The 57,671-nt window shown below is 45.0% G+C and carries 46 protein-coding genes and 1 tRNA gene (2 of these 47 cut by a window edge); 33 read left to right on the forward strand and 14 right to left on the reverse strand.

The window, feature by feature from the left end:
* The 6 genes from IUA53_RS00260 to mutM form a co-directional block, all read left to right on the forward strand.
* Window positions 1-632: the 3' portion of a capsule biosynthesis GfcC family protein gene (locus IUA53_RS00260; protein ID WP_196897811.1), read on the forward strand. The gene continues 109 nt to the left of window position 1, outside the view; only the last 632 of its 741 coding nucleotides appear in the window; the start codon falls outside the window, past its left edge; the stop codon is at window positions 630-632.
* The gene (locus IUA53_RS00265) at window positions 629-2,746 is read left to right on the forward strand and encodes a YjbH domain-containing protein (protein ID WP_044055441.1); all 2,118 of its coding nucleotides are present in this window, start codon (window positions 629-631) and stop codon (window positions 2,744-2,746) included. Before IUA53_RS00260 ends, IUA53_RS00265 begins: the two co-directional genes overlap by 4 nt.
* 359 nt (window positions 2,747-3,105) lie before the next feature.
* On the forward strand, window positions 3,106-3,342 hold the full coding sequence (rpmB, locus tag IUA53_RS00270; protein WP_044055442.1) for a 50S ribosomal protein L28: 237 nt from the start codon (window positions 3,106-3,108) through the stop codon (window positions 3,340-3,342).
* A gap of 11 nt (window positions 3,343-3,353) precedes the next feature.
* Window positions 3,354-3,509, forward strand: a complete 156-nt coding sequence (gene rpmG / locus IUA53_RS00275; RefSeq protein WP_013786148.1) for a 50S ribosomal protein L33 — start codon at window positions 3,354-3,356, stop codon at window positions 3,507-3,509.
* Window positions 3,510-3,628: 119 nt separating this feature from the next.
* The gene (locus IUA53_RS00280) at window positions 3,629-4,105 is read left to right on the forward strand and encodes a hypothetical protein (RefSeq protein WP_231401214.1); all 477 of its coding nucleotides are present in this window, start codon (window positions 3,629-3,631) and stop codon (window positions 4,103-4,105) included.
* A 24-nt stretch (window positions 4,106-4,129) separates the two neighbouring features.
* Window positions 4,130-4,939, forward strand: coding sequence for a bifunctional DNA-formamidopyrimidine glycosylase/DNA-(apurinic or apyrimidinic site) lyase (gene mutM / locus IUA53_RS00285; RefSeq protein WP_196897813.1), 810 nt, complete (start codon window positions 4,130-4,132; stop codon window positions 4,937-4,939).
* Window positions 4,940-4,967: 28 nt separating this feature from the next.
* Here the strand turns inward: mutM and coaD are convergent, their stop codons facing one another.
* Both coaD and IUA53_RS00295 read right to left on the reverse strand, forming a co-directional pair.
* Window positions 4,968-5,465: a pantetheine-phosphate adenylyltransferase gene (coaD, locus tag IUA53_RS00290; RefSeq protein WP_044055445.1), complete on the reverse strand. Its 498-nt coding sequence runs from the start codon at window positions 5,463-5,465 to the stop codon at window positions 4,968-4,970.
* A gap of 59 nt (window positions 5,466-5,524) precedes the next feature.
* A complete protein-coding gene (locus tag IUA53_RS00295; RefSeq protein WP_231401215.1) occupies window positions 5,525-6,352 on the reverse strand; it encodes a 3-deoxy-D-manno-octulosonic acid kinase in 828 nt (275 codons plus the stop codon).
* Between the two features lie 25 nt (window positions 6,353-6,377).
* On the opposite strand from IUA53_RS00295, the gene IUA53_RS00300 reads away from it, so the two are divergent.
* The 8 genes from IUA53_RS00300 to glpG all read left to right on the forward strand — a co-directional run bounded on the left by IUA53_RS00300 (window position 6,378) and on the right by glpG (window position 15,117).
* On the forward strand, window positions 6,378-7,340 hold the full coding sequence (locus tag IUA53_RS00300; protein WP_231401216.1) for a glycosyltransferase family 9 protein: 963 nt from the start codon (window positions 6,378-6,380) through the stop codon (window positions 7,338-7,340).
* 98 nt (window positions 7,341-7,438) lie between these two features.
* On the forward strand, window positions 7,439-7,918 hold the full coding sequence (locus IUA53_RS00305) for a substrate-binding domain-containing protein (protein ID WP_196897817.1): 480 nt from the start codon (window positions 7,439-7,441) through the stop codon (window positions 7,916-7,918).
* On the forward strand, window positions 7,915-9,102 hold the full coding sequence (locus tag IUA53_RS00310) for a hypothetical protein (protein WP_231401217.1): 1,188 nt from the start codon (window positions 7,915-7,917) through the stop codon (window positions 9,100-9,102). Before IUA53_RS00305 ends, IUA53_RS00310 begins: the two co-directional genes overlap by 4 nt.
* A gap of 9 nt (window positions 9,103-9,111) precedes the next feature.
* A complete protein-coding gene (locus tag IUA53_RS00315; RefSeq protein ID WP_196897819.1) occupies window positions 9,112-11,562 on the forward strand; it encodes a putative bifunctional diguanylate cyclase/phosphodiesterase in 2,451 nt (816 codons plus the stop codon).
* Window positions 11,563-11,703: 141 nt separating this feature from the next.
* Entirely contained in the window at window positions 11,704-12,900 is a 1,197-nt protein-coding gene (gene kbl / locus IUA53_RS00320) for a glycine C-acetyltransferase (protein WP_044055449.1), read from the forward strand.
* Complete coding sequence (gene tdh / locus IUA53_RS00325) at window positions 12,897-13,922, forward strand: L-threonine 3-dehydrogenase (RefSeq protein WP_044055450.1); 1,026 nt, start codon at window positions 12,897-12,899, stop codon at window positions 13,920-13,922. Before kbl ends, tdh begins: the two co-directional genes overlap by 4 nt.
* Window positions 13,922-14,233 carry a thiosulfate sulfurtransferase GlpE gene (glpE, locus tag IUA53_RS00330; protein ID WP_044055451.1) on the forward strand — a complete coding sequence of 104 codons (312 nt, stop codon included), beginning with the start codon at window positions 13,922-13,924 and terminating at the stop codon, window positions 14,231-14,233. Before tdh ends, glpE begins: the two co-directional genes overlap by 1 nt.
* A gap of 2 nt (window positions 14,234-14,235) precedes the next feature.
* Entirely contained in the window at window positions 14,236-15,117 is an 882-nt protein-coding gene (glpG, locus tag IUA53_RS00335; RefSeq protein WP_196897821.1) for a rhomboid family intramembrane serine protease GlpG, read from the forward strand.
* 28 nt (window positions 15,118-15,145) lie between these two features.
* Here the strand turns inward: glpG and IUA53_RS00340 are convergent, their stop codons facing one another.
* The gene (locus tag IUA53_RS00340) at window positions 15,146-15,559 is read right to left on the reverse strand and encodes a flagellar basal body-associated protein FliL (RefSeq protein WP_081869406.1); all 414 of its coding nucleotides are present in this window, start codon (window positions 15,557-15,559) and stop codon (window positions 15,146-15,148) included.
* Window positions 15,560-15,752: 193 nt separating this feature from the next.
* Between IUA53_RS00340 and IUA53_RS00345 the strand changes: the two genes are divergently transcribed.
* On the forward strand, window positions 15,753-16,304 hold the full coding sequence (locus IUA53_RS00345) for a chorismate--pyruvate lyase family protein (RefSeq protein WP_044055453.1): 552 nt from the start codon (window positions 15,753-15,755) through the stop codon (window positions 16,302-16,304).
* A complete protein-coding gene (gene ubiA / locus IUA53_RS00350) occupies window positions 16,294-17,166 on the forward strand; it encodes a 4-hydroxybenzoate octaprenyltransferase (RefSeq protein WP_196897823.1) in 873 nt (290 codons plus the stop codon). Before IUA53_RS00345 ends, ubiA begins: the two co-directional genes overlap by 11 nt.
* 99 nt (window positions 17,167-17,265) lie before the next feature.
* Here ubiA and ubiK read toward each other — a convergent pair whose 3' ends face one another.
* A complete protein-coding gene (gene ubiK, locus IUA53_RS00355) occupies window positions 17,266-17,514 on the reverse strand; it encodes a ubiquinone biosynthesis accessory factor UbiK (protein WP_044055455.1) in 249 nt (82 codons plus the stop codon).
* 113 nt (window positions 17,515-17,627) lie between these two features.
* Here ubiK and rep point away from each other — a divergent pair, with 113 nt between their 5' ends.
* On the forward strand, window positions 17,628-19,643 hold the full coding sequence (gene rep, locus IUA53_RS00360; protein ID WP_044445873.1) for a DNA helicase Rep: 2,016 nt from the start codon (window positions 17,628-17,630) through the stop codon (window positions 19,641-19,643).
* Between the two features lie 6 nt (window positions 19,644-19,649).
* Here rep and IUA53_RS00365 read toward each other — a convergent pair whose 3' ends face one another.
* Both IUA53_RS00365 and IUA53_RS00370 read right to left on the reverse strand, forming a co-directional pair.
* Entirely contained in the window at window positions 19,650-22,250 is a 2,601-nt protein-coding gene (locus IUA53_RS00365) for a sensor domain-containing phosphodiesterase (protein WP_044445874.1), read from the reverse strand.
* Between the two features lie 107 nt (window positions 22,251-22,357).
* Complete coding sequence (locus IUA53_RS00370) at window positions 22,358-22,765, reverse strand: c-type cytochrome (RefSeq protein WP_044058624.1); 408 nt, start codon at window positions 22,763-22,765, stop codon at window positions 22,358-22,360.
* Window positions 22,766-23,009: 244 nt separating this feature from the next.
* Between IUA53_RS00370 and IUA53_RS00375 the strand changes: the two genes are divergently transcribed.
* The 6 genes from IUA53_RS00375 to IUA53_RS00400 all read left to right on the forward strand — a co-directional run bounded on the left by IUA53_RS00375 (window position 23,010) and on the right by IUA53_RS00400 (window position 31,636).
* Window positions 23,010-23,086: transfer RNA gene (locus tag IUA53_RS00375), tRNA-Arg, on the forward strand.
* A gap of 146 nt (window positions 23,087-23,232) precedes the next feature.
* The gene (locus tag IUA53_RS00380) at window positions 23,233-23,628 is read left to right on the forward strand and encodes an OsmC family protein (RefSeq protein ID WP_196897826.1); all 396 of its coding nucleotides are present in this window, start codon (window positions 23,233-23,235) and stop codon (window positions 23,626-23,628) included.
* A 490-nt stretch (window positions 23,629-24,118) separates the two neighbouring features.
* Window positions 24,119-25,645: an ATP-binding protein gene (locus tag IUA53_RS00385; RefSeq protein ID WP_196897828.1), complete on the forward strand. Its 1,527-nt coding sequence runs from the start codon at window positions 24,119-24,121 to the stop codon at window positions 25,643-25,645.
* Window positions 25,645-28,809 (forward strand): Z1 domain-containing protein, encoded by a 3,165-nt coding sequence (locus IUA53_RS00390; protein ID WP_196897830.1) that lies wholly within the window; start codon window positions 25,645-25,647, stop codon window positions 28,807-28,809. The genes IUA53_RS00385 and IUA53_RS00390 overlap by 1 nt, the downstream gene beginning before the upstream one ends.
* Window positions 28,809-29,771 (forward strand): PD-(D/E)XK motif protein, encoded by a 963-nt coding sequence (locus IUA53_RS00395; protein ID WP_196897831.1) that lies wholly within the window; start codon window positions 28,809-28,811, stop codon window positions 29,769-29,771. The genes IUA53_RS00390 and IUA53_RS00395 overlap by 1 nt, the downstream gene beginning before the upstream one ends.
* Window positions 29,771-31,636 (forward strand): AIPR family protein, encoded by a 1,866-nt coding sequence (locus IUA53_RS00400; RefSeq protein WP_196897833.1) that lies wholly within the window; start codon window positions 29,771-29,773, stop codon window positions 31,634-31,636. Before IUA53_RS00395 ends, IUA53_RS00400 begins: the two co-directional genes overlap by 1 nt.
* Before the next feature lie 58 nt (window positions 31,637-31,694).
* On the opposite strand, the gene IUA53_RS00405 is transcribed toward IUA53_RS00400, so the two are convergent.
* The 3 genes from IUA53_RS00405 to IUA53_RS00415 form a co-directional block, all read right to left on the reverse strand.
* Window positions 31,695-33,239, reverse strand: a complete 1,545-nt coding sequence (locus IUA53_RS00405; protein WP_196897835.1) for a DNA cytosine methyltransferase — start codon at window positions 33,237-33,239, stop codon at window positions 31,695-31,697.
* 117 nt (window positions 33,240-33,356) lie between these two features.
* Window positions 33,357-35,918, reverse strand: a complete 2,562-nt coding sequence (locus IUA53_RS00410; protein ID WP_231401218.1) for a DEAD/DEAH box helicase — start codon at window positions 35,916-35,918, stop codon at window positions 33,357-33,359.
* Between the two features lie 15 nt (window positions 35,919-35,933).
* Window positions 35,934-36,578, reverse strand: coding sequence for a class I SAM-dependent methyltransferase (locus IUA53_RS00415; protein WP_231401219.1), 645 nt, complete (start codon window positions 36,576-36,578; stop codon window positions 35,934-35,936).
* A 185-nt stretch (window positions 36,579-36,763) separates the two neighbouring features.
* Here IUA53_RS00415 and IUA53_RS00420 point away from each other — a divergent pair, with 185 nt between their 5' ends.
* The 6 genes from IUA53_RS00420 (at window position 36,764) to IUA53_RS00445 (ending at window position 48,450) form a co-directional block, all read left to right on the forward strand.
* Window positions 36,764-37,819 carry an HlyD family secretion protein gene (locus IUA53_RS00420; protein ID WP_196897839.1) on the forward strand — a complete coding sequence of 352 codons (1,056 nt, stop codon included), beginning with the start codon at window positions 36,764-36,766 and terminating at the stop codon, window positions 37,817-37,819.
* Window positions 37,816-40,548, forward strand: coding sequence for a ribosome-associated ATPase/putative transporter RbbA (rbbA, locus tag IUA53_RS00425; protein WP_196897841.1), 2,733 nt, complete (start codon window positions 37,816-37,818; stop codon window positions 40,546-40,548). Before IUA53_RS00420 ends, rbbA begins: the two co-directional genes overlap by 4 nt.
* 3 nt (window positions 40,549-40,551) lie before the next feature.
* The gene (locus tag IUA53_RS00430) at window positions 40,552-41,673 is read left to right on the forward strand and encodes an ABC transporter permease (RefSeq protein WP_196897843.1); all 1,122 of its coding nucleotides are present in this window, start codon (window positions 40,552-40,554) and stop codon (window positions 41,671-41,673) included.
* A gap of 154 nt (window positions 41,674-41,827) precedes the next feature.
* Window positions 41,828-43,921: a TonB-dependent siderophore receptor gene (locus tag IUA53_RS00435; protein ID WP_196897845.1), complete on the forward strand. Its 2,094-nt coding sequence runs from the start codon at window positions 41,828-41,830 to the stop codon at window positions 43,919-43,921.
* Window positions 43,922-44,223: 302 nt separating this feature from the next.
* Window positions 44,224-46,950, forward strand: coding sequence for a TonB-dependent receptor plug domain-containing protein (locus IUA53_RS00440; protein ID WP_231401220.1), 2,727 nt, complete (start codon window positions 44,224-44,226; stop codon window positions 46,948-46,950).
* A 171-nt stretch (window positions 46,951-47,121) separates the two neighbouring features.
* On the forward strand, window positions 47,122-48,450 hold the full coding sequence (locus IUA53_RS00445; RefSeq protein WP_196897847.1) for an IS4 family transposase: 1,329 nt from the start codon (window positions 47,122-47,124) through the stop codon (window positions 48,448-48,450).
* A 53-nt stretch (window positions 48,451-48,503) separates the two neighbouring features.
* Here the strand turns inward: IUA53_RS00445 and IUA53_RS00450 are convergent, their stop codons facing one another.
* Window positions 48,504-49,724 carry an acyl-CoA dehydrogenase family protein gene (locus IUA53_RS00450; RefSeq protein WP_196897849.1) on the reverse strand — a complete coding sequence of 407 codons (1,221 nt, stop codon included), beginning with the start codon at window positions 49,722-49,724 and terminating at the stop codon, window positions 48,504-48,506.
* Between the two features lie 173 nt (window positions 49,725-49,897).
* Here IUA53_RS00450 and IUA53_RS00455 point away from each other — a divergent pair, with 173 nt between their 5' ends.
* The 4 genes from IUA53_RS00455 (at window position 49,898) to IUA53_RS00470 (ending at window position 54,199) form a co-directional block, all read left to right on the forward strand.
* Window positions 49,898-50,821: a LysR family transcriptional regulator gene (locus tag IUA53_RS00455; protein WP_196899378.1), complete on the forward strand. Its 924-nt coding sequence runs from the start codon at window positions 49,898-49,900 to the stop codon at window positions 50,819-50,821.
* A gap of 40 nt (window positions 50,822-50,861) precedes the next feature.
* Complete coding sequence (locus IUA53_RS00460) at window positions 50,862-51,623, forward strand: MBL fold metallo-hydrolase (protein WP_196897851.1); 762 nt, start codon at window positions 50,862-50,864, stop codon at window positions 51,621-51,623.
* Between the two features lie 225 nt (window positions 51,624-51,848).
* Complete coding sequence (locus IUA53_RS00465; protein ID WP_044055475.1) at window positions 51,849-53,234, forward strand: YcjX family protein; 1,386 nt, start codon at window positions 51,849-51,851, stop codon at window positions 53,232-53,234.
* Between the two features lie 2 nt (window positions 53,235-53,236).
* Window positions 53,237-54,199, forward strand: a complete 963-nt coding sequence (locus IUA53_RS00470; protein ID WP_414630850.1) for a DUF697 domain-containing protein — start codon at window positions 53,237-53,239, stop codon at window positions 54,197-54,199.
* Between the two features lie 39 nt (window positions 54,200-54,238).
* On the opposite strand, the gene IUA53_RS00475 is transcribed toward IUA53_RS00470, so the two are convergent.
* The 4 genes from IUA53_RS00475 to thiS form a co-directional block, all read right to left on the reverse strand.
* Window positions 54,239-55,465 carry a threonine/serine ThrE exporter family protein gene (locus IUA53_RS00475; RefSeq protein WP_044445888.1) on the reverse strand — a complete coding sequence of 409 codons (1,227 nt, stop codon included), beginning with the start codon at window positions 55,463-55,465 and terminating at the stop codon, window positions 54,239-54,241.
* A gap of 252 nt (window positions 55,466-55,717) precedes the next feature.
* Window positions 55,718-56,845: a 2-iminoacetate synthase ThiH gene (thiH, locus tag IUA53_RS00480; RefSeq protein ID WP_196897855.1), complete on the reverse strand. Its 1,128-nt coding sequence runs from the start codon at window positions 56,843-56,845 to the stop codon at window positions 55,718-55,720.
* Window positions 56,845-57,612, reverse strand: a complete 768-nt coding sequence (locus tag IUA53_RS00485; protein WP_196897857.1) for a thiazole synthase — start codon at window positions 57,610-57,612, stop codon at window positions 56,845-56,847. Before IUA53_RS00485 ends, thiH begins: the two co-directional genes overlap by 1 nt.
* Window position 57,613: 1 nt before the next feature.
* Window positions 57,614-57,671, reverse strand: the 3' end of a protein-coding gene (gene thiS / locus IUA53_RS00490) for a sulfur carrier protein ThiS (protein WP_044055479.1). 152 nt of this gene lie beyond the right edge of the window; the window shows 58 of its 210 coding nt (coding positions 153-210); the start codon falls outside the window, past its right edge — the gene reads right to left on this strand; it ends in the stop codon at window positions 57,614-57,616.

A 57,671-nucleotide genomic window follows, 5' to 3' on the forward strand; every position in this document is an offset into this window, starting at 1 on the left:
GCCCAGTAAGGTTAAGCAGTGTGTTGTCTGTAGTGGCAGATTCTGGCGACTGGTACTGGCCTGCCGCTGGGGTGTTTAACTTGAACGACGCTACCGCCGAGCGTGAGAAAGAAGCCATATTGTCTGAATTAAGAAAGTTATTGGCTCAGTATGAAGAAGGCTCAAATCGGCATGATGCCTTAAGTGGTTTATATACGCAGGTGGCTTCATGGACAGTGGCGACCCGCGTAGAGATGCCTGTGTCGTACACAAGGGCACGACTTTATCCAGAAGAAAATCCCATGTTTCAACCGGGGAAGTACTTGCTTAGGCTAAGCGGTCGACCTGATGTTATCCACTTTTCTGGCGTGGTAGAAAAGCCCGGTGCTTATCGCCATTCATCAGGTGCTGTTTACACCATAGCGAACTCCGTTAAGCATAGTGCAGGCGCTGACAACAGTACAGTGTATGTCATCGACCCAATGGGGAACGTTCACCTAAAAGGTGCAGCCTATTGGAATGTCGATTACGCGCAAATTATGCCGGGTAGCCAAATTTTTGTGCCCATTGCTGGCAATTTTATCGGCAACACAATGGATACGCTAAACCAGCGTATCGCACATTTAGCAGTACATAGGATCCTTGTGCAATGAGCGCGTATTTTCCATATAAGAGATCGGCACTCGCACTTTTTATAAGCAGTGCCTGCATGTTTCCAGTGGCCGCAGAAACCGAAAGTGAACGAACAGAGCTGGCGGTAGAACCTTCTCAAATGGTGCAAGGGGGGGCAGGGCTTATTCAGACTCCCACGGCACGAATGCGTGACGAAGGTGCGTTCGCTGCAAGTTATACCGATAATGGCGAATATCGTTTTTGGTCGGTAAGCCTTCAGTTATACGATTGGATGGAAGCCACCGCACGCTATACCGACGTACGCACGCGTTTATACAGTGACGTCGATTCGTTTAGTGGCGATCAAACGCTAAAAGATAAAGGCCTAGACGTAAAGTTTCGACTGTGGAAAGAAAGTTACTACTTGCCGGACATCTCTGTGGGCTTTAGAGATTTTGGTGGTACAGGTTTCTTTGAAAGCGAATACGTGAATGCCAGTAAGTCCATTGGCCCCTTTGATATTCACCTTGGCGTGGGTTGGGGTTATTTGGGTACCGCCAGTGATTTTACCAATCCATTTTGTGAATTTAGAGAAAGCTTTTGTGAGCGTCCGACAGGGTTTTCCGGTGAAGGCGGTAAAATTGATTACGACCAGTTCTTTAAAGGCTCAGCGGCCATTTTTGGCGGTATTGAGTACCAAACGCCGTGGGAACCGCTAACGCTAAAGTTAGAGTTTGAGGGTAACGATTATACCCAAGACCGTGCTGGCGTACTTGAACAAGATAGTCGCTGGAATGTGGGGGCGGTGTATCGGTTGGATAATTTTGACTTCAGTTTAAATTACCAACGTGGCAACACCGTGGGCTTTGGGGTGACGTACAGGTTCAATATGAACACAATTACCCAGCTTAAATTTGATAAGCCGCCTAAATCGCTAATGGCTCGTCGGGCCCCCGAAACGATTGACGAGGTAGACAAGTCTCGCTTGTATAATACCTTGTATCGCTCTGGTGGATTTGCCTTAACGGACGCCAACATCACAGAAAAAGAAGCCACATTCTACGGCACTCAGTATGCTTATCGAGATCAAGACGAAGCTATTGAGCGAATAGGGCGCATTGCTGCGGCAGAGTTACCAGATTCTGTAGAAACGTACCACGTTATTGATAATAGCGGTGGCTTGCCCATGGTAGACACGCAGATAGATGCAGAGGCGTTTATTGACGCTGCGCGCTACGAATCCCTTGAGGCTGACATTACGCAAACCTACACCCGTACAGCGCCGTCAGAGGAAATTATTGATGCCTATGATGCGTCAAATATCGAAGGGCTGTTCTACAGTGCTGATTTCTTCTTTACTCAATCATTCGGTAACCCTGAAGACTTCTATCTGTACCAAACCGGGCTTATTTTAAGTGGCGGTTACTCGGTTAACAATAAGTTGTCTTTCATCTCCAGTATGCGCGTAACCTTGCTAGATAACTTCGACCAATTTAACTTTCTAGTTGATAACGAAGAAACCTCGGTGCCGCGCGTGAGAACCCGTGTACGTGAATACGTCACTGAAAACCCCATTGGTTTAGACACCGCGTTTGCGCATTACCAAGACAGCGTTAGCGAAAACCTATTTGGTCAAGTTTACGGCGGCTATTTAGAAACCATGTTTGCCGGTGTGGGTGGAGAGTTGCTGTATCGACCTGTAGATAGCCATTTCGCTTTTGGTATCGATCTTAACTATGTGAAACAGCGCGATCCTTACAGCAAACTGGCCACTATCGATTACGAGGCCATTACCGGCCATGCAAGCGTGTATTATCGCCCGCCGTTTTTAGAAGACACCCAAATTACCGCCAGTGTGGGTCAGTTCCTTGCTAAAGACAAAGGGGTTAATATCGACTTCGCTAAACGCTTCGACAGCGGCATTATCGTGGGTGCCTACGCCGCATTCACCGACGTGTCTTCTGAAGAATACGGCGAAGGTAGCTTTACCAAAGGATTCTATATTTCCATTCCTTCAGATCTGTTCTTATTGCAGCCATCTAAAGGTAGGGGATCCTTCCCTTGGGTGCCAATTGCCCGAGACGGTGGGCAAATGCTACGTCGCCCTGTTCGGTTAATTGATACCACTGAAGTAAGATCCCCTTTCTTCGACTAATCCGTTAGTAGGCGAGGGCTATTTGCTCTCGCCTATAATAATTATTTGCCAAATTTTACGAAAAAAGCGCGTTTAATTGTTTAACTTGTGTTACTTTTCACGCCCCACGTGAAGGTACAGATCCTAAAAATCGGCTTAGCCGATCCGCGAGGTAAAGACGAAAAACCCCGCTTTTTTGTCTAAAGTGGATAAATAAGTGACAAAAATTGAGCTTTTTATAGTTTCTTATTGAAATCCGCAGGGCTTTGCTGTATAAAATGCGCCCTCTAATTTATAGTAATACGTCATTTGACCCAACGTCTGTTTGAGCCGTGGGATTGACTGGCGCGACAGTTATCGTTGTTCTGGAGACAAATACAATGTCAAGAGTATGTCAAGTAACAGGTAAGCGTCCTACGGTTGGTAATAACCGTTCGCACGCAAGAAATGCGACTCGTCGTCGCTTTTTGCCAAACCTTCAAACTCACCGTTTTTGGGTTGAGAGCGAAAACCGTTTCGTTAAACTACGTTTGTCTGCGAAAGGCATGCGTATTATCGATAAAAAAGGTATCGATTCAGTATTAACTGATATCCGTGCCCGTGGTGAGAAAATCTAAGGAAGCCGACAATGCGTGATAAAATTAAACTAGTTTCTTCAGCAGGTACAGGTTTCTTCTACACCACTGATAAAAACAAGCGTAACATGCCTGGCAAAATGGAGATCAAAAAGTTTGATCCCGTTGTGCGTAAGCACGTTATGTTCAAAGAGGCAAAAATCAAGTAAACAAACTTGCTTTTGTCTCCACGAAAACCCGGCTTTGCCGGGTTTTTTGCGTTAGACAAAGTGGAAAGTCTACGCCGTTCCCTTTACTATGTTGTTGAACAAATACAGTAGGGTAAACAGTGGCAAGACTTTCTCAAAGGGCAATGAATAATGTGGTGATCCTCGCGATGTTAGTGATGATTGCTTTATTCAACTTAGACAAGTTTGCCTCAACGCCAGACGCCCCCTCGTCACGCTCGCTTTTACCAAGCGATGCCTATGTTTTAAAAATAGAACAAGATGGCCATAAGCTAGAGCGCAACGGCCAAACTTGGCGACAAGTGTCTGGCAGGGCAGCGTTGCCGGTAACGCCACAAGCGCAATATGCGGCATGGCAACAGGCTGCCCTAGTGCCAACGCCCTTGCCAGATAGTGCCTTATCTCAGGTAGAACCCATTATTACCGTCGTATGGCTTGCGGGCTATTCTCAGGGCATTGTGTTCGCCTTCTACCCCAGCTCTCACCCCACGACAGTAAAACTTGATGGTCAATGGTACGCATTGGAAAACGCCGAATTGCGCACGCTCTTGCCTTGGCTTTCCTTCGCTGACCAATAACGGCAGCCTTGTTGGAGTATTTTCATGCCTGAATTACCAGAAGTAGAAGTGAGCCGGTTAGGTATATCACCGTTTCTTCAAAACCAAACCATTACCAATATCATCGTACGTGAACGGCGGATGCGGTGGCCCATTCCCGAAACAATCGCCGACGTGATAGGCCATTCTATTTCGGCAATAAAACGGCGAGCCAAGTACCTGCTAATTGAAACTTCAGTGGGCACGGTTATTTTGCATTTAGGTATGTCGGGCAAATTACGGGTTATTGATGCGGCAACGCCGCCAGTGAAACACGACCATGTAGATATTGTTTTAGCCTCTGGCCAGTGTTTACGGTTTAACGACCCCAGGCGTTTCGGTGCGGTGTTGTTCCAGCCATCCGGTGAAGCGTTAAGCCTACTTGCGCACCTAGGGCCAGAGCCACTCACAGACGACTTTGATGACCAGCGTCTTTTTCAGTTATCTCGGGGCAAAAAAAGCCCAGTAAAAACTTTTATTATGGACAATGCAGTGGTTGTTGGAGTGGGCAATATCTACGCAAACGAAGCCCTATTTTTGGCTGGCATTCGCCCAACTAGGCAAGCTGGAAATATTAGTTTAGCCCGTTACCAGGTGCTTACCGCTACCATAAAGCAAGTACTAGCCAAAGCTATTGAGCAAGGGGGCACCACGCTGAAAGATTTCGCCCAAGCCGACGGTAACCCGGGTTATTTTGCGCAACACCTCAATGTGTATGGGCGAAAGGGCGAGCCATGTGAGGTGTGTGGTAATGCTATTCAAAGTAAGGTGATAGGACAGCGGAACACGTTTTTTTGTACGCAATGCCAGCGTTAGAATAACACTGGCATGCTGGTTGTGGGGCTTAGACTTTTTTGTCGTCTCTGCTTAAGCGGTCTTTTAACGCTTGTTCTACCACAGGGTGGCAAAAGCCGCCTACTTGGCCGCGGTGTAAGGCGACTTCTTTTACCAAGGTAGAAGAAATAAAAGAGTTTTCTTCAGCGGGGGTAAGAAACACACTTTCTAATTTTGGGTTAAGCCTACGGTTCATGTTCGCCAGTTGAAATTCGTATTCAAAATCGGATACCGCACGTAGGCCGCGGATAAGAATAGTCGCATTTTGTTGGTCAGCAAAATCGGCTAATAAGCCCGTAAAGCCTACCACTTCTACGTTGGCCAAATCTGTGGTGACTTTTTTAATCATTTCCACCCGTTCTTCAAGTGAAAATAAAGGCTTCTTGCTAGGGTTGGATGCAATGCCAACAATAACGTGAGAAAACAGTTGCGACGCCCTTTCTATAAGATCGGCGTGTCCATTTGTAATTGGGTCAAACGTACCCGGGTACAGTGCTCTTGTATGCATATCGTTCACATTTTTATCGTTGAAGCGCAACAGTAGCGATAATTGCTCAAAGATGCAATTCAGTTACTGTGGTAACCGTCTAGGCAATGCTGCCAATCGTCGGTCTGCCAATGAAAGACAGGGTTGAGGGCCTTCTCTTTATTTAACGAACGTAGCAGCCTATCGAGGTTTCCTTTTTTCCAATGATCGCCACCTCGTTTATGACATCGGTCAAAGTCTATTAACCAAATATTGCCCTCATCATCCATCATGATATTTCGGATGTTGGCGTCATGATGATACACCTGACATGCATGCATAGCGGCTAGGGCCGCGCCTACTGCCTGCCATCGCTCTGCGGATAAGGGCTCACGGGTTAAAATATGATGCAAATCTTGGCTGCTAGGAATGGTTTGGGTAATTAAATCACCACGGTAAATTAACCCGCGCCTATGGATGTACGCACCAATGGGGGTAGGCACATTCAGGCCATGTTGCCGCATGATGTGCAAAAGCCTAAATTCCTCGAATGGCCGAGAGTGTTCCACACCAAGAAATACGTATTGGTCGCTAAGTAGCTTACCCACTAGGCCGCCGCGCTTAAAATGGCGCAACACCCACTCCTGACCTTCGTGAGACACAAACACGGTGGTGCCTCTGCCCTTAGCGAACCCCGTAATTTTGTTATGGATCTGCCAAAACTCGCGACTGAACATGTCAGTGGTTGGCTCTTTCATCAGGGTATCATCGTATAGAAAATGATGCCCAGCACCTAAGTCTCGTCGTATTATCGCCATGCCGTCCACAACTTTATGGTAAATTTGCCATTCTAACGATTTATTCTGGTATTTCAGCAACGAGAGAGCATCTGTGGGAAAAAAGATTTGCTTAATGCGCCTATCGGCCATTGGAGATGTGTGTCATGCAGCCGCAATGGTAACAAGAATTCAGCATCATTGGCCCAGCGCGGAAATAACCTGGGTGATTGGCAAAGTTGAATATCAATTGGTTAAGTTAATGCCCAATGTACGCTTTATTATTTTTGATAAATCACAAGGCAAGGCTGCAGTAGAAGCATTAAAAGAGACCGTGCAAGGCGAAGTGTTTGACGCCTTGCTCATGATGCAAGTAGCGTTACGAGCCAATTTAGCCTCTCGCGTGATAAGAGCGAAAACACGAATAGGCTTTGACTGGGCGCGCAGTAAAGAGTTGCACTGGTTGTTTGCCAATAAGCGAGTGGCAGCGCACCAACACGCCCATGTATTAGAAGGCTTTATGGATTTCGCCGATGCCCTTGGCGTCCCCCCGTCTGATCCTCTACAGTGGAATATTCCAGTGTCTGAAGAAGATGCACAATGGGGCGAAGGGCAAGCGCAAGCACTAGGCAAGTATGTGGTCATTGCACCCGCCGCCAGTAAAGCAGAAAGAAATTGGCTGCCAGAAAGATACGCTGATATTGCAAATTATATCAATGACAAAGGGATGAGTGTGGTATTGTGCGGCGGCCCAGGCAAGCTAGATAGGGAAACCGCCGATGCTGTGCTTGGGCATAATGCAAAAATAGCGCAAGACTTCACGGGTAAAACCTCGTTACATCAGTTGCTTATGTTACTAAAACATGCCGAGTTTGTTATTGCTCCTGATACCGGCCCTGCCCACATGGCCACCACAGTAGACACACCAGTGGTTGGGCTTTATGCCCATTCTAACCCTCGTCGAACTGGCCCATATAAAAGTATTCATCGCGTAGTGTCAGTCTACGATGACTGTATTTTGCAGCAAAAAGGTAAACCTTGGACGGCATTACCTTGGGGCGCGCGAGCGAAGGGCAATGATTTGATGGAAAAAATAACGTTGGACGCGGTAATTGAACAAGTTGACGAACTCTTTACTTAAGTTCACTTAAATGCGTTAATTTTAAGCAAAATTTTAAATCATTATCTAAACTTGAGAAAGCGGTGATAAAAAACCTATTAAAGCAGGGAGACGTAACATTGAAGACGACGTTCGCGTTGTTGTGGAAATGGCGTAAATACTTACGTTTTCCCTCCCCTAAGCATATAGCTTTTATTGTTCTAGTGTTAAGCACTTGGTCGTTAAACGCGCAGGCAGATCAAACAGTGGTGGTCATTAACCCCAGTGTGGCCAAGCCTACCTTAACGCAAGTTGAACTTCGCCAAATATTCACAGGGCATCTTCAATACTGGGAAGACGGGAACAAAATCCATGTCTTTGTATTAGAAGATAACGACCCTTTACACAAAGCGTTCTGTCGGGAAACGTTGAAGATGTTTCCCTATCAACTATCACGTTTATGGAATCAGTTGACGTATTCAGGGCAAGGAGTCACGCCTACCCGCGTTTCATCGAAAGAAGAACTCATTGAACGGCTGGAAAAAACCCCCGGTGCTATCGGCTATATGCCCTCGGGAGTAGTGTCAAAGGCGAGAATGGTGAAGGTGGTATCACAATGACGTATTTTTATGGATTAATGACGGCGCTATGGTTGTGTTGTGTTTCTTTTAGTGCCAATGGGCAAGAATCTTCAAATCTGCAATGGCACGGTTACTTTTCACAAGGTATTACACAATCGATAGACAGTGATTTCATTACAAGCGATAACCAAATTAGCGCCGAGCTTACCGAAATTGGCCTAAATGGGCTGTATCAGGTAGCCAGTAATATCTCGATTGCAGGGCAGGTGGTTTACCTCGACGGCGGCAATAGGTTTGAACAGGGCAGTCGACTCGACTATCTATTTATCGATTGGACTGTTGACGATATCGCCGGCTGGCAAGCACAAATTCATTTAGGCCGCTATAAAAACAGCCACTGGTTGTATTCCGTTACCCGTGACGTTCCCCAAACTCGGGATACCGCGGTACTGCCTCAATCGGTTTATTTCGATGGTTTTCGCGACGTAGCCCTAGGCAGTAACGGTATTCAAACCCGCTTTAGCAAATACACCGACAATCATGTGTGGGAAGTTAACTGGAGTTATGGTCGCTCGACTATTAACGAAGAACAGCGGGATTACCTATTAGGCAGCTTAGCGTTGGGGGAAATAAAACAGGATTTTGTGCATCAGTTTAGTGTGTTCTGGCAACCAGCTTCAATGAACTGGAAGCTGGGGGCAAGCTGGTTAGATTCAGATTTCGAATACATCCCCCTTGAACAAGATAATCGTTTTGCAGGGATGTCCAACATACGCCGCTTTATGATTTCAATGCAGTACTTTAGTGAGAACTGGGAGCTCAGTTCGGAACTGCTTAGGGAAATACAAGACTTTAATGGCGTATTTACCCCAGACTATTACGACAAGCGCACCGGTGAAGGCGGCTTTGTGCAACTACGCTATCTGTTTTCTCCACGGTTTAGCGGTTTGGTGAGTTACGACAGTTACACCAATAACGTGGACGACCCCAATGGCGTGCAGTTGGAATTGGAAAGTAGCGGTACTGTGCCTTCTTACTTTGGTTATATGGATACCACCGCCGTGGGCTTGCGTTGGGATATTGCGCCTCAATGGCGATTACAAGCAGAGCACCATTGGGTAGACGGCGCCACACGCGCTGTTAGCTTGCTTGACCCTGACATTGCCGACCATACTGAAGAAACATGGCGTATGTGGTCTATACAGCTGATGTATTGGTTTTAGGTCTTCTCTATGCAAGTAAAACTGTCGTTTACGACAAAAACGATTTTAATCTTACTGGCCATGGTGCTAACGGTAACCGTTGTTATCTCCACCATGCTTATTCGAGAATCTGAATCAAATATTACCTTTCAGCAGCAAGAAGAGCAGGTGTCGAATCAACGCCGTTTACAGCTTTTCTCTGATGTGCTGCATAGCAGAATGGTCATGTGGGTAGATACCTTCTCCCAAGCTGAATTAAAAAACCACCAAGATTTATCAAAACTGGCGCTTGCACTCAAAAATACGCAAGAGTACCTCATGCTCAACTTTCAGGTTGAGTCATTGTTTTTGTTTGACGAATACGGCGTGGTGGGAGACAGGCAAGCTGAACCCCCAGTGTTTGTTCAACGTCTGGTTAAAAGTACGCAAACCACGCTGGAAAGCAAAACCCTAGTTACCTGCGAACTCATTTGTCGTTTTTACTTGTCGGTTCCCATCATGACCTCAGATGATGTGGTGCCTGTGGTGGTCATGTCCACATCGATGCGCGAGATATTGTCGTTGTTTAGCCGCTCAACCGACGCGTACAAGTTAGCAATGGTGCAATTCACCACCACCGATCACGGCACTAAGGTATTGAGTTTATCCAGCCAATTAGCGCCGTTAAACAGAGAATACCTTAACCGGGTTATTGATGCCTTGCCCAGCGACTGGAACCCAGATGAGCTGGTAATAAGAGGCCAGCGGGTTACCCACAATAACCAAGATTTACTGGTGAGTTTACTGCCTTTTCCATACACCTACGCGAATAATGATCACCCCTATTTGCTGGTGGTAAGAGACATCAGTGTGCTATTAAAGCAAAAAGCCCAATACGAGCTTTTAGTGATAGCCTCTGCCGCGGGGCTTTTCGTGGTGTTTTCTTTACTGTTATCCTTGTTTCTCAATCAATATCGCACCCGCCTTATTGCGGTTAGTGAACGCTTACCCATGCTTGCGCAGCACAACTTTAAAGAGTTTTACGCGCTATCAGCGCGGCGAAGTATCAGCCCAGCCTTTCGATTGACCGACGAACTTGATGTGGTAGAGCAAGCGGCGAATGATTTGGCTAAACAGCTAGAAGACTTCGACGGGCAAATGGCCATAAACACCGCGAAGCTTGAGAAAATGGCCATGTTCGATGTGTTAACCGGGTTGCCCAATCGAAACATGCTCACCTTTCAGATAGAACAGCAACTGGCGCTTGCCGCTCGTGACGATCGTCTAGTGGCACTGATGTTTATGGACTTAGACGACTTTAAAAAGGTAAACGACAGTTATGGTCACGACGTGGGAGACAAACTGTTAAAAGCCGCCGCCATGCGTATCTCTAAACCCATAAGAGAAACCGACATTGCCTCGCGTTTTGGTGGCGATGAATTTGTGGTGTTGTTATCTGACATAGACACAAAAGAGCAAGTGACGCTGGTGGCCAAGAAAATCATTGCCGAGTTTGCCCAACCGATTGAAGTTAATAAGCTGCAATTTTATGTGTCTATTAGTATTGGCGTGGCGATTACACGCCAAGCAAGGGCTACACCAGTAGAACTGCTACGTCATGCTGATATTGCCATGTATGAGGCCAAAGCTAAAAAGGGCACTGGCTATCGGGTATACGACGCCACCATGAACCTTAAAGTTATGAAAAAGGTAGAGCTTGAAGCAGAAGCGCGAGTGGCTTTACGAGAAAATCAGTTTAGCTTGGCACTGCAACCTCAATTAGACCTTAAAACCCACAAGTTGCTTGGATTTGAAGCCTTACTGCGTTGGTATCACCCTGATAAGGGGCATATTTCACCCGCTGAGTTTATTCCGTTATTGGAAAACACCGCGTTTATGCTAGAACTGGACTATTGGGTGATTAACAAAGCCACCCAACTCGTGCGCGAACTCAACGCGAATGGTTACCCAGGCATAAAAGTGGCCATTAACCTATCCGCAGCGCAATTCTTAGACCCCAGCTTGCCGAACTTCTTACAGCAGCAAATTATCAACAATGACATTGCGCCATCTCAAGTGTGTTTAGAGCTTACCGAAACGGTATTGGTTACCGATATTGAACGCGCCACCAGTGTGATGCGTAAAATTCGTGAAATGGGATGTATGCTGGCTATTGACGACTTTGGTACCGGCTACTCTTCATTGAGCTACCTGAAATCGCTACCGGCAGACTACATAAAAATTGATCGTTCCTTTATTTCTAACATTACAGAAAACGCCGATGACAGAAATATTGTGCATTCCACCATTTCTATGGTGCGAAACCTTAATCTGCAAGTGATTGCTGAGGGTATCGAAACCATTGAGCAACACGAAATGCTGTGCCATTTTGAGGCGCATCAAGGGCAGGGCTATTTAATTAGTCGCCCCATTCCTGAAACGGAACTTTGGAATACGTTAGAAGACAAAGTGAGTTCTGGTGTGTGGAAAAGCACGATTTAACTGCAAGTAGTCGTGAAAACTTGCAAGTGTGCGCAAATATTTACACATACGAATTTTGACACCGTAAAATCCGCCCTTTGGTGGTATACCCTCTATTTGGGTTTCTTTAAAATACCCTTTTTAGCATAACGGGAGACAGGCATGTCTGCGGCATTTATCTCGCATCTAAACGCACAAATTTCAGCCACAAAAGATGAGGGCTTGTATAAAAAAGAGCGCGTTATTACCTCTCAACAGCAAGCCGATATCGACGTGGCGAATGGCGACCATGTCATTAACTTTTGTGCCAATAATTATTTGGGGCTCGCTAATCACCCCGACCTTATAGACGCGGCAAAGCAAGGCCTAGATTCCCACGGATTTGGTATGGCGTCGGTGCGCTTTATCTGTGGAACCCAAGATATTCACAAACAGCTAGAGGCTGAAATCAGTGATTTTCTAGGGACTGAAGACACCATTTTGTATCCCTCTTGTTTTGATGCGAACGGCGGTCTTTTTGAAACCCTGCTAGGGCCAGAAGATGCGATTATTTCCGATGCCCTCAATCATGCCAGCATTATTGATGGCGTGCGCTTGTGTAAAGCGAAGCGCTACCGCTATGCCAACAACAATATGGAAGCCCTTGAAGATCAGCTTAAACAAGCTGATGCCGATGGCGCACGCTTTAAAGTGATTGCTACAGATGGGGTATTTTCCATGGACGGCGTGATTGCCGACCTTGCCAGCATCTGCGACCTAGCAGACAAATACGACGCCCTTGTTATGGTAGATGACTGCCACGCTACTGGCTTTTTAGGTGAGTCTGGCCGCGGTAGCCATGAGTATTGCGGGGTAATGGGTCGGGTAGACATTATTACCGGTACCCTAGGCAAAGCCATGGGCGGTGCGTCTGGCGGTTATACTTCGGGTAAAAAAGAAGTGGTTGAGTGGTTACGCCAACGCTCGCGCCCTTATTTATTTTCTAACTCGGTGGCGCCACCTATTGTTGCCGCGTCGCTTAAAGTGTTTGAAATGATGAAACACGGCGACGAGTTACGGGCACAGTTATGGCGAAATGCCGAGCATTTCCGCACTCGCATGGAAGAGGCTGGCTTCACCCTAGCCGGTAAAGACCACGCTATCATTCCCGTTATGCTAGGCGATGCGCGCACGGCCAGCAACATGGCTGATAAACTGCTGAGCAAAGGCATTTACGTTATTGGGTTCTCTTATCCTGTAGTGCCTAAAGGGCAAGCTCGTATTCGTACGCAAATGTCGGCGGGGCACTCAATTGAACATGTCGATAAAGCGGTAGACGCCTTTATTGAAGTGGGCAAAGAAATGGGAGTGATTGCATGAAGTCGTTAGTGAAAGCGAAAGCGGAAAAAGGGATTTGGCTGCAAGACACGCCAGAACCCGAAGTAGGGCATAACGACCTACTCATTAAAATTAGAAAAACCGCTATTTGCGGTACCGACATGCACATATACAACTGGGATGAGTGGTCGCAAAAAACCATTCCTGTTCCCATGGTGGTAGGCCACGAATACGTGGGCGAAGTGGTTGGTATGGGGCAGGAAGTACGCGGTTTTAACCTAGGTGATCGGGTATCAGGTGAAGGCCATATTACCTGTGGTCATTGCCGTAACTGCCGCGCTGGACGCCGTCACTTATGCCGCAATACTGAAGGTGTAGGGGTAAACCGCCCTGGCGCATTCGCTGAATACTTGGTTATTCCAGCGTTTAACGCGTTTAAAATTCCAGATAACATTAGCGACGAGCTAGCGTCTATTTTCGACCCTTTTGGTAACGCTGTTCACACCGCACTAAGTTTTGACCTAGTGGGTGAAGATGTACTTATTACCGGTGCTGGCCCTATTGGTATTATGGCCGCAGCGGTTGCCCGCCATGTTGGCGCACGCCATGTGGTGATTACTGATATCAACCCATATCGCTTAGCGCTAGCAAAGAAAATGGGCGCCACACGGGCGGTAGACGTGAGCAAAGAAGACCTACAAGAAGTGATGAACGAGCTAGGAATGTCGGAAGGTTTCGACGTTGGGCTTGAAATGTCAGGAGTGCCTGTCGCATTGCGAGATATGCTGAATAAAATGAACCATGGCGGAAAAGTGGCCATGTTAGGCATACCGCCACAAGACGTGGCTATCGACTGGAATCAGGTGATATTCAAAGGGCTGATTATTAAAGGCATATACGGGCGAGAGATGTTCGAAACCTGGTATAAAATGGCCAGCTTGCTACAAAGTGGCTTAGATTTATCGCCAATTATCAGTCACCGCTTTTCAGTTGATGACTTCCAGAAGGGATTTGATACCATGGGCTCAGGGCAATCAGGTAAAGTTATTTTGGACTGGCAATAATGACAACGTTTTCTCATATCAGCGTACAAGATGTCGCTAACTTCGACGGCGACGTGGCCATCGTGGATATACGCGACCCGCAATCGTACGCCAATGGTCACATGCCAAATGCATCACCGTTGAATAACGACAACTTTTCAGCTTTTGTTGAAAACACGCCCAAAGACACCCCCGTGGTTGTGGTGTGTTATCACGGCATTAGCAGCCAGCAAGCGGCACAAGTTATTGCACAGCAAGGTTTTGCTGAGGTATATAGCATGGACGGTGGCTTTGAAGCGTGGCGAGCGAATCAATCTGTGGTTACAGAGTAATTGTGAGCCACCCTTTAATTGCGTTTCGCCAGCAAGGTGTTGCACACCTTCTGGCGAATTACCTAAAAAGCGAAAATATTGCCTGTTCAGTTAGCCCTACAGACGCCGGCGACGAATACGTGATATTGCTTAACGACGAATCTCAAGCGTTGAAGGCGCGAGAAATTACCGAGCAATTTTTAAGCGACCCCAATAACCCTAAATATCAACAAGCCGCATGGCAATATGGGGACAAGGTTAACCTGCTTCCTCAAGCGTCTGGCTTTAATATTAAAGCGCTCTTCCTAAATGCCCTGAACACCCCCTTAACCACACTGATCTTCACCATTTGTGTGTTGGTGTATGGTTTTTCATTACTCGGGTTGTTTAGCCCCATCGCGCAACATTTGCTTATGCAGCCTCTATCGGTATTGGCCGACAACAACCAGTGGTGGCGATTGCTCGGGCCCGCATTTATTCACTTTAGCGTACTTCATATTGTCTTTAACCTGCTTTGGTGGAGTACATTAGGCGCAAAAATAGAGCAGGCATTTGGCAGCAGTATGTTGCTATTGGTGTTTGTGGTGTCGGCGGCCACGTCGAACATAGCGCAAGCTTTCTTTACCGAGCCTGTGCAAGCCAACCTGCTGCTATTTGGTGGTTTGTCTGGTGTGGTGTATGCAGTAATGGGCTTTGTATGGTGGCTTGGATGGCTAAAGCCGCAATGGGGCTTACAACTGCCCAACGCGATTGTGGGCTTTATGTTGGTATGGCTGGTGTTAGGTTATGCAGATATTTTGTGGGTAAATATGGCCAATGCAGCGCACACCGCAGGTTTAATCACCGGGTGCGTAATGGCGGCCTTAATATCGTTATTGGCAGATAAACGTAAGGCGTCACGCTAGGTTTATCTCGCCTTAAACTAGCCCTGATTTAGCCTTGGTATAGGTACTTAGTGAAAATAACGTTTTTCACCACTTCACCACCTGTTTCTTGGCGCATATGATCTTGTAATGCTTTTAAAATGGCGCGACGAATATCTTCACGGCCGGTAAGAGACTTCACTTTTTCTTCCGGTTGGCGGCCAAAAATTTCAATGGCAGTGGCGCGCAGAAGCGGCATGTGATGTTCAGCCACTTCTAAGTTATCAACATCGTTGATCATCAGCTCTACCGTTACCCTAACATAGCCTAACTTGCGAGCACTTTGGCCCACATAGTTAGTCACTATGTCTGGCTCTAAACCTAGGTAGGCGTAGGTTGCTTTATCCTGCGCAAACGAAGGCGAGAGTACGCCGCCAAATAAAAGGCAGGTGGCAATGAATCTGAAAACGCGAATCTTCATCATGGAATGAACAAAAACCAAATTAAAAGGTATAGATTGCTAGTGTAGCAAAACATGCAATAAACACACTACTGCAAAAGTAGAAGCATTCAAGCAAAATCAATATCATAAAGGTATAGTTGAGCATAACAGCGCATTAACGTTTAAAGAGAATGGTAAACACACACACACTCATTATTTCAAATAGGCATACCCTGTGAGCTTCGCAGGTGGTTTCCCAGTGGGGCTATCGGTAGATTGGCACGCACCAAATACTATAAGCATTCCAGATGCGTATTTGAAAAACTGGCTATTAGATACCGGCTCGCTCACCGAACGGGTTCAGTCTTTGTGCCATCAGTTTTCGCTCACCCTGTTAGGGCAGCAAACCATTACCCCTCATCAAAACGAATTGTCGTTACTAAACCGTGACGCTGAACAGGCCTTTCAAGTGCGAGAGGTTCTGCTGTGTGGTAACAATACCCCCTGGGTATTTGCACGCTCAGTTATACCGCAACAAATGGTAGAGGCTGAATTGGCGAATTTAGGGCAGCAACCTTTAGGTAAGCGGCTATTTAACGATGCGCGTTTTGTTCGTTCAGCCTTTCAGCTTTGTAAGTTATGTTCAAGCAGCATGGGCTACAGCAAAGCGCAAACCCTGTGGGGAAGGCGTTCACTATTCACTTTAAACAATCAAAAGATGATAGTGGCAGAGGTGTTTCTTCCCGATGCACCGGTTTACGACTCAAGGTATCACTATGAAATTTAGTTTAAGACGCAAAAATTTATCTGCTTACTACCGATTAATGCGGTTAGACAAACCTGTTGGCATTTATCTTCTTCTGTGGCCCACACTATGGGCGCTGATTGTGGCGTCTAAGGGCCTGCCTTCTTTGTGTATTACGCTTATTTTTTTGGCGGGAGTGGTGGTGATGCGTTCTGCCGGATGCGTTATTAATGATTACGCCGACAGAAAAGTAGATGGCAGCGTAAAGCGCACCGAAAACAGGCCACTGGCCAATGGTGAAGTTCAGGCTAACGAAGCCTTAAGCTTATTTTCATTACATATATTGGCCGCATTCTTTCTGGTACTTATGCTGAACTGGCAAACCATGGCGCTGTCGGTTGTGGCGCTACTGTTAGCCGCAAGCTATCCGTTTATGAAGCGTTACACGCACTTGCCTCAGGTTGTGCTAGGCGCAGCATTTGGCTGGGCAATACCGATGGGCTTTATGGCGGTGATGGAAACCGTACCCGCTTATGGTTGGTGGCTATTTGCCGCCAATTTATGTTGGACAGTGGCCTACGACACCATGTATGCCATGGTAGATAGAGACGACGACATTAAAATAGGCGTTAAATCTACGGCGGTGCTGTTTGGCCGATACGATGTAACCATGATAGTGGCGTTACAGGCGTGCATGCTTGCTATTTTATTGGGTGTAGGGCAAATGATTGATGCCAGCTGGCCATATTATGTGGCGTTAGTGATAAGTGCTTTACTGTTTTATCGCCATTACCAATTTATAAAAGGCAAAACGCGAGAAGGTTGCTTTACAGCGTTTATAGAAAACCACCAAGTAGGGTTAGTGATAACCTTAGGGCTGTTACTTCAGTACTGGCTGGCGTAGCTGGCTAATTAACCTAAAGCGTGGCGAAAGAAAGCTTAGGCGAATGCGTATAAAGAAGAGCGCGGTTGGCAACGTATTGCCAACCGATTAAATGTGAATTTAGTCTGCTTGCGTGTTTTCTAACACGGCAATGCGCGCTTCCATCGCGTCGAGTTTTTCACGGGTGCGAATAAGCACTTGGCTTTGAATATCAAACTCTTCACGGGTGACTAAATCGAGTTTAGACAGTTGAGTTTGAAGCACTTGTTTAATTTTACCTTCGGCCTCTTCAGCCATATTGCGCACACCTGGTGGAACGGCATCTGCAATCTGTTTTGCTAAATCTTCGAGTTTTTTCGGATCCAACATGGAATTCCCTTATAATGCGCTGCGTCAAAGTATGTGGTCTATTCTATCGGCATAGCCATATCTTGCAATGAAAACTATGACACCACCATTATCTATTCGGTTTTAGGAAGGCAATGAAACTTAACGAAGCGCAAGAATCTGCTGTCACTTTTGTCTCTGGACCCTGTTTGGTTTTAGCCGGGGCAGGCAGCGGTAAAACTCGGGTTATCACCAATAAAATCGCGCACTTAGTCAGAAATTGCGACATGCCCGCGCGCTATATTGCTGCCGTTACCTTCACCAATAAAGCCGCGCGTGAAATGAAAGAGCGGGTGGCACAAACCTTAGGCAAGCCTGAAGCTCGCGGGCTAAAGGTGTCTACCTTTCACACCTTAGGGTTGACCATAATTAAAGCCCACGTGAAAGACCTGGGGCTAAAGCCTGGGTTTTCTTTATTCGACGACAAAGACTCGTTGTCGCTATTGACCGACCTCACCCGGGAAACCCTTGACGGCGATAAAGATCAGTTATCTTTGCTGCAAAGCTGCATCTCTAATTGGAAGAACGACCTTATTTTGCCAGACGCTTTACTCAAGCAAGCGCAAAGTACGGGCGAACGTGAATTTGCCGAAGCTTACAAGCGTTACCAAGATAACCTAAAAGCGTACAATGCCTTGGATTTCGACGACCTTATTTTACTGCCCACCTTGTTGCTTAAAACCAGCGAAACCGTGCGGGCTAAGTGGCAAAACAAAATCCGCTACTTGTTGGTAGATGAATACCAAGATACCAACACCAGTCAATATGAACTGGTGAAGTTGCTGGTGGGAGAGCGTGCCCGCTTTACTGTGGTAGGCGATGACGACCAATCTATTTATTCTTGGCGGGGAGCAAAACCACAAAACTTGCACCTACTACAGCAAGATTTTCCTCGCTTAAATGTTATTAAGTTGCAGCAAAACTACCGCTCTTCCGGGCGTATACTGCATTGCGCGAATATTCTTATTCAAAACAACCCGCACTTATTCGACAAAACCCTGTTTTCCGAGCTGCAATACGGCGAACCGCTTAAGGTAATAGAAGCCAAAAACGAAGAGCACGAGGCCGAGCGCGTAGTGGCCGAACTGCTGGCCCATAAGTTTATGAATGGCAGCCAGTTTAAAGACTACGCCATTTTGTACCGAGGCAACCATCAAAGCCGCTTATTTGAAAAGCTGCTGATGAGTAACCGCATTCCTTACAAAATAAGTGGCGGTATGTCGTTTTTTGGCCGCGCCGAAGTGAAAGACATCATGGCTTACTTGCGATTGCTAGTGAATCAAGACGACGACAACGCCTTATTACGAATAATCAATACGCCAGGGCGGGGCATAGGCCGCGCCACGCTGGAAAAGCTGGGTAACTTTGCTAACAGCTTAGGTGTGTCTATGTTTGAAGCGGCCACCCATGCCAATTTAAATAGCGTATTGCCCGACAAAGCCTTCCATGCAGTGTCTGGCTTTGCCCGTTGGATTGTAGAGCTAAGCGACAATGCAAACAGGGGCGATACCGCCGATGCGGTTCGCAGCATGATCCGCACCATGGGCTACGAAGAGTGGTTGTACGAACAAAGCGCCAGCCCAAAAGCCGCTGAAATGGCCATGGCCAACGTGAGTACCTTATTCGGTTGGGTAACCGACATGCTAGAAGGTAACGAATTAGAAAGCCCAATGACTCTGACGGAAGTGGTTAATCGCCTAATTCTTCGCGACATGATGGAACGAGGCGAAGACGACGGTGAAGGCGATCAAGTGCAGCTTATGACCTTACATGCCTCTAAAGGGCTAGAGTTCCCCATTGTCTTTTTAGTGGGGATGGAAGAAGGGCTATTGCCCCATCAAAGTAGCATAGACGAAGACAACGTAGAGGAAGAGCGCCGCTTAGCCTACGTGGGCATTACCCGTGCACAGCGCGAACTTATTTTTAGCTTGGCAAAAGAACGCCGACAATTTGGGGAAATTATACACCCTGAACCTAGCCGCTTTTTGTTCGAACTGCCGGCAGACGACGTGCAATGGGAAAACCAAAAGCCTAAGGCCACCAAAGAAGAACGCCAACAAAAGGCTCAAGTGGGGATTGCAAACCTACGGGGAATTTTAAACAAGAGTTAAATGCCGCTAGCTGGCAAGCTGTTTCATGTCTAACACCTTAGGCTGTTTCAGTATTTTGCCTTGGGCGTAGTTACATTCTATTTCAGTTAGCGCAGATAACTGTGCGGTTGAATCTACGCCTTCTGCAATAACCTTAAATTTAAGGTGCTCAGAAATAAGCATAACCGACTGAATAAGCTTAAGGTTACGCTGCGAACGCGGCAGCGACTTCACAAACCTATGGTCTATCTTTATAAAGTCGAAGGGGTAGGCAAATAAATAGCTCAATGACGCAAGCCCGCTACCAAAGTTATCCAACACCAAGGTAATGCCAGCACGTTTCAGTTTTTTAATGGCCGGTAAAATATACTGCGAGCGACGATTTAAATCGTTTTCATCAAACTCAAAAACCAGCTCGTGTGGCGACACCTCATAGTTTTCCACCAAGGCCACCATCTTGTTCACCATAGAGGCTTGCAACAAGTGGTTTATCGACACATTCACCGCAATACGCCCAGGGGCTTCGCCGCTATCCCGCCAATGCTTAAGAAGTTCGCAGGCTTTACGCAGTTGGAATAAGTCTAAATCTAGCGTTAACCCGCTTTGCTCGGCCACTTGCCTAAACTGCTCTCGGGCAATTTTGCCGTAAGCCGGGTGCGACCAACGAACATACAACTCGTGATACAGCGCAGAATCATCACGCAAATCAATCACTGGCTGCAAGAAATAATCAAACTCTTCTTCTCGTAACGCACGCCTAAATTCGTTTTCCAACTCAAGTTCTTCAATAAGACGATCGCGCATGCTTTTATCAAACATCACAAAACGGCCACGGCCCAAAGTTTTTGCTTGGTACATGGCTGCGTCGGCGTCTCTTAGCACTTCATCAGCGCTACGATAATAAGGTTCAAGATGGGCAATACCAATACTGGCGCCCGAATACATTTCTTTGCCTTCCAGTAAGAAGGGCTCAGAAATGGAGTTAATAATACGTGACGCTACTTCTTCAACGTCAGACACTTCATCGAAGTTATCAAGAAGCACCACAAATTCATCGCCACCTAAGCGGGCAAGCAAATCGTGGCCGCGAATACATAGCGCAATACGCCGTGCAACTTCAATGAGAAACTCATCCCCGGCGTGATGGCCTAGGGTGTCGTTGATGACTTTAAAGCGGTCTAAATCAATAAAGAGCACCGCAAATAAGTTATCGCTATAACGCTGCTTACTGGCAATGGCTAATTCTAAGCGGCTAGTAAACATAGCGCGGTTAGGTAGGTCGGTGAGCGAGTCGTGGTGGGCATCGTGAATTAGCTTTAACTCAATCTCTTTACGTTCTTCAATTTGTTGCTTCAAAAACGTATTGGCTTGGTCAAGCTCGGCGGTGCGCTCTTTAACACGCGCTTCCAGTTCGCTGTTGTAACGCTGAATAGCTTCGGTACTACGCTTACGCTCCATGGTTACCGCAATGTGGTGCGATACAAAACGTAAAAGCTCTAAATCTCTGGCGGTATACTTAGCGTGTTTACCGTAGGTTTGCACCGCAATAATGCCTGATATTTCTCCATCAACGATTAACGGCGAGCCCAACCACGAGTTCGCGCTATTCAGCATGGTTTGCGCCACGCTTACGTCAATCTCTCCGGCCTCTGCTAGCTCTAGTACCCGAGGCGGGTTAATCAGTTCAGCTTGCCCAGTACGCAATACAAATTCCGTTAAGCCAAGGCCAATGGGGCGCGACTCTATGCTTTCATTTTCTTTATCACTGAAATACGGGAATTCAAGGTGCTGCTTATCTTCACTTAGTGTAGAAATGTAGCAGTTAGGAGCGCTTATTAAGCGGGCTAAAATATCGTGCAAGCTGGTATAAAACACCGACATGTCGCCATCAAGGTTCGCTGCCAGCTCCGATATTTCAAACAGGGCTTGCTGTAATGCTTCTACCTTTTGGCGCTCGAGTATTTCTTCTTGTAAATCGTCATTTATTTTACGTAACTGGCGGGTACGGTCGCGAATAGTACGTTCGGTAAGCTCGCGGTTTTTAACTCTATCTACCGTAGTGACAATATGCTGCGAGACAAACAGCAGTACTTCTAAATCTTCTTGGCTATAGTGAATGCCTTCATCGTAGGTTTGTACCACCATGGCGCCAATAACCTGGCTGCCTCGCTTTAACGGCACACCCAATAATTCAAACGGCTGCGAGCCCACTAATTTAATGCCGTGCTCATTGGCAAATCGCTCTTCTTCTTCACGCTTATAAAACAGGTGTTGGCCGGTACGCAGAATAAAACCTGTCATGCCGTCCATCATATCTTCAGCGGGCAGTTGCCTAACGGTTTGTTCATCAAACTCGTCAACAAAATAGGCAAAATCAATGAGGTTGTTATCTTGCTCGTAAAAGGCAACAAAGAAGTTATCGGCATTCATAAAATCAGCAATGATTTCGTGAATGGCAGAATAAAGACGATTGAGGTGGCTAACCGAACTGGCTAATTCAGAAATGTCGAAAAGCGCCTTCTGAACACGTTCAGCGCGCTTATATTTATCGGTGAGTTGTTGAAGCTGCGGTATTAATTCCCGCAGCTCTTCTTCCGTCAACTCATATTGCGTTAAATCTGATGACATTTTGAAGCCGGCTAGAATAAGAATAGGTAATTCTAAGTTGCATTAAACTACCCGATCCATCAGAAAAACGCTACTTTTTCCAACAATTTGTTGTGTAAAGTGTAGAGTTAAATGCCTTCGATCATATATTCAATAGCGGCTTTAATTTCATCGTCTGAACAGCTGCTACATGTACCACGAGGAGGCATTGCGTTAATACCGTTAAGGGCATTTTGCCATACGCCGTCTAGGCCACGTTCGTCTAAACGGGGCTGCCAGTCTGCAGCTACGTGCAATTTAGGTGCGCCAAGAACGCCCGCTGCGTGACAGGCAACACAGGCAGAGTTGTAAACGTCTTCGCCTGACTTTGCACCGCCGGCTGCTGCGTTATTACCAGCGGCTTGTGCGCCTGCAACGTGTACCTGACCAATCGGCTTAATACGATCGGCAATTTCGTCGTCACTCATTTCTTGTGCTTGCGCAGCAAACACAGTTAGTGCTGTAGCTGCAACGGTAAACCAGGTTTTCAATTTCACATCTGTCTCCAGGCAATCATGAACTTTAAGTAAAGTATAACGTGCCAGATTATAACGGTAATTCATGCCTGAACAACTGTTTGCTACCAATTACCTATAAAAAGTAAGGATTTTTAATGCAGACAAAACCATCAATTCAGAAATGTTTTGCATAAACCAGTTGATGCAAGGCCGTGGCGTCAGTATTATTACGCCCCGTTTGCGAAGTCAGATTAATCACTACTGGTTTTCAAACATCCCCAACGCACCCGTAGCTCAGCTGGATAGAGCGTTGCCCTCCGGAGGCAAAGGTCATAGGTTCGAATCCTATCGGGTGCGCCATTTTTAGAACACAGCCCTATACAAACCGCATCACCTATTAGGTAGCAAACAACGTAATATTGTCATAAATAGACTTGACGCCACTGAGTATTCCTTTCACGATTGATATAACGTTTATAGAATTAAGTGAAGGCGAGAGCAGGCCGATGAAAATAGATATCGCGCTTTTAGAAGGGCAAAAACTACAAGCTAGCTTTGGCAAACACCAGATAATCAGTGATCAAAGCGTATCTGCAGGCGGCGATGAGTTTTATCCTGAGCCATTCGATTACTTTTTGGCCAGCATGCCGTTATGCGCCGCTTTTTATATTCGCAAATTTTGTGAAGCCAGAGACATCAGCACCGAGGGGATCACCCTTAGCCAAGAGCACAGCACTATTGGTGAAGATAAGTTTCGTAAAGCTTTTTCAATTAAAGTCAGCTTGCCTAAAGACTTTCCCGAAAAATACAAAAAAGCTGTTTTAGCTGCCGCCAACAGTTGTACAGTAAAAAAAGTGGTACAGGCAATGCCAGAGTTTAATATTCAAATTGAAGAAGAATAGACTGGTGAATTTGAACAAGTGATTTTAGTTGAAGCCGCTATTGTATTTGGGTAATAACCGAAATAGACCGATCAGGTTAGGCATAATAATGTAACAACGGCAAAGCACCAGCGAATCTACAGTATATTTTCTTAGCGGCTTAACTGAATTAGTTCGAACAACTGTAGCGTAATGGGTATTTGGCTTTAAACGAAAACACTACTCAAATGCCATCGAATATAGCCTCAGTGAACTCTCCGGCTTTAATACACATACTTACGTATTGTGTCTATTAGTTTATAATGCAGTATTAGCCCTTTAGGTGTAGGTCGAATTAAAACTATTGCAGGCCATACTGATTCGTTTAGTTAACTAGGATCAAAGCTGCTGATGAAGCCCATCTGTAAATAAGTTTTACTGAGAAAATCGATGTGTTACCTTTCGATTTATGAAAAATAAGGCTGCTATTTAAAGCCAATGGAAGAAAGTTTACAGGGAATGTTAGCTTGAAATGAATGTATCCAAAGAAACTGAACAAAAATACGTTTCAGCAATTCCAAATCCTGAATATCTAATCAAATCAATTTCTGAACAGGGTTATTCTCTTGAATCTGCAATTGCCGATCTTGCGGATAACTCTATCACCGCTGGCTGCGATAGTATTGAAATTCTCGTAGAAACGGAAAAGGCTCCCTTTCAACTCTTTATATGTGACAACGGCGAAGGCATGTCTCCAGAAGAGTTAGAACAAAATTGTAAATTCCCGAGTAGTTCACCAGAGCACGCTAGAAATGCTATGGATTTGGGACGATTTGGATTAGGAATGAAAGCCGCGTCTTTTTCACAGTCTAGGAAGTTCACTGTTTTATCGCGAAAAAAAGGGACAGATCGCTACCATGGTTTTACTTGGGATGTTGACTTTATCAAGAAAACTGGAGAATGGCGTTTAATAGTAAACTCAGATGCAGAAGTAAACAGTTTACTGCAAGACTATATTCGTTTGAGAGGTTCTTATGTTGACCCCCTTAAAGGATTTGAAGCGAATACAATTATTATTTGGGCAGGTCTGTATAAATATGAAGACTACTTAAATGAAAAAAACCGCTCGAAAGCATTGAATCGTGAAGTTTCAGTAAATGTTTATGAGCATCTAGGAATCGTATTTCATAGGTTTATTGAAGGTAAGAAAACGTCACTAAAAATTAGAGTAAACAATCATCTGATCGCTCCCTTCAACCCATTCCCCGAGACTCATAAAGGCCTTAGAAGCATTGAATACAGGCAAAAGCAGTTTGGTGATGACAATATCAAACTAGAGGGGTTTGTACTTCCGTCTATCGCGCTTGACGAAGTAAAAAGTGAAAAAAATTGCTGGACTACTTCAAATAAAAGTTTAATTGATATGGAAGGGGTATATGTATATCGGGCTAACCGCTTGATTTTATATGGCGGCTGGAATGGCCTTATAAAGAAATATCCGAGGCTACAACTAGCTAGGTTGAGAGTTGATATTGGCAATAGTGCTGATCACTTATTACATCTAAACGTAGCGAAATCCGCGGTTATCATTCCGCATGACTTAAAAGAGGCATTTGAGGGTTACATTCGCATCCTAACTACGGAAGCTACAAAGGAATACACGAACAGAGGTCTGCGCAAATTCCCTGAACGCAAGAAGAAAGCTGACTTATCGCTATTCAATAAAGTTCATACCAATAAAGGGCCAATGCTTGAAATTAATAGTGACTACCCGTTAGTTGAAATGTTGCGGGAGTCATTAAATGATGAGCAAAAAAGCCATTTTAATTTGTTCCTTCGTGTATTAAATCACTCTACTAACAAAATCCGAAATATTCACGAAACACAACCTCACTACGAAGTTGATTCGCAGCAAGCTGTTGATGCGCTTCAACACTTTGTTGAAAAGGCCAAAGAGCATGAGTTCCCTAACTCTTTTATTATCGAACATATACGACAAAACTTCGGAATCAGCGAGACTAATCTTCCAAGCAATGTTTTAAAGTTACTGGAGCAGTAATGTTAAATTTTCAATTTGAATACCAAAACGCGATAAAACATCAATTTGCTCGTCATCAAAAAGAATTTACGTCAGGCTCATTGTCCAAGTTTTTGGGAGAATCATATGGGAAAACTAAAGACGCTGTGATGGCTATTGCAAACCTCTCTGGCTGGCCTTCAATACCAGACGAAACGTTTGAAGAGTATTTTGATGCAATAAGAAAGGAAGTTTTAGCTACTACCGTAACGACAGTTGATGACCTCAATATCTTGTCTAAAAATAAGAACACATGGCTAAATGGTTCAAGAAATAAAGAAATTAAATGGAATTATACATCAAGATATTTGAAGCACTTATCTAATACGGGTAGAGCGGATACAGTAGTTCGTGAAATAGAAGTTTCTTCGAAAAAAATTCTAGGAAAACTGGGCGACCCTAAAGGTGAAAACAGTTTTTTGATCAAAGGGTTGGTTGAAGGCGATGTGCAGTCAGGTAAAACCGGAAATTTTAACGCAGTAATTAACCGTGCAATTGATGCCGGCTATCGCCTTATAGTGGTGCTTTCTGGTCTCATGGATGATTTGCGAGTACAAACTCAAGAACGGATTCAACTGGATGTAATAGGTGAAGGAAAAAAAGGGAAAGTAGGGGTCGGGCTAATTGAGTCTTTTGGAACTGATGTCGGCTCGGCTGTCCAGCAAGTCAACTCTATAACTTCAGAAGATGCAGACTTCAGCAGCCCACTCGAGAAAGCCAATTTCTCAATGAAGCCTATAAATATTCTAGTATGCAAAAAAAATGTCAGTATTCTTAAAAATCTTCTTATTTGGATTAACGAGAATTTACCTGAAGGGGAAAGCAAGCATGCTACTCCTTTCTTACTTATCGATGACGAAGCTGATAATGCCTCTTTAAATAATGAAGGGCACAAAGGACGTGAGTATGCATCAAAGATAAACGGCCACATCAGAGCGCTTTTGGATCTTTTTCATAAACGTTCATATTTGGGATACACGGCGACGCCATTCGCAAATGTAATTCAAGATAGAAATGAAATACCCGATAATGCATGGGAACTGACTTACAAAACAAAACAACAGGATAAGTCGGTTAAATTCAGTCAGATAAACAACTTGTTCCCAGATGACTTTATAGTGCAATTGAACTCGCCAACTAACTATGTCGGTGCGCAACGAATTTTTGAAACCTTATCTGATGATGGGGTACCTAAATTGCCAGTTGTATTTCCTATTGACGATTATTCTGATGATTTTCCAAGTCGTGTATTAGAAGTGGCTGAGGATGAAGTTATTGGCGTTGAGCGCTTTGACTCTAAACCTGATTGGGAAAGGAAAGTCGGTAAATTTGGTACTTATAAAGATTTCATTAGCTACTCTGATTACCGAAAAGGAACTAGAGCCGCAAAAGCGATTGATAAATTTCCGAAAAATCTTCCTGATTCACTTAAGCATTCTGTCATGTGCTTCATTTTAGGTATAGCAGTAAGGGAGTTGCGTCAACCCAAAATGCTCACGTCTAACCTGTACCAACCTCATAATACAATGCTTGTGCATATATCTAGATTCACGGCATGGCAGTCAACGACAAAAAGACTCCTTAAATCTTATTATTCAGACTTGATTTCGAGACTAGTAATGGATAAGCCAAATGCTCCTGGATCTGTGTATCTAGAGTTTGAGAAGGTCTGGAGAAGGTACTATCACGACATAGTTTTGAATGTCAGGGAATATTTGCCTAAAGGTTATGTAGATGAATTCATGACGCCTACTTCCTTCAATTCAGTCTTACCGGGGTTGATAGATGCTGCTAAAAATATTGATATACTTGCGTTAAATAGCCAAACCAATGATGAATTAGACTATAAAAAAAGTAATCCCAAAAAAGTAATTGCTATTGGAGGTAATCGGCTTTCAAGGGGGTTCACTTTGGAAGGACTGATTACTAGTTATTTTGTACGAACTACTAATTATTCAGATTCACTACTGCAAATGGGGCGGTGGTTTGGTTATCGTCCCGGCTATCTAGATTGTTGCAAGCTTTTTACCTCTCAAGATCTAATAGACAGATATGATTCAACAACTCTTTGTGTAGAAGAACTAAAAGCCGAGTTTAAAAAAATGGATGATCTGGGCCGCACTCCAAGTGACTTCGAATTAAGAGTAAGAACACACGAAGGGGTCCTACAAATTACACGGCCTTCAATTTTAAAGAACACAGAGTTGGTTAAATGGTCATATCAAGACTCTTTGCAAATGAGTACATCAATTAACGTTGAAAAGGACCATATTTCGAATGTTTGGAAAGCATTTAAAACCAAGCTCTCACCGTTGATGGCCGATGCTGAGTTAAAGGGAACTTTACTATGTAAGCAAGTTAATTCTGAATTGATTCTGGAAATCTTAAAGGATCAGAATAACTTCGACCCTACAAAATGCGAACTCATGGCAGCGTACATAAAAAAGTGTAACGAAAAAGGACTTCTTGAAAATTGGACAATAGCTGTAAAAACGACAGGTACGTCTAAAAGTTCAAATGGGTTGGGCAAGCTAAGTACTGCTGAAAGTGGCTTACCAATTGATGTAACTTTAGCCGTTCGACGTGGGCCAAAGCCCGGAGAACGCTTCTTCGATGAGTTGATGAAAGACTCTGTTTTTAAAGCTACGTCAAAATCTGCAAATATAATGTCTAGTGGTAGAGATATGGCAGCTGCAATTACGGAAACCACTGCCAATATGGCTGACATTGAATACTACAATGAACAAGCTTCAGGTCTTATGAAGCTGAATCCTACATTGAGTGAGAATGAAGCACTAAAAAAAGCCAAGCAAAAAAATGTTCCAGAAAGAGTTTACCGTGAAAAGCTATCACCAGAAGAGGGCATTTTGATCGTTTATCTCTTTGACTCTTATTATTCATTTAGACAAGAAAAAGGCCAAGAGATGAGGGAGTATTCTGCGTGGGTTAAGGAAAAAGGGATAGAGTTAAATACTCCGCTGGTCGGCTTTGCTGTTGGCTTTCCGCCAATAAGCCGTAACCAAGATCCCAGCGGTGTATACGTGAAAGGAGACTACAATTTGCAAGAAGAACCTGAACTCGAAGAAGAAGATTGTAACGATTTTGAGCAAGGTGGTTCGGCTTTACCTGATGATGTGAATAGTTAATGAACTTAAATAGTAAGTGGGCTCAGCTTAACAGTGCCTTATTAGAGGGAGACGGGTTAAAGACTCTTAGACTATCGGAGCACTGTATATTAGAACTATTTTTAGCTATTGATAAAGACAAATGCCGGTATCTAATCCTACACTTGCCCGATGACTTTCAACCATCTATCAATATTTTAGAAAATGAGAATATAGTATTAACTTATTCATGCGCCCAACAGTTAATTGCAATAAAATTAATAGATATAGAGTTTAGGGACTTATTTGATGATCTAATAGAGTCGCTGTTTAACGCTATAAGTAAAGAATCATCAATTGAGATAGCTTCAAGACGCCTAGTAGAAAATTTCGTCAAGTGGAATCAATTTTTTCGTAAATTAGAGAGAAAAGTATATAGCGAAAAAACAATTCTAGGGATTTGGGGGGAGCTATTTACTCTGAAAAAACTTATTGAGAAAAAATCGAAGGCAATCGAAGTCGACAAAGTTTTAGAAGCTTGGACAGGCCCTTTAGATTCAGTTCATGACTTTACATTTAGCAATAAAAGTATTGAGGTCAAAACTAAGCTAACTACGCAAAATGCTATAAATATTGCAAGCGAGTTTCAATTAGATTTGGGGGCGGCGGAAAGTTTAGAGCTTTGTATCGTTAATGTTGAAAAAGACATTAATGGTGTAACCATCGGAAACTTATATAGCAAAATAAAAGAAAGTATATTAGAAAAAAGTGCCGACCTGTCGTTGTTTATAGCTCGCCTAATTGCCTTGAAACTAGATGAGCGAAGTTTAAAAAGATACGATAATTATTCATATAAAGCATTGAAAGTTACATATTATAATTGTCTAGATGAAAGATTCCCAAAAATTGTACGAGGCAGACTTGATGAAGAAGTGTTTTCTGTAAAATATAAATTAGATGTTTCAAGCTTGAATGAATTTATCTTGTACACGGAGAAGTATTAGTGTCATTTCAATCCCTTTTCGATATTCGAGATGAGTTACTAGAAGCATCAAAGGATGAGCATGATTTTGTTCAGCAATATGCACTTCTAGAACAAATACCACCTTATTTAGTAGACACAAAATTAATTGACTCTGAGGACATCAATAGCGCTTACTTTTCCTCGGAAGCTGATAACTTAAAACTAAATGGATACACCATAAATTTTACTGGAGAGCGACTACAGATTTTTATTATCAATGATAACTATCTGTCACAAAGCGATAATGAAATCCTAGTTTCTCAGCGTTCAGAATATGATGCCGAGTTCAAAAAAGTAATCCGATTCATCACTTCTGCGGTTAAGGGGAATTTAGATGATTTGCAAGATTCGGAACCAGTAAAGCCTCTGGTTTCTAAACTAAAGTCTATTGAGGGCTTAAAAGGCTTCGATGTAGTTGAAATATTCTTAGTTTCGTTGTCAATAACAGTAATGAGCCGTGGTGGCGAGGCACATTTAAAAAGCATTCATTTCGAAGAAGAAAACAAAACATTTAACGTAAAGCAAAATGGCGAGAGGTTTTCAAAAGATATCCTATTTGTTAGGCGAGTAATCGACTTAAACTACATAGCCAATTGTCTGGTATCCCAAGGGAGAGGCAAGCCTCTTAAAGTTGTGTTTAAGGACGTCGTAAACAAAGACATTGAAGTTATAAAAGCTGCTGAGGAAAGTGAGTTTGAATCTTATCTATGCGTTTTGGATGCCGATATGCTCGCTGACCTTTACAAGCGCTATTCTTCCCAGCTTTTAGAAAAGAATGTTAGATCCTTTTTACAATTTAAAGGTGTTAATCGCGGCATCAAATCTACAATTAAAAATGAGCCAGAAAAGTTTATTGCATACAACAACGGTTTAACAATTACGGCCACTGATGCCAAAGTCTACTACCAGAAGAAATCTTGGTACTTATCCTCTTTGGAAGACTTTCAAATTGTCAATGGTGGTCAGACTACGGCAAGCATTTACTTTTCTCGAAAAGAAGGGCTGGATATTTCCAAGGTTAAAGTCATGGCAAAAATAAATGTTGCCAAAAACAACAAGACCTCTGAACTAGACGATTTAATTTCCAAAATCAGTGAATATTCAAACAGCCAATCAAGGGTTTCAAGAGTAGACCTAAGATCTAGAAGCCCTAAACTTGTTCAGTTAAAAAGGCTAAGTGAAACCGTAATGACGCCATCTGGTGGTTATTGGTTCTTTGAGCGGGCAAAAGGTGAATTCAATACACGAGTAAGAAAAGACAATAATCCAGCTAAACTTAAGAGAGACTTCCCCACAAGTAAGCGTTTCACAAAAGAGCTACTAGCTAAGTACTATTGTGCTTGGGGGGAGATTCCATTCTTAGTAAAGAAAGGTGGTGAAAAAATATTTAGACTTTTCATAGAAGAGCTTGAACCTGAAGATGGTAAAGGTATTGAGGTGAATAGAGATTTCTATGAACAATTGGTAGCGAAAATGATTCTCTTTAGAAAAATGGAAGAGATTTACGGAGCTGGAAAAAATGCTATTGGTCAACTGCGTTCAGCCGCCGTTCCTTACTCTATAGCTGCTATATATACATATACAGATGGAAACCCAGAGTCGGCCAACTTTGCTTTAGATAAGCTATGGAAACAAGAGGTTATAGGAGGTGAGCTTGAAGAAATTTTGTTTAAGTTACTCTCTTTAATGAATGATTTAATCAAACAATATTCGCTTAGCGACGACTGTGGTGAATATGCCAAAAAGTCCGAATTGTGGGATGTTATTAAAAATTCTAAAGAATTAAATCATTTTTACGATTCCAATGAGTTTCAACTTTCAATAAATAAGTACAGGGCTAGCTAAGTCTAGATTTTATTTTCTACTTATTGAGTAAGCTATAGCGAACCATACTTCGCGTAGCCTAATTAAGTAGTTCCATTACAACTTTACCGATCTGTTTTGCCAAAAACGGTGGTACGGCGTTTCCAACCTGAACATACTGATTAGTTCTTTCACCTTCAAAGTAATAGTTATCGGGAAAAGTTTGCAAACGAGCGGCTTCTCTCACAGTAAGGCTCCGGCACTGTTTGGGGTCGTAGTGTACAAAGTGATGACCATCTTTAGCGATATGGCTCGTAATTGTTTTTGAGAACGAATTTGCCGGTTGGACTCTGAAGCGATCTGCGTGATCACCTGATTCCCAATTTTTATGGTTAGGTGCTAGCTCTTTTGGAAAATCTCTCGACTTTGGCGATACACCTTCATTTAATTTTGCATGTACAGCACAAAAGGCATAACGCAACAAATCTGACTCCATATGACCCCGAGTATCATGATTCAATACGTATTTTAGATTTTCATCCAATAACCAATCTTTTAGGGGCGATGTGAGTTTAGTTTCTTTGACATTTTTATGTTGAGATTCAACTCTATTCAGCTTCTTAATAGGCTCAATGTCTAGATCATCAATAGTTTTCTTCGAGTAAATACCAGTCTTCAGGAGTAATCTTTTTAAATATTTTGCGTTCTTTGAGATTACTCTAGTCCAAACCTGCTGCTCGTTCTCGGTTTTCTTAGAAAATCCACTTCTAAGCGGCGGTAAATCGCTTAGAACACTCTCTACACTTATCGTATTGTCTGCTTTTTTTAGTGTTGACGGTATGGCTTTTATATCTTCTCTAACACCTATTAAAATCACCCTATGACGAGCCTGTGGAATACCATATTCTTCTGATTTTATAAGAAAATCTCTCGAGTCTTTATATTGAGGATTGTCGGGATTCTCTGCATTTACAACAAGTGAGTATATTTTGTATTTGGGACCATTCTTTACCTTAGTTACTCTACTTGGATTTCTTAAATCCTTTAATAGTTGCGGAAACATGACTTTGCCATTTAATTTTGCAGACAGAATTCCGCGAACGTTTTCCATTATAAATACGTTTGGCGTGGCAATGGACAGCACTTTCAAATACTGAAGATAAAGGAAGTTACGGGAATCTTTTTCAGCTTTATAGTTTTTGATACCGGCGTTGCGGGACCTACCGGCTAAAGAATAAGCCTGACATGGAGGTCCGCCGATTACCATAGTTGGCCCACTATGTTTTTCCGTTAACTCTCGGATGCGTTCATGAATTTGACTGTTATCAACTCCAAGCTCTTTAGGTCCCTTTAAAGTTTCAATATTAGCTTCTCTTGCTTGTTCAGGGTAGCGCTGAAAAAGTGCTTCTCTGGAAAGGTTGCCCCTAACATATTCATAGTAATCATCTAGACCGCTAGGCAAACCTTTTAGTTTTCTGAAAAATGCTCTTGTTGTTAGAGTTTTATGCGCATGCGGATCTTTCTCAACAGACAACCCGATTTGAAATGGACTACTTCCATTTTCGTGCCGACAAGAAGATATTCCTTCACCTAACCCACCCGGACCGGCAAATAAATCGATTACTAAAACTTCACCTGTTTTCACAATAGCCACTATATTAAAAAAATGCTGAGCAATAATACCAGGCCAAAAGTTTTGAGCAATATTAATATTATTCTGCTTCTAAACGACTTAGTCTCACCAAGTTATCAATTGAAAAATCTACTCACCAAAGAGTTCCTTTTTGAACGCGCCACCTTCAACATTTTTATCGAAGTAACTTTTCCCATCTTCAAACATTTGCTTCCTAATTAACTCTATGTCGCTGCTCTCAAGCTTCTCCCACAAAACAGCATCAAACGCAAGTTTGTCTAAATCCTTGGTATGGTACATAAAGCTTTTGCGCTCGAATTTTTCGAATGGATTCTGCAGAATACTTTTAGTTAGCTGTTTTTTGTCATTTATAAACTCTTTGTTATTCAAAGGGCTGTTTGGTTTTTCTGCTTTACCGTATTTTGTCAGTAAGTTTTTATAAAATGACTGATAATCATCTCTTAGCAATGTAAGTGATACTTCGCCAGTTTTATCTGCGTGCTTAAGCATCAATAGCAAAAAGATGATTTTGAATGAAAACGTATAATCTCGTTGCTCTAAAAACTCGAAAAAATCATCCCTTCTCGTGGCTTCGCTACGAAGCTTCAGGTTTTTTTCTTCGCGTATCTCGTGAACTCTACTTTGTTTGTAATAATTAAGCATTTTATTGCCAAACGGTAATTGCTTGTCTGGAACTATACTTTGATTTTTCACCCAGTTCTTAACCGTCCCCGTGGAAACAAATAGCTCTCTTGCAAGTTGTTCATCATTTACATAATCGCCAAACTCATCCTCGAAATTAAACAGCTTAATAGGCCTAAGGTTCCTTATGGACTCATAAAGATGGTCAAGAACAATTTCTTCACCCACAGGTGCTGCGTTAGGATTGAACACATCAGCAAAAGGCTTGTAATCAGTCAAATTGAATATGCTGTGTAAGCTCCATGGCTGAATTGCTGGTCCATAACTATCAACAACATCAACTACGTAAAGCGCTTCTTTTCCTGGGTGGTTTCTTGTACCTCTTCCTAACTGTTGCATGTAAAGCACTTTGGACATGGTTGGTCTTGCCATTACGACAATTGAAGTGTTGGGGGCGTCCCAGCCCTCATTTAACAAATCACATGCACATAAAAACCGTAGTTTTCCATCCTTATATTTTTTAAGGCCATCGCGGCTGTTTGCTGATACTGCTTCTGCACTAATCATGTTTTTATTTAGCAGCGCTGCAAGTCTATTAGCGTGTTTTACATCTACGCAAAATATTACGCCTTGAAGTGAAGACAGTGACTGCTTGGTAGTAACGTCTTCTTGGTTAAAGTAATTAGAAATAACATCGACAATCAGCTGGTCTCGAGAAGGAATAATGACATTCTTATTGAGGTCACTTTTTACGAATTCTTTCCCATTGAATCGTACTTGTGAAAAATCAATATTACTCTCTAAGCGAAATGCGCGTATAGGTGGTAAGAGGTTTTGTTTTATCGCCTCTTCTAAGGTCATGTTTAATTGGTATCTACCAAATATTTCAGCCAAATCTTTCTGATCTAATCGTTTATCGGTTGCAGTACAGCCAAGTAATGTCTTGGGCTTAAAGTGCTCTAAAACTCTTTTAAGGCCTTGTGCTGGTGCATGGTGTGCCTCGTCCACCACAATATAGTCAAAGTGGTCTGATGAAAGAGAAGAGAAACTTCTTTGTATGGCTTGTGTTGTTTGTACAATTACATCCGCTTTTAAGTCGGTTATATCCGAAGATATGTTTAGGCAAGAATTACGCTCCAGAAATCGTAATTTTGTTTGGGTTCGAAGGTCTTTGAATGGAACTATTACCAATGCTCGTTCAGCTCGTCCCTCTTTCCGCTGCCTGTAGTGGTCTGCAATAAATACTTCTGTCTTGCCTGTGCCAGTAGGAAGTACAAGTAAGAAAGTATCCTTTCCCGCTTCTCTACTATTTTGTATGTCGGATAGCGCGTTTTTTTGGTGTTTGAAAAGTGAAAAGCTGATGTTTCGAAACTGACTTGCTGAAGGTTTTTCGCAGAACGTTTCTGTCCTTCCAAAATACATACGAATTTGATCAGCAAATTTTTTTTCGTCTGCCATTCCCGCATTTGACCAACGATAAACTTTTATACCGTCTTTCATTAACGAGTTCTGTTTAAGCAACTGAGAAAGGTATCGCTTCCTATCAATAACGAGCGGGTGATGAAAAGCTTCGCCGTTTAACTCAATTGCAATATCACCGCTTTGTGTTTTTAGTATGTAGTCTACATAGCGACTTTTACCAAGTAGGTCGACGTACTGGTATTCACGTATAAGAGCATAGAGATACTTAGAACCATAAACCTGTTCAAACAGGCTTTCGAAGTTATACTCAGGCTTCGTCGGGGCTATTTCGTTTGTATGCCTGTCAGTTCCATACTGTTGGAAATCGTATTCTTCTTTTGTTTCACCTAAAACGGCATCAACGAGCCATTTATTGTCCGGTTCTTGATCATCAATGAATCTATAAAGCTTAGTAAATTTATGCATAAGCATGTTTTGCCAACCCGTATATTCATGATATCGATATTGAGGTTTGTCACTGCCATAAAACTGCGTATCTAGAATAACGCCAGTCAGTTGCTCGGCGTCACTATATAGGTATGAAGTATATTGTGAGTCGATGAGTTGAAATCCTTTTCGCTCTAGCAACTTTGATAAACTCATTCATTTACATCCGTTGTTACGACATATTTCCCTGACATTACCGCACCGCTTCATCACTTCAACCGTAACCCACTTCACATCATCACGCTGCAACCCGTCCTTACCAGGAACAGGGTTTAAGTTGCGTGCCTTTAGGCCGTTACTTTCCGCTAAGGTCGCTAACTCTTCATAACTAACGGGGTGCATGGGCCGTGCTTCATCGTTTGGGCCAAACCGAAGGCTTATGTATAGTGTTCCGTTTTTCGAAAGCAATTCAGCTAAACGCTTTAACGCGGGTGGCCTTTCAGCTTCAGGCAGGTGCATCCATACCGCTGAAAGCAGAATTAGGTCGTAGGTTGTGGGTTCGTGAGGTAGGGCGGTAAGCGCGGGTAAACTGGCGTTACACCATGTAACACTGTTATGGGCGTTGGATTGCGCTAAGGTTCGTAAGTTATCAGCAGGCTCTACAGCGACTACTTTCCAACCTTGTTCGGCTAACCAGTTGGCATCGCGGCCACTTCCTGCGCCCACGTCTAGGGCTATACCTGGTTGGGTAGTGTGTAAAAAAGCCTTCCAATCGCTATGCACCTTTTCGGCGTCTACCGAATGGTATAAATCGTAGTAGTGTTGCGCTTTTTCACTGTAATGCTTAATGGTGTTTTTCACTGCGTAAAGAATCCTTCCTCTGTTTAATATTACGTTACCGCATAAAACCCAAGGCTGCTAGTTAACACCAACTGTTCAAAACATTGATTTACCGCAAAACTAAAATTCCCCACCTTTGTATAGTAAAGCGGTATACCTAGCTGTTATCGCCACCTACCTTTATCTCATACACAGGGAGCGCCGCTGTGAAAAAAACGCCGTTTATATTATCTATTTTGTTTGTCGTGTTTTTAATTGTGGTGGGCAGCCTTATGTTTAGCGCCCCTGACGTTACTAATGTGGTGTCGGGGAATGGGCGTATTGAAGCCACTGAAATTGGCATTTCTGCCAAAGTTGCTGGGCGGGTAGAAGACATTTACGTTAACGAAGGTGACAGGGTAGAAGCGGGGGATGTGGTGGCCAAGCTAGATACCGCCACCATTAACAGTCAGCTTGAACAAGCGAAAGCGCAAGCGGAACAGGCAAAAAGTGCGGTAGAAGCCGCTAATATGGCGATAGCCCAACGGGAAAGTGAAAAGGCGGCGCTAGAGGCTGCGCTTATAAAAGCTAAGGCAGAATTAAAAGCGGCAGAAGCGCATGCCGCGCGTACCAGTGAATTAGCCAAAACTGGGGCGGTGTCTAAGCAGCTGGCCGAAGATAATTTAACCACGGTTGAAAGTGCAAAAGCCGCGGTTAACGCTGCTAAGGCGCGCTTAACTGCCGCCGACGCCACCATTGAAGCAACCCGTTCTCAATACTATTCGGCCCTTGCTGCGGTGAATGCTGCCAATGCCACCATTGCGCAAATTGAATCAGAAATGAACGACATGGTTTTAAAAGCCCCCCGTAGCGGCCGTATTCAGTATCGGGTAGTGCAGCCTGGTGAAGTGGTGGGGGCCGGCGGCCGTGTACTTAGTTTGGTCGATTTAACCAACGTGTACATGACCTTTTTCTTGCCGGCTTCACAGGTAGGTAAGCTCACCATGGGCGGTGAAGCGCGTATTGTGCTAGATGCTGCCCCTAACATGGCTATTCCTGCCACCATTTCTTACGTGGCTGACGTGGCGCAATTTACCCCTCGTTCAGTGGAAACCCAAAGCGAACGTGAAAAGCTTATGTTTAGGGTTAAAGCGCAAGTGCCAGTACCGCTATTAAAGCAGCATATCGATAAAGTAAAAACCGGGCTACCCGGTGTGGTGTGGGTAAAATTAAGTGATGATGCCCAGTGGCCTAGCGACCTGCCCGAACTGGTACACGAATGAGTCATATCATTGAATGCTCACAGCTAACGGTGCGCTATAAAAGCACGACAGCTATCGATAACATTAAGCTGAGTATTCCCGCTGGGGTAACGGTAGGCATTATTGGGCCCGACGGTGTGGGTAAGTCTACCTTACTGAGTTTAATTGCGGGCGAGCGTATGATGCAGCAGGGCAGCTTGCAGGTGCTTGGCGGCGACATGCGGGATAAAAAGCACCGCGAGGCGATTTGTTCCGACATTGCCTATATGCCTCAAGGGCTGGGTAAAAACCTGTACCCCACGTTATCGGTGGAAGAAAACCTGCAGTTTTTTGCCAAGCTGTTTGGTCATAGCCGCAAACAGCGCCGGGCACGTATAGACAACCTCACTAAGCGCACTGGGCTTTACCCATTTTTATCACGCCCAGCGGGAAAGTTGTCAGGGGGTATGAAACAAAAACTGGGGCTGTGCTGCGCATTAATTCACGACCCTCGTTTGCTTATTCTTGATGAACCCACCACAGGGGTAGACCCCCTCGCGCGAAGCCAGTTTTGGTCGCTTATTCGCGATATTCACACCGCGCAACCGAATATTACGGTGCTGGTGGCTACCGCCTACATGGATGAAGCCCAGCAATTTAACCACTTAATTGCGTTAAACGCGGGAAAGGTATTAGCTACAGGTTCGCCGCAAGACCTGCTGGCTCGCACCCAAACCAGTAACTTAGAGTCGGCGTTTATTGCGCTGTTACCTAGCGAGATAAAACACCACCACCATAGCGTGGAGGTTCAGCCGTACAACGCGGCTATTCATAGTGAAACCGCCATTGAAGCGAAAAACCTTACCATGAAATTTGGCGATTTTGTGGCAGTAGACAAGGTGAGTTTTACCATTGGTAAAGGTGAGATATTCGGCTTTTTAGGTTCTAATGGATGCGGTAAATCGACCACCATGAAAATGCTAACCGGGTTGTTACCGCAAACCTCAGGCGAGGCCTGGCTGCTGGGCAGCCCGCTTGCCGCTAACGACATTAACACCCGCTATCGCGTGGGGTATATGTCGCAAAGTTTTTCTCTTTATACCGAGCTTACCGTTAGGCAAAACTTGGTGTTACACGCCAAGCTGTTTAAAGTGCCTGCCACTAAGGTTGAAGGGCGGGTAGATGAAATGCTCAACCGCTTTGCCTTATCCCAGCATCAACACAATTTACCCCATGCTTTGCCTTTAGGTATACGCCAGCGTTTGTCGCTGGCCGTGGCCATGGTACATAAACCGGAAGTGCTTATTCTTGATGAGCCCACCTCGGGGGTAGACCCAATAGCGCGAGATAATTTTTGGCAGTTGCTTATTACCTTAGCGCGCCAAGATGGCGTGACTATTTTTATTTCTACCCACTTTATGAACGAAGCGGCTCGCTGCGATAGAATTTCGCTTATGCACGCAGGCAAAGTGCTAATAACCGATACCCCTGAAGCCATAAAGGCGCAAAAATCTGCCGATACCTTAGAAGCTGCGTTTATCGAATATTTGGTGGAAGCGCAAACGCCTTCAACCCACGCCAATGCCAGCGAACAGGGTTTAGCGCTAGCTGCGTCTACAGCAACACAACAAACGCCAAGCAAACGGGCGAAAGGGTTACGGCGCTTATTAAGTTATGCGTCGCGAGAAACCTTAGAGCTTATGCGCGACCCTATTCGCTTAACCATGTCATTTTTAGGTAGCATGGTGTTAATGGTTGTCATTGGCTACGGCATTACTATGGACGTAGAAGACTTATCCTATGCCGTGTTCGACCGCGACCAGTCATCCATTAGCCTAGACTACCGCAATGCGCTGTCTGGCTCCCGCTACTTTGATGAAAAGCCCGCGATTACCAGCTATGCGGATATGGACAAGCGAATGAAAAGCGGCGAAATTTCCCTTGCCGTTGAGATACCCCCTGAGTTTGGCCAGTATGTTCACAAGGGCGAGCAGGTGGAGATCGGCGCATGGATAGACGGCGCCATGCCCTCGCGGGCTGAAACCATAGAAGGCTACGTAACAGGTATTCACGTAAAGTGGCTATTGCAGCAAGCTTCGCAAATGAGTCAAGCGCAATCGAGTAGTAGCATTAATGTGGTGTCTCGCTATTTGTACAACCCAGATATTCGTAGCTTAGTGGCCATCGTGCCTGCGGTAATTCCCATGTTGCTGCTTATGATCCCGGCTTTACTTACCTCGTTAGCAGTGGTGCGGGAAAAAGAGCTAGGCTCAATTATCAATTTATATGTCACCCCGGTGAGCAAACTTGAGTTTTTGCTAGGTAAGCAACTTCCTTATATTGCTACCTCGTTTATCAGCTTCTTGTTGTTAGTGGCCATGGCAGTATGGCTGTTTAACGTACCCCTTAAAGGGGATGTACTGGCCTTATTTGTTATCGCGTTGCTGTTTGTTACCTTTTCAACCAGTTTTGGTTTGCTTGCGTCGGTGTTCACTAACAGTCAAATTGCCGCTATTTTGCTTACCACCATTGGCACCATGGTGCCCGCGGTGCAGTTTGCCGGAATGATAACGCCGGTTTCGGCGTTAGAGGGGGCAGGGCGGTTAATAGGGGAAGTGCACCCGGTTAGTTACTTTTTACTGGCCAGCAGGGGAATATTCAGCAAAGGCTTAGGCTTTGGCACCTTAGATTTTGCGGTATTTGCCATCGCCATTGCTATTCCTATTACGCTGTGGCTTGCCACTGTTTTGTTAAACAAACAGGAGCGCTAAACAGTGAATATTAAAAATGTTACCCAGTTAAGCATAAAAGAGCTTTGGAGCCTATGGCGCGACCCCGCCATGCTTATTCTTATTGTGTATGTGTTTACGGTTAATATTTACACCGCGGCCACGGCGGTGCCTGAGTCGTTGCACAATGCGCCCATCGCCTTTGTTGATCACGACAAATCGCAATTATCGAATAGAATTATCGATGCTTTCGTGCCGCCTTATTTTCTTCCTCCACAGCTAATTGAATACAGCGAGGTGAATGAGTACCTCGACACCGGCAAATTCACCTTTGTGGTGACCATTCCACCAAACTTTGAAAAACTCACCCTACAAGGGCAGCAGCCTGATGTTCAGGTGAATGTAGATGCCACCCGTATAAGTCAGGCCTTTACGGGCAATGGTTACATTACTGAAATCATCACAGAGGAAGTCAGCGCCTATTTGCAGGGCTATAAAACTGACACCACCTACCCGGTACAGCTAGTGATGCGGGCGCGGTTTAACCCTGCGTTAGAAAGCTTTTGGTTTGGTTCGGTGATGGAGTTAATTAACGCGGTGACCATGATTGCCATTATTTTATCTGGCGCGGCGCTAATTCGGGAAAAAGAGCGAGGAACCATTGAACACCTGCTTGCTATGCCAGTATCAGACAGCGAAATTATGCTATCGAAAATTGCCGCCACCGGCCTTGTGGTGTGGGCGGTTACCTTGATGTCGGTGTATGGGGTAATACAAGGGGCGTTAGGGGTGCCCATTAACGGCAATGTGTGGCTGTTTATGGTGGCAGTGGCGCTTCAACTTTTTGCCATTTCCAGTATGGGTATTTTTATGGCCACCATTGCCCGTTCAATGCCCCAGTTTGGCCTGTTGCTTATATTGGTGCTCTTACCCTTACAGCTGTTGTCGGGGGGCACCACAGCCCGAGAAAGCATGCCAGCATTCATCCAAAATATTATGTTGCTTACACCGAACACTCACTTTGTTATGGCTTCTCAAGGTGTGCTGTATCGAGGTGCAGGTATCAGCGTTATTTACCCTCAACTGCTTGCGCTTTTGGCGATTGGCTGCGTGTTTTACTTTGTTGCCTTAAAGCGCTTTAAAAGCACAATTGGCAGTATGGCGTAACGGCAGAGAGGCTTGTGCTTTCGCTTTAAAATAAAATCCTTACCGCCAAGATGTTAATAGTAATAATTATCATTTGAATTTTGTTTTCTTTGATTTATACTGCGTGCGAAAAATAAATCATCACGCTACACAACAACTAAAATCTGAGAAAACCATGAAACTAACTCGTTTATTTGCGTTATCGCCACTTGCGCTGGCGCTATCAGTACAAGCACAAACACCGCAAAACGATACACCAGAAGTTGACGAAGCCGACATCGAAACTGTACGTATTGTTGGTGTACGCCAAAACCGCGTTAGCCGAGGTGCCACTGGCTTAACGATGGAAATTAGTGAAACGCCTCAGTCTATTAGTGTTGTTTCAGAAGATCTTATGCAATCTTTTGGCGCATTTAACATCAACGATGCGCTAAAACTTGCCCCGGGTATCAACGTAGAAGAATGGGAAACTAACCGTACTAACTACACGGCCCGTGGTTTTGAAATTAAGAACACCCAAATTGACGGTGTTGGCTTGCCTAATAACTGGGGTATTGTCACTGGCGCGGTTGAAGCGTACGGCTATGAACAAATTGAGGTCATTCGTGGTGCCAACGGCCTATTAACCGGGGTGGGCAATTCATCGGGTACTATTAACTATGTTCGTAAACGCCCTAAAAATGAAGAGGGTGGCGATATTGGCGTAAGCATAGGTTCATACAACTTTATGCGTGCGCAAGGTGATTACTCTGTGCTGCTAACCGAAGACGGCCGTTGGGCTGCGCGTGTAGTGGGCAGTATTGAAGACAAAGAATCACACATTGATGGCCTAGAAAACGACCGTTCATTCTTTTACGGCGTAGTAGACGGCCAACTTACCGACAACGCAACCGTAACCTTTGGTTTGTCTTATCAAGATGCCAACACCGACGGCAACACGTGGGGCGGCCTTGTCTTTAATTACAGTGATGGCACCCAAGCAGAGTGGGACATTAACAACACCACGTCGCAAGAATGGGCCATGTGGGATACGGAAACCACTAACGCGTTTGTTGAATTAGACTATGTATTCAATAACGATTGGCAGTTACTGGTAAGCTATAACTACCGTGACTTTGAAGATCAAAGCAAGTTGTTTTACGCTTCTGGCACCATCGACAAAGAAACCAATTTAGGCCTTAGTGGCTGGCCAGGCAGATACGATACTGAGCGTGATGCGCACCTGGTGGAAAGCCGTTTGTTTGGTAACTTCAACCTGTTTGGCCGCGAGCATGAATTTAACTTAGGTGTTAGCCATGCCACCAGTGATGATGACTCTATTGTTCATCCTTTTGACTACGCCACTACTGTGGCTTATGGCCCAACGCCAGCGTTCCCGTACGCGCTTGATGCCATTGAAGAGCCTGATTGGCAAGACCCTGTGGTTTACTCTCAAATTTCGCAAGATCTTACCCGTTACTTTGGTTCTGCAAAGCTGTCAGTAACCGACGACTTGTTTATTATTGCTGGCTTCAACGCCATTGATTTCAAGCGAAGTGGTGTGAACAATACCGTGGATATTGATAATAGCGAAAGCGAATTTAGCCCTTACTTAGGGGCCACCTATTCGGTAAGCGACACTGTGAACGCATACGTAAGCTACTCAGATGTTTATCAGCCCCAAGAACAGTACGACATTACGGGCCAGTATTTGGCACCTACCAAGGGTAAAAACTTTGAAACTGGGTTAAAAGCTCAGTGGTTTGATGACGCCCTATTAACTACCGTGGCTTACTTTACGGCCGAGCAAGATAACTTGGCATCGTATGCGGGTACTAACCCTGAAACCGCTCAGTTTTATTATGAAGGTGTATCGGTTGAGTCGAGTGGTTTCGAGTTTGAAATGGTGGGTCAAGTTACAGACGCGCTTCGTGTACAAGCGGCTTACACCATGATTGATGTGGAAGACGAAGATGGCGCAGACGCTAATGAATGGGCTGCTCGCGACGTTGTTACCTTCCAAGTAGGCTATACCGTACCTGCTGCCCCTGAATTTGAAGTAGGTGTTGGCGGTAAATGGCAATCTGAAGTGAGCAATACCACCTACAATGTTACACAAGGTGCGTATTTCTTAGGTAATCTATATGCCTCGCAAGCGGTAACTGAAGACTTCACCTTGCGTTTGAACATTAATAATATTTTCGATAAGAAATATATCAACAGCCTTCACACAGTGGGTTACTACGGTGCGGGTATTAATGCTCAACTTAGCGCATCATATACGTTCTAATTCGCTAAATTTACGCCTGTAAAATCAATAAGGGAGCCCAACAGCGGCTCCCTTTTTTGTGTTCTTTCCTGTTCATCTCAGTGCCTCTCATAATAAACCATATTATTCTAAAGTAGGATTTAATGTTTGCTTTAATGGTGATAAAAATTTCTCTTACTCGATTTATGAGAAATATTATTCCAATAAACGCAGATGAGTAGATTATTTATCTTGTTTTGAAGGTAAATCTACTCACCCCACACCCATTACAAATCTACAACAATAAAAACCACTTGAAGCCAGGTTCTTGAAGGAGAAACACATTGAAAACTACACATGCCTCTAAGGGCAGAAAACTTAATCGAATAACCTCTGCAATTATGGCGAGTTCGCTGCCATTTTTAGCGGCAATGTCGGCACCTACATTCGCGCAAGAAGCGGAAGAAAGGGCGGAGAACGTTGAAAATATTATTGTTACCGGTACGCGTATGAGCAACCGCTCTGCGGCCGATTCACCGGTACCTGTTGATGTTATTACTGGTGAAGAGTTCCGTTCGAACTCGTCGTCAGACGTACAAGACATGTTACGTACCAACGTGCCGTCTTTCGATGTAAACACCCAGCCAATCAGTGATGCCGCTACCATTGTACGCCCTGCTAACATGCGTGGGTTATCACCAGATAACGTACTGGTTTTGGTTAACGGAAAACGTCGTCACCGTGGCTCTATCATTTCATTCTTGGGCGGCGGTATTTCAGACGGTGCGCAAGGTGTAGATATTTCAGCTATTCCTTCATTGGCGCTTAAGCAAGTAGAAGTATTGCGTGACGGTGCATCGTCACAGTACGGTTCAGATGCCATTGCCGGCGTACTAAACTTTTTACTACGTGATAACGACGAAGGTTTTGAGTTCCGTGCGAATTACGGGTCTACCTATGAAGGCGATGGCGACAACTATACCATTTCTGCCAATGCAGGTTTCTCGTTAGGCGACAAAGGCTTTGTCAACGTCACCGGTGAAATTCGTGATGTTGAAGGTACTGTGCGCTCGGTGGTTCGCGATGATGTGGCGGGCATGGTGGACGCGGGTTATATCACGCAGTCTGATTTTTCTACCATTAATACCTATACCAATGAAGTACCACAATACTGGGGCCAGCCAGACGTTGAAGATGATTACAAAGTTTTCATTAACTCAGGTTACGAGCTAAGTGATAAAGCCGAGCTGTATTTATTCGGTAACTACGGCAAGCGCACAGTAACGGGCGGTTTCTTTTACCGTAACCCAGTTACCGAAGGCAGCCAGCGTGGCAATGTTTATAGGGGCCCAACGGTGGACCCACTTACTGGCTTAGAAGATGAAGATGGCGTGCACTCAATATTGGTGGGTGACCTAGATGGCGTTGGCGTAGGTGGCAGTTGTATTGATGGTATCCCTATCGGTGGTGAAGGCAACGTTACCCCAGACCCAACATTGCTCGCACAAGTGGCCGCCGACGATAACTGTTTCTCGTTTATTGAAACCATTCCTGAAGGTTTTGTACCACGTTTTGGTGGTGATAACGAAGACATGGCGTTTACCGTAGGTGTTCGTGGCGATTTAGATATTGGTACTGGCCTTGGCTACGACGTAAGTGCACAGCGTGGCTCAAACCGCACCGATTTCTTTATTAAGAACACTATTAATGCGTCTTTAGGCCCTGATACACCGCGCGACTTTGTGCCCGGCGGCCAAGAGCAAACCGAAACGCTAGTTAACCTTAACTTTGTGTACGGTGTAGATGTAGGCTTAGTGTCAGATCTTAACGTGGCATTTGGTGCTGAATATCGTAAAGAAGAGTTCGACCTGTTCGCCGGTGATGAAGCGTCTTATGCACTAGGCCCGCTGGCTAGCCAAGGTTTCTCGTCAAGCTCCAACGGCTTTGGTGGTTTCCCTAGTTCAACCAGTGCGTCTCAAGATAGCACGGCGTTCTATGTAGATTTAGAAGCCGATGTAACAGACGAACTTACGCTACAAGCCGCGGTGCGCCGTGAAGATTTTAGTGAGTTTGGCGACACCACAGATTTTAAAATTGCGGGTATCTATCATGTCAGCGACGACTTCCGTCTTCGTGGTGCCTATTCAACGGGGTTCCACGCACCAACGGCAGGGCAAGCTAACATTACCAACGTTACCACACAAAACGTAAACGGCGTGTTGATTGACCAAGGTACACTGCCTTTGTCATCAGCGGCGGGTCAACTTGCAGCTGACTTCATTGAAAGCCAAGGCAATGGCCGCCCAGACTTGGGGCCAGAAGAAGCGGTTAACTTCTCGTTTGGTTTCTCTGTAGATGTTGCTGACATGAGCTGGACAGTAGACTTCTATAATATTGAGCTAGAAAACCGTGTGGCATTAGGTGCAAACGTAGACTTCCTTGATGCGCTTAACTTCGCTGGAGGCGGTACAGATTACGCTACTGTGTCTGAAGCGTTAACAGAGCTAGACGCCTCTGGCATTATCGACCGTTCAAACTATATTGGTTTAGACGACTTGTCTCAATTTAGATTCTTCTCGAACAGCTTTGATACCACTACCCGTGGTGTTGATATAGTGGGTAACTACAGCTTCGACTTATGGGAAGGTAACTCTCGTTTAACCTTGGCAGCTAACTACAACGAAACAGAAGTTGATGATGTTGGTACGCTGAACCCTATTGACGACGATCGTGTGTCTGCCATTGAAGATTTACTGCCAAACTTGCGAGGTAATATCTCATGGACCCACACTCAAGGTCAGCTGCGTACTCTGGTACGAGCCAACTACTATGGCGGTTGGGACGACACAGGTAATGGTGTTGCAGACATCGACCCCGCTATTCTTATCGACGTTGAAGCCGTGTATTCCTACACTGAAAACCTCGATCTTGTGGTGGGTGTCAACAACCTGTTCGACGAATACCCTGAAGAAAACCCTGATGCAGGTAGCTTAGGCCAGCTTTACTCTGAGTCTAGTCCGTTTGGTTTTAACGGGGGTATGTGGTACGTGCAGGCACGTTACACTTACTAAGCTATAATCAGCGGCCTTGATAACAAGGCCGTTGTGTACAATGCAAATGCAATCAATAACAAGGCCGCTAATTAGCGTAATGCCGATCAGTTAAGAAATAATTTAACGATCGGTTGACCGATCTTTTTAACGGTTCAAAATCCGATATCAGGTTCTGATATCGGATTTTTTATGCGTTTTGAAAGCGAATTAGCGAATGTTTTTAAGTCTTCAGACAATTTTCACACCTTTGAAAAATATGCGGAGCTTCTTTCTCCAGAGCTTATTAAGCAAGGCTTCGAACAAGCAGGTGTCGCTACTATTCGTAAACGAAGGCTGCCTTTAGAAACAGTACTCTGGTCAATTGTTGGCATGGCACTGTATCGGCAAGAATCTGTCTGGAATATCGCGACGCAGATGGACATCATGCTGCCAGATAAAAAGGCTTTAGTTGCACCAAGCGCAATGGTTCAAGCTAGGCAACGATTAGGAGAAGATGCAGTGCGAGAAGTGTTTCGTTTGATGGCAAAAAATAGCTATGAGTCTACGCGGTTTGAGCGTTGGGCGGGACTCAATTTACTTGCTGTGGATGGTGTCGTTTGGCGAACCGCCGATACACCAGAAAATCATAAGGTGTTTGAAACGCAAAGTAATCAGCATAGTGAAAATATTTACCCCCAAATCCGTATGGTCTGTCATATGGAGATTACTAGCCATCAGCTTATAAATAGCGCTTTTGCAGGCTATCGTACCAATGAAATGAAGTTGGCAGAGGAGCTAGTAGAAACAACCCCTGACCATTCTTTAACACTATTCGATAAAGGGTACTACTCGCTTGGCTTACTAAACCGTTGGCACCAAGCTGGTGAGCAAAGGCATTGGATGATACCTGCTAGAAAAGACCTTCGATACGAAGTGATAAGCAGCTTTAGTAAGCAAGACAAGCATATACGCCTAGCGTGCACGCCTCAGGCAAGAAAGAAGTTCGAAGATTTACCTGAATTTATAGAAGCTAGATTAGTAACCAAAACTATTAAAGGAAAAACGTATAGGATGTTGTCATCAATGGTGGACCCATTGCGTTTTCCTAGCGACGAGATGGTAGAGTTGTATCGATATCGCTGGGAGATTGAACTGGGTTATCGCGAGATGAAGCAGTCACTACTGAACAATGAGTATACGCTGAGAAGTAAACGCCCAGACATGATAAGGCAAGAGTTATGGGGCGTTCTATTATGTTACAACTTAATCAGACAAGGTATGACTGCGGCGGCGAATAAACTAGGCGGTGTATTACCGAATCAACTCAGCTTTACAAGTTGCGCTATGGCCATTACGCACTTCTTCGTTACTGTATCTCTGAGTAGCCCGGGGAACATACCAAAAATATACAATGCTTTACTTACTCAGATGGGATACTGCTTACTTCCGCCGAGGCGCGAGGACAGGTGTTATCCAAGATGGGTTAAGCCAAAACCCAAGAAATATCCTCTCAAAAAGAAAAAATGCCAGTCAGCTTAACTGACTGGCATTACGCTAATTAGCGGCCTTGTTGTTTCTACGTTAAGTCAGGTTTACTGGTACTTTTTAAGCTCTAATCGCGACACCATGCCCTTGTGCACTTCGTCAGGGCCATCGGCCAACCTCAGTGCTCTTGCGCCGGCGGCAAAACGCGCCAGTGGGAAGTCGCTGCACATACCCGCGCCACCGTGAATTTGTAACGCCATGTCTACCACGTTTTGCAGCATATTCGGCACCACTACTTTAATGGCAGATATTTCTGTCATGGCATGTTTAACGCCTAGGTTATCTATCTTCCATGCGGCATGAAGGGTTAATAACCGCGCTTGTTCAATCGCCATGCGCGCGTCGGCAACCCGTTCTAAATTTCCGCCTAGTCGAATAATGGGCTTACCAAAGGCTACCCGTTCGTGGCCTCGCCGTAGGGCAAGTTCAAGGGCTTTCTCTGCCATGCCAATTGCACGCATACAGTGGTGAATGCGGCCGGGGCCAAGTCGGCCTTGTGCAATGGCAAAGCCTTTGCCTAACCCCATCACTAGGTTGTCTTTGCTTACGCGCACATTGTCAAAGTGCATTTCGCCGTGCCCATACGGTGCGTCGTAATCACCATAGGCGTCTAGCATTCGCTTAATGGTTATTCCTGGTGTGTCTAGCGGCACAATCACCATGCTATGGCGGCTGTGTTTGTCGTTCTCTGGGTTAGATAAACCCATGAAAATAGTGATGTCAGCATTGGGATGGCCTAACCCGGTAGACCACCATTTCTTACCGTTAATCACAACATCGTCGCCATCTTCAATAATAGTGGCTGCCATGTTAGTGGCGTCAGATGACGCAACATCAGGCTCAGTCATACCAAACACCGAGCGAATTTCTCCGGCCAGCAACGGCTTAAGCCATTTTTCCTTTTGCGCCTCACTGCCAAAATGGTAAAGCACTTCCATATTGCCGGTATCAGGTGCGTTACAATTAAATATTTCAGGCGCAAATAGGTACTTGCCCATACGTTCTGCCATGGGAGCGTATTCTAAGGTGGTAAGGCCCTGACCTAGCGTGGCGTCGGGCAAGAACAGGTTAGCCAAACCGGCGTCACGGGCCTTCGCTTTTAAGGCTTCTGTGCCAGGGTGAAGCTTCCAACGCGTCCAATCACCGTGATTATTTTCTTTGTGGTGAAAATCGTAAACTTCATCTTCAATCGGCGCTATATGCTCAGCAATAAAGTTATCTAGCTTTTCTAGTAAGGCTTTTGTTTTGTCGTTATGCGAAAAGTCCATAGCTACTCCCCATGTTGTCGCTAAGGTTGATATTCACGAGCATAGAGAAAACAAGGTAGTGAATGAAATGAAATATAGTCCCACGAAATTGTGAATTTCATTCATAGTATGATTTACTGGTTATGGTTGACTCGGTAACGTCTACTGAGAGTACCGCTGATGAAGGCATAGCTATGAGTGAGAGCAGGCAGTTTGAAAAACTAGACTTAAACCTACTGAAAGTGTTTGAGGCACTTTGGTTGCAGCGCAATATGACCCGCGCGGCAGAAGTGCTGTTTATTACGCCCTCGGCGGTGAGTCACGCCATGCGCCGCTTTCGTGAACTGTTGGGCGACCCGCTATTTGTACGGGAAAAACAAAGCATGTTGCCTACCGCAGCTTGCGAACGCTTAGCCCCAGATATTTTACATGCTTTAGGCCAAATACGTGGTGCGTTGGGGCAGTTTTCACATTTTGACCCCAAACAAAGTCATCAGCGTTTTGTGATTGCTATGCAAGAGTCGTTAGAGCTCAGCGTACTGCCGCTTTTACTAGAAACGCTGGAGCGAGAAGCACCTTTTGTTGAGGTTGTAAGTACTCGCTTACAACGAGACTCTCTATTTGCTGACCTCGCCAACCGCCACCTTCATTTAGCCATTGATATTGGTCGCGCGGTGTCTTCGCCTATTGCTCATTGCCTATTACGACAAGACAACTACCGGGTGCTAATGAATAAAGCGAATCCATTGGTGCGCACGCTTACGGCGCAACAATATTTAGCGGCGCGCCATATTACGGTGTCGAACCGTGCAAAAGGGGCATCGGTGGAGGAGGTGGCATTGCAACAACTCGGGGTGAATAGGCCGTCTATATGGCGATGCCAAAACTACCGCGCGGCGGCGGAGGTGGTGGCCAACACCCATGCCATACTTACCTTACCTGGCACCATTGCCAGTGCGGTTTCAGGCAACCAACTTACCTCTGTGGCATTGCCCTTTTCGTTACCCGCCCTTGAAACTCACCTATATTGGCATAGCCAACAGGAAGGAGAGCCAGGCTTAATGTGGTTGAAGTCGCTCATGTTGCAGTTGTTCGCGGAATCTGGTCTAACCAGCTGAACTTTGGTAGTATAACATTCTGCTAACATTTGGGTGCATTATGAGATTACATACGCTATCGGGCTATATTCAACACATTTACTTGGCAGAGCACGACGATGGGTTACTGCTTTTAGATGGATGCAGCCGCGCCGATGTGAATGCCGTATGTGATTACATTACTCACACGCTACAGCGCCCACTTACGCAACTTAAGCTTATTGTGGTGACGCATATGCACCCTGATCATGCGGGTGGGGCTATGCTATTACGCAAGAAAACCGGCGCAAAGGTGGCTGCCCATCCAAAGGCGGCTAACTGGTACAAAGGTGTGGCTGGGCGAACGGCGCACGGTATCGACTTGCTATTAACGTGGTGGGTGGCCGGTCGCATTGGTAAGCGTAAAATGCCTATTTGGTATAATCCAGTTTTAGCACCGGATATCATCTTAAATGACAAAGACACGCTGCCGTATTTTAACCAGTGGCAGGTGCTATATACCCCAGGTCATACCGATCATGATTTATCGGTGGTGCATGTACCGACTAAGCAAGCGTATATTGCCGACGTGCTAGTGAAGGTTAAGGGAGAATTGGTACCGCCGTATCCGTTATGCCACCCCAACCAGTACCGAGAAAGTTTGAAAAAGCTGGCGCAGTCATATATTGAAACATTTTTTTGTGCTCACGTGCCGCCAACCCCGCGCCGGGATATTAACTTTGAGCATGTTATTTTGAATGCACCTCGCAAGCCAAAGAATCATTGGCATTCCAGCAAAAACCGAATAAAGAAAAAGCTATTCGGGCTTACCCAAGAACATTAATCCCTACGTTGTCTTTCGTTATCCCTTCATGGCACTGCCCTTGCTTTTAGCGTACAAGTAACCACATTTATTAATACCTATACTGGTAAACCGGTTAGCGGCTTGTATAAGCCCTTTTAATGGTTTTGCATCTTGCTTCACTGTAGAAAACGGTGGCGCTGCAGGCGTTGTGCGAGATCGCCACCTAGGCTAATCGAAGAATAACAAAGGATATCTCTTACCATTATGCAGAAGAATATCGCTGCCCTGTTAGACAAAACCTTAGCTGCTGCGTCGCTAACTGGCGACAAATTGGCAGACGTTTTTAGCAAGGAAACCCACCGTTTTACGATTACGGGGTTAAGCCGTAGCGGTAAGTCTATGCTGTTCACCAGTTTAATCACTATGCTAAAAAGCCGTAGTGAAGAGGGCTATGCCTGCTTGCCTTTGCTACGTTATTTACCGCCTTCTCAAGTGCTGGATATGCGGGTGGAGCCATTAGACGGGTATAAAGCGTTCCCTCATCAGGAAAATGTGGCTGCGTTAGCGCAAGGGCAGTGGCCTTCAGCCACTGAAGAAGCATATGGTTTTAAGCTGGTGGTGAGGCTAAAGCAAACGGCCACGTTTAAAAAACACCTGCTGCCTCATACCGATGTGGTGTTTGAGTTTATTGACTATCCAGGGGAGTGGATTACCGACATTCCTATGTTAAGCAAAACCTATGCGCAATGGTCAGACTCTACGTGGGCGCAATTAAGTAGTGGCCCACAACAGTACTATGCAGAAACGTGGAGGCAGGTGATTAATCAATTCGATTTTGAACAGCCGCCTACTGCCGCCAATATTCACGCTTTGGTTCACGCCTACAGAAACTATTTAATTTACGCCAAGCGCGAGGGGATATCGCTATTGCAGCCGGGCAGTTTTTTACTCGACTCAAGCGACTTTAACTGGCAGGAGTTTGGTTTTACGCCCTTGCCGTCTAGTATTACCAGCGATGTGTCGCACCCTTGGTATCAGGCGTTTAACAAGCACTTTTGTGCTTTTCAAAACAACTGGCTAACGCCCTTGAAGCAATCCATTTTTAAAGAAACAGATAAACAAATTATTTTGGTGGATTTGTTTGAAGGCCTAAATCACAGTCGACAGCATTTATATCAGCTAAAAGAAACCTTAAGCCATTTGGCCGATACCTTTGTGTACGGACAAAGCAATTGGTTCTCGCGCAAGGTGTTGAAGAGCGAACAAATTGGCAAAGTGGCCTTTGTGGCCACGAAAGCCGACCTTATTCCTGTCAGTCAGCGTGAAAATTTACTTAATTTGCTACATCAGGTTAGTGAAGGTGCGCGAGCCAAGTTTAAGGATAAACCCATTGAGTTTGAACACTTTTTGGTGTCAGCCATGCAAATAACCGATGAGGGAAGTTCCGCGCAAGCAATACGCTACACAGACAGCAATGGTCGCTACGTGGAGTCAAGCTTTGAGCCTATTCCTGCTACCTTAAAAGACATGGAGGAAGGGGCTCATTTCCCTGTTCCTTCTGCACAAGTACCAAACGATTACAAAGCCAGAATACTGGCAGGCAAAGGTGTCGATCGTTTGCTTCAATTTTTACTGGGCAAAGGAGAATAATGATGGATAAGTCAGCGTCATCTGCCGATGATGAAAAGGCGCCCACAACCACCTCTACACGCTACCGTTCTAAGGTGACAACGCAAACCCTCGACATTCAGCCACCTGAAACAAAACTGCCCGTGCAAGTAGAGCAAGATGCATGGCAGGTTGACGTGGAAAAAGAAGGTATTTCTTTTGGCGTAACAACATTGGTGTTCGGCGTACTTTCAGTATTGGGTTTCTTTGTTTTTGATGCCTACACCACGTTATCTGCCAATATGGCGGAACACCCCATTGGCACGGGGGTTTTAGGTGTGTTACTGGCGGGCTTTGTGGTGAGTTTTAGTTATTTAAGCTTAAGAGAGTGGCGGGGGTATAAACAAGTGAATACCGCCATGAATGATGCTCAGAATATACGTACCTTGTTGCAAGAAAAGCGCGACCCACTAAAACGCAGCGAGATGCGCGTGAAACAGGTAAATGGTGTGTTGAATGAACATGGAAAGCGCTTTTCCAGAGGGTCTTATGCCGCCCAGTGTTTTATGCGCTATCAGCAAACGGTGCAAGACGACATGAGCGCAGCGGAATTGCTTGGGCTATACGAAGATACTGTGCTTGCGCCGGTACAAGAAAAGGCCCATAAGGTACTCAACAAAGAGTCGATTACGGCGGGTAGCCTTGCATTTATTAGCCCAAACAACCTTATTCAAACCTTTGCTGTGGTGTGGATAAGCTTTCGTACTATAAGACGCATGGCACGCGTTTATGGGTTACGCCCGAGTACGGCAGGCAACTGGAAGCTGCTAAAAGTACTGGCGCAAAACATTGCAGCTCAGGGGGTATTCGATTTAGCTACCGATGAAGTGGCCAATCAAATTGGCGGCAGTTTGTCGGCTAAGTTTATGGAAAACTCTGCCGAAGCCATCGCTGCGGGCGCCTTAAACGCACGGCTAGGGCGAGCGTTAATTAAGCTGCTTAAATAAGCGAGGCTCGGTGAGCAGCATCAGAGCAAAAGGCGCGAATTACAGCGCCTTTTTTGTGGGCATAATAACGTTGGCAAAAATGAGCCCAGCCACTAGCGACATAAAAATCAGAAACACTTCCTGCCCTAGGTGATCGGCCTGTACAAAGTCTTGCCCGGTCATAAAAGAATTTAAACCAATGTAGGTTTTCGACCCCGGTACTAACACAATAAGCCCGTGCATGGCCACAATAGTGGCCGGCTGATTCGCAATGCGCGTAAATGCATTAGCAAATAAGCCAAGAGCGAATGCGCCCACGAAAGCCCCTAAACCTTGGCTCATATAATCTGCACTCCAGGCCGTGGCGCTGTAGGCAATAAATGCTGCCGCTAACGCCCAAGGAATATGCTTTACCCGAGTTCTAAATATGGCAACAAGTGCAATACACAGCAGCAGTACCGATAGCCACGTAGCCCAGTAAGGTAAAGATTCCGCAGGGGTATATATGTTTTCGCCAAACACACTAAACCCTGCAGTTACCCCTAGAAACGCACCAAAGTAAAGTTTAAACAGCTGCATGACTGCGTCCATCGTGCGAGCGGTACCCGATACCATGTTGCGAGAAGACAACTCCGCTAACCCCATCGTTAGGGCAAGGCCGGGTACAAACACAATCACTGAAGACAGTACCACCAAGGGGATATTAATTCCCGGGTCTACATAGCTTCCAATTGCACAGGCCAGTAGCCCGGCAATAAACGCGGTCATAGGCTCAAGCATTAAATTAATACGCTTTGAGCGCTGAGACCATAACGTCCAAACATAGGCCAGTAGGCCAAATGCGCTAGACCAGCCAATTTCCGACCAACTCGCCCCCATCAACATGGCAAATGCCCCTGTTGCCATACCGTAGGCAATACCGGTAGGCAGCTTGCCATATAAGCTGCCCATGGCGTCAATTTCATCTAATTTATCATTAGCTTCGCTAAGGGAGAGTTCGCCTTTAAGTACCAAGCTGGCCAACTCGTCGGTAAGAGACAAAGCATTCATGTCTAGTTCACCAGGCATCAAGCGCGCAGCATGGTTGTATTCATCTTCGTGCTTGTCGCTCCAGATAACAATCGTTAACGAGGTTGGCGTAGATATGAAGGAGGCATGTACCCCAAGATAAGTGGCAATTTCAGTGAGGTAGGCCTCTAGCCGAAACGCAGGCGTACCGTATTTGTGCAGCATTTTGCCAAGCTTAACAATGAATTTTCGAATTTGGATAAATTCAATGGTATCCAACGCAGTTCCTTAACCGATATTGTAGAAGTGAATATCATAAGATAAACGCCAGCAAAGTCGGCGTTATTTCATCGTCTCTGCTGGCTAAATTTTGCGCGGATTGTACGGCTGCTTAAGGTTTAAAGCAAAATAAATTTTCTCTAATTTAGTATTAGAAAATGTAATGCGATATTAGCCCGTTAATCAGGTTGCCCTGGGTGTCAATAACGGGCACTTTTGGCGGTCCAGGGACAGGAATATACGGGGCTGTTTTTAACCGGCAGTGAAGGGCATCCAGTCTTTCCATACGGGCTCTAGGCCTTGTTGTTGAATAGCTGACACCACCATACTTACGGGCCTGCTATCGTCAATGTCGAACTGATTGAGTGCGGTTGAAGGTTGGGTATAGCCTCCGGGTTGGGTTTGCGAGGCAGCCGACATGGAGGTAACACCTAGCGTCATGGCTCCATCTCTAAATGCTGCCGACTCACGGGTAGATAGAGACAACTCTACGTGTGGGTTAAATAGTCGGTGAGCGCAAATAAGCTGCAATAACTGCTTTTCATTGGGTAAGGTGGATTGACTGGCTTGAGTATTATGGCTATTGCCTTCGCATTGGCGAAGCCGAGGAAACGAAATAGACACGCGACTACGCCAGTAATGCTGTTGCAAGAGTTGGCCATGCAGCGCTGTCATTACACTGTCTACGCGCCAGTCGCCCAACCCCAATAATGCACCTATTCCAATTTTATCAATGCCGGCTCGACCTATACGATCAGTGGCTTCTAAGCGCCATAAAAAGTCCTGTTTCTTGCCGCGAGTATGGTAGCGTGCATAGTGCTGCGGTGAGTAGGTTTCTTGATAAACCAAGACAGCATCTAGCCCTAAGCATTTCAGACGCTGATAATCAGACTGCTTTAATGGTTGCACTTCCATCATTAAATAGCTTATTTCAGCGCGTATGGCCTGCAGCGTTTGTTCAAAATAGGGCATGCCCACTTTCGTTTCGTGTTCGCCGGTGACCAATAGCAGTTGGCTAAACCCCATGCCTTTTATGGCTTGAATCTCTTGTTGTGTTTCAGCAAGGCTTAACGTTGTGCGCTTAATTTTGTTGCTCATGGTAAAACCACAATAGCTACATTCGTTGGCACACAAATTCGACAAATACAGGGGCACAAAAAGCTGCATGGTATTCCCAAAGCGATGCCGCGTTAACTGTTGAGACTGGGCCGCCATTTCCTCTAAATAAGGGGCGGCCGCAGGCGAAACCAGCGCCATGAAGTCATCGAGGGTTCGTGAGTGGCTTGCCATTGCGCGCTCTACATCGTGAGCGGTTTTGCTGTGCAATTGAAGCGCAATATGAGACAAGTCCTCTTTTAATAATGCTTGTGCTACGCCCATTAAGATGGCTCCAAAAAAGCGGTTAGGGGGCTTGAAGCTTGGGCGTTAGAGTAGGTTTTTCCCAATCCGGCTTCGTAGGCATTGCGCCCTGTTTCAACTGCGCTGGCAAACGCACGAGCCATAGCCGGGGGGTTATGTGCGGTGGCAATGGCGGTATTCACCAGAACGGCGTCAACGCCCATCTCCATGGCTGCCATGGCCTCACTTGGCTTACCTATGCCGGCGTCTACAATAACGGGGACATTGGCTTGCTCTACAATAATGCGTAAAAATGGCGCTGTTTGAAGCCCTTGGTTACTGCCAATGGGCGCGCCCAACGGCATAACTGCAGCACAGCCAACTTCCTCTAGTCGTTTACACAGCACGGGGTCAGCGCCGCAATAGGGCAGAACGTGGAAGCCTTTTTTCACCAATCGCTCGGCGGCAAGTAAGGTTTCAATGGGATCAGGCAGTAAGTAGCGCTGATCCGGGTGAATTTCTAGTTTTACCCACGGGCTGCCTAATGATTCGTAGGCTAGCTCTGCGGCAAATACTGCTTCGTCTGCATTTTTTGCCCCTGAGGTATTGGGCAATAAGGTGACATTGAGCGTTTGTAATTGAGAAAGTGTCTCGTCATGTTCAGTGCTTTCTGTCAGCCGCTTCATGGCCAGTGTAACCATAGCGCTGCCGCTTTGCGCAATGCTTTCTTTCATCACTTCTGGGCGGCTGAATTTGCCCGAACCGGTTAACAGGCGTGACGAAAATACCTGATTTGCTAACGTTAGCATCTTAACCTCCTGCTACAAGGGTGAAAATATCCAGCGTGTCACCATGGTTTAAATAGGTG

Origin of the sequence: Alteromonas sp. B31-7, from assembly GCF_015767655.1 — a bacterium.
GTDB lineage: Bacteria > Pseudomonadota > Gammaproteobacteria > Enterobacterales > Alteromonadaceae > Alteromonas > Alteromonas australica.

What these genes read in the sequence shown, in the direction of transcription:
- IUA53_RS00265 (WP_044055441.1), top strand. Translation starts at nt 629, where the DNA reads ATGAGCGCGTATTTTCCATATAAGAGATCGGCACTCGCACTTTTTATA.
- IUA53_RS00450 (WP_196897849.1), bottom strand. Translation starts at nt 49,724, where the DNA reads ATGGACTTTTCGCATAACGACAAAACAAAAGCCTTACTAGAAAAGCTA.
- IUA53_RS00470 (WP_414630850.1), top strand. Translation starts at nt 53,237, where the DNA reads ATGGATAAGTCAGCGTCATCTGCCGATGATGAAAAGGCGCCCACAACC.
- IUA53_RS00455 (WP_196899378.1), top strand. Translation starts at nt 49,898, where the DNA reads ATGAGTGAGAGCAGGCAGTTTGAAAAACTAGACTTAAACCTACTGAAA.
- rbbA (WP_196897841.1), top strand. Translation starts at nt 37,816, where the DNA reads ATGAGTCATATCATTGAATGCTCACAGCTAACGGTGCGCTATAAAAGC.
- IUA53_RS00295 (WP_231401215.1), bottom strand. Translation starts at nt 6,352, where the DNA reads ATGGCCGATAGGCGCATTAAGCAAATCTTTTTTCCCACAGATGCTCTC.
- tdh (WP_044055450.1), top strand. Translation starts at nt 12,897, where the DNA reads ATGAAGTCGTTAGTGAAAGCGAAAGCGGAAAAAGGGATTTGGCTGCAA.
- thiH (WP_196897855.1), bottom strand. Translation starts at nt 56,845, where the DNA reads ATGGGCGTAGCACAAGCATTATTAAAAGAGGACTTGTCTCATATTGCG.
- IUA53_RS00435 (WP_196897845.1), top strand. Translation starts at nt 41,828, where the DNA reads ATGAAACTAACTCGTTTATTTGCGTTATCGCCACTTGCGCTGGCGCTA.
- IUA53_RS00300 (WP_231401216.1), top strand. Translation starts at nt 6,378, where the DNA reads ATGGTAACAAGAATTCAGCATCATTGGCCCAGCGCGGAAATAACCTGG.
- IUA53_RS00365 (WP_044445874.1), bottom strand. Translation starts at nt 22,250, where the DNA reads ATGTCATCAGATTTAACGCAATATGAGTTGACGGAAGAAGAGCTGCGG.
- IUA53_RS00485 (WP_196897857.1), bottom strand. Translation starts at nt 57,612, where the DNA reads ATGCTAACGTTAGCAAATCAGGTATTTTCGTCACGCCTGTTAACCGGT.
- IUA53_RS00465 (WP_044055475.1), top strand. Translation starts at nt 51,849, where the DNA reads ATGCAGAAGAATATCGCTGCCCTGTTAGACAAAACCTTAGCTGCTGCG.
- rpmG (WP_013786148.1), top strand. Translation starts at nt 3,354, where the DNA reads ATGCGTGATAAAATTAAACTAGTTTCTTCAGCAGGTACAGGTTTCTTC.
- glpE (WP_044055451.1), top strand. Translation starts at nt 13,922, where the DNA reads ATGACAACGTTTTCTCATATCAGCGTACAAGATGTCGCTAACTTCGAC.
- rpmB (WP_044055442.1), top strand. Translation starts at nt 3,106, where the DNA reads ATGTCAAGAGTATGTCAAGTAACAGGTAAGCGTCCTACGGTTGGTAAT.
- IUA53_RS00460 (WP_196897851.1), top strand. Translation starts at nt 50,862, where the DNA reads ATGAGATTACATACGCTATCGGGCTATATTCAACACATTTACTTGGCA.
- ubiK (WP_044055455.1), bottom strand. Translation starts at nt 17,514, where the DNA reads ATGTTGGATCCGAAAAAACTCGAAGATTTAGCAAAACAGATTGCAGAT.
- coaD (WP_044055445.1), bottom strand. Translation starts at nt 5,465, where the DNA reads ATGCATACAAGAGCACTGTACCCGGGTACGTTTGACCCAATTACAAAT.
- IUA53_RS00380 (WP_196897826.1), top strand. Translation starts at nt 23,233, where the DNA reads ATGAAAATAGATATCGCGCTTTTAGAAGGGCAAAAACTACAAGCTAGC.
- IUA53_RS00390 (WP_196897830.1), top strand. Translation starts at nt 25,645, where the DNA reads ATGTTAAATTTTCAATTTGAATACCAAAACGCGATAAAACATCAATTT.
- IUA53_RS00385 (WP_196897828.1), top strand. Translation starts at nt 24,119, where the DNA reads ATGAATGTATCCAAAGAAACTGAACAAAAATACGTTTCAGCAATTCCA.
- IUA53_RS00310 (WP_231401217.1), top strand. Translation starts at nt 7,915, where the DNA reads ATGACGTATTTTTATGGATTAATGACGGCGCTATGGTTGTGTTGTGTT.
- IUA53_RS00445 (WP_196897847.1), top strand. Translation starts at nt 47,122, where the DNA reads ATGCGTTTTGAAAGCGAATTAGCGAATGTTTTTAAGTCTTCAGACAAT.
- mutM (WP_196897813.1), top strand. Translation starts at nt 4,130, where the DNA reads ATGCCTGAATTACCAGAAGTAGAAGTGAGCCGGTTAGGTATATCACCG.
- IUA53_RS00340 (WP_081869406.1), bottom strand. Translation starts at nt 15,559, where the DNA reads ATGATGAAGATTCGCGTTTTCAGATTCATTGCCACCTGCCTTTTATTT.
- IUA53_RS00395 (WP_196897831.1), top strand. Translation starts at nt 28,809, where the DNA reads ATGAACTTAAATAGTAAGTGGGCTCAGCTTAACAGTGCCTTATTAGAG.
- rep (WP_044445873.1), top strand. Translation starts at nt 17,628, where the DNA reads ATGAAACTTAACGAAGCGCAAGAATCTGCTGTCACTTTTGTCTCTGGA.
- IUA53_RS00315 (WP_196897819.1), top strand. Translation starts at nt 9,112, where the DNA reads ATGCAAGTAAAACTGTCGTTTACGACAAAAACGATTTTAATCTTACTG.
- ubiA (WP_196897823.1), top strand. Translation starts at nt 16,294, where the DNA reads ATGAAATTTAGTTTAAGACGCAAAAATTTATCTGCTTACTACCGATTA.
- kbl (WP_044055449.1), top strand. Translation starts at nt 11,704, where the DNA reads ATGTCTGCGGCATTTATCTCGCATCTAAACGCACAAATTTCAGCCACA.